Here is a 55,138-nt window from a genome sequence, read left to right as displayed (position 1 = left end):
CTGCCCAGTTCCCATCCCTTGCGATCGGCATACATGCGCAGCGTCAGCGAGGTGCATGAAGCCAGCGCTGCCAGCAGCAATTCGTAGGGCGCCGGGCCGGTGTCCTGACCGCCATTGTTCTGCGGTTCATCGGACTTCAATTGGTGGCTGCGGGCCTTGATTTGCTGGGCGAAGCCGGCGGTATTGTGCAGTGTGACGTGGGCCATGCAATGCCTCCAAATGGGTTCAGTGTGAATACCGGGCGATTGTGGCACATCGACGGCGTGGATGGACGAGGGTGCCTTCGGCGCCGATGTTGTCATCGAATTGACTTAACCGCAGTGGCCGGCAGACATTGGCCGCTGCCTTCAACGGAGTAGAGATGCAAGACTATCGCAAACTGTTTGACCTGAGCGGCAAGGCTGCCGTGGTGATCGGCGCCGCTTCCGGTATCGGCCGGGCATCGGCCGAGGCCATCGCCAGCCTGGGCGCGCGGGTGATCTGCGCCGACGCCGACGAGGCCGGCGCCGCAGCCACTGCCGCCGATATCGTGGCCGCCGGCGGCCAGGCCGAAGGCTATCGGGTCAACGCCGCCGATGGCGCCGAGATCGAAGCGCTGGCGCACCATGCCGCCAGGCGTGGGCAGATCGACATCGCCGTGAGCACGCCGGCGCTCAATATCCGCAAATTGATCGTCGACTACACCGAAGAAGAATACGACCGGGTGATGAACCTGAACATGAAGGGCACGTTCAACTTCTTTCGCAGCTTTGGCCGGCCGATGATGCAGCAGGGCTCGGGCAGCATCATCGCCTGCTCGTCGATGCGCGCCGTGACCATCGAGCCGGGGCTGGGCGTGTACGCCGCCTCCAAGGCCGGCATTGCGCAACTGGTCAAGGCCTTCGCCGCCGAGATGGGCCCGTACGGCGTGCGGGTGAATGCGGTCATGCCCAGCATCATCGAGACCCGGCTGACGGCGCCGTTGAAGGAGCGCGCCGATATCTTCAAGACCTATGCCGGGCATACGGTGTTGAACCGCTGGGGGCAGCCGTCCGAAGTGGGCGCGGCAGTGGCATTTCTGGCCTCGGACGCGGCCAGTTATATTTCGGGCAGTTCGCTGGCGGTCGATGGCGGCTGGACCGCCATCGACGGGCCGCCGACCGGACTGACGGCGACCCGGCCTTCGTAAGGATGATCCGTGCGGACGAAAAAAAGCCACGCAATCTGCGTGGCTTTTTCTTGCCTGGGAAGGCGTGGCCGATTACGCGAAGTTCTTGGCGACGAAGTCCCAGTTGATGATGCCCCAGTAGTTCTCGACGTACTTGGCGCGTGCATTGCGGTAGTCGATGTAGTAGGCGTGTTCCCACACGTCCACGGTCAGCAGTGGCTTGTCGGCGGTGGTCAGCGGAGTGCCGGCGCCGGTGGTGTTGACGATGTCGACGCTACCGTCAGCCTTCTTGACCAGCCAGGTCCAGCCCGAACCGAAGTTGCCCAGGCCTTGCTTGGTGAATTCGGCCTTGAAGGCATCGAACGTGCCCCACTTGGCATTGATGGCGTCAGCCAGTGCGCCGGTCGGAGCGCCAGCACCCTTCGGGGTCAGGCCGTTCCAGTAGAAAGTGTGGTTCCAGACCTGGGCTGCGTTGTTGAAGATGCCGCCGGAGGACTTCTTGATGATTTCTTCCAGGGACAGGTTTTCGAACTCGGTGCCGGGAATCAGGTTATTCAGGTTGGTCACATAGGTCTGATGGTGCTTGCCGTAGTGATATTCCAGTGTTTCTTTGGAGATGGTGGGCGCCAGTGCGTCCAGTTCATAAGGCAGTGCCGGAAGGGTATGTGCCATGGTGAATCCTTTCAGTCTTGTTGATGGTTCGGGTATTACCGAGGTCTATTCCGAACCTGTGATTCTAAAGCGGATGAAGATTCTTTGCACTCGGTCAATTGCCCGCCAAGCCGCGCTGGGCCTGGATTTCATTGAATCAGAATCGTTCTCATTCAATTCCTGTTTAGTTATTCACCAGTGCCGGCGCGAGCGCTCGCCGGAAATGCCGGCCGACATCGCGCCGCCAGGCCCCGAGGGAGCGCGGCGGCGGCAAATGCTAATGACGAAAATGTCTGTTTGTCGGGGAGACGGGGAAGGGATTCAGTCCAGCCTTGGCTGCACGCTGGCAATGCCGACCTCGGCGCTGCCCTGGGCCAGGCGCAGCGTGATCTGGCTGCGAGCCGACAGTTCGGCGGGCGATTGCAGCACGCGGCCGCTGGCATCGGTGACGATGGCATAGCCGCGCTCCAGCGTGCGCTGGGGATTGAGCAGTTCGAGCTGGCTGTTGAGTCCGGCCAGTGCACGACGGCGCTGCTGCTGTGATGCTGCTGCCGATCCTTGCAGGCGGCGCGCCAGCTCGGCCATGACGCGGCGATCCTGGGTGGTGTCGGGCAACTGATGCGCCAGGCGGGCGCTGATGCGTTCCAGCCGATGCCGCATCTGCGTGGCCGGCAGGCCGATGCCATGCGCCAGCCGGCTCTGCAACGCCTGCAGCTTGACCCGTTCGTGGCGGATGGTGGCGCCCGGGTTGACCAGGCGACGCGACAGCCAGTCCAGGGTCTGGGCACGGTCAGTGAGGGCGCGCCGCAGCCCGCGGGTCAGGTCGCGGGCGTGGTCGCGCAGCTCACCAAGCCGGTCTTCGCGGGCGACTACGGCCAATTCGGCAGCCGCCGTCGGGGTCGGGGCGCGCAGGTCGGCGGCGAAGTCGGCGATGGTGAAGTCGGTTTCGTGGCCTACGCCCGAAATCACCGGCACCGCGCAGGCCACGATGGCGCGCGCCACCACCTCTTCATTGAATGACCACAGGTCTTCGATGCTGCCGCCGCCGCGACAGACCAGCAGCAGATCGCACTCGGCGCGCGCGCTGGCGGTGGCGATGGCATGGGCGATGCGCTGGGCGGCTCCTTCGCCCTGTACCGGCGTGGGGTACAGGATCACCCGCACATGGGGGGCGCGGCGGCGCAGGGTGGTCAAGACGTCGCGCAGCGCAGCAGCTTGCGGGCTGGTGACGATGCCGACCGTGCGGGCGAAGCCGGGAAGGGGACGCTTGCCGGCGGGATCGAACAGGCCTTCACGTCCCAGTCTTTCCTTCAGTTGCACGAAGGCGGCGTACAGGTCGCCCACGCCCGAGCGGCGAATCGCCTCGACGTTGAGCTGGTAGTCGCCTCGTGGCGCATACAGCGTCACCAGCGTGCGCACCTCGACCTTGTCGCCCTCGCGCGGCATGAAGCCGGCGTGTTGCGCGCGGCCCTTGAACATCACGGCGCGCACCTGGGCGCCTTCGTCCTTGAGGTTGAAATACCAGTGGCCGGAGGCGGCACGGGTGAAGTTGGAAATTTCGCCCTTGACCCAGATCAGCGGAAAGCTGCGCTCCAGCATGCGCGCCACCGACTGGTTCAATGCCGATACCGTCAGCATTGGCGGGCCGCTGTCGGCCTCGGAGGTGGCGAAGGCAGGGGCGGGGCCAGGGCGTGGCGGCGGAAACTTGTCGATGGGCATGCGGCGTTGGGTGGCGATGGTTCAATGATGTGCTGGCGGCAGCGCGGGGTGGTGCGCCAGGCGCTACAATTGCCGACATTGTAAAGCCAGGCAGCCAGCGCTTGCCCGCGCCGGTGCAAACGGCTACATTCTGCACCCGGATTCGCGGTTCTCACCGGCCCGTGCCCGATCATCCCTTCATCTTGTCTACAGGAGTCTGTTTTGCTCGCCATCATCCTCGCCGCCGGCTGGCCCATCTGGCCACTGCTGATCGCATCGATCATCGGCCTGGCGCTGGTCATCGAACGACTGGTCTATCTGCGCCGTAGCCGCATCCTGCCGCCGCAATTGCTGTCGGAGGTGGTCCGGGTCTACCAGAGTGGCCGCGTCAACGACGAAGTCGTCGATACGCTCGAACAGAATTCGCCGCTGGGCCATGTGCTGGCGGCCGGCCTGCGCAATGTCGACGCCCCGCGCGAAGTCATGAAGGAAGCCATCGAAGAAGCCGGCCAGGCTGCGGCCCACCGGCTCGAGCGCTTCCTGACCACGCTGGGCACGATCGCCTCGCTGGCGCCGCTGATGGGCCTGTTCGGCACCGTGGTCGGGATGATCGAGATCTTCGCCTCGCAGAATGCGGCGGGCACCAATCCGGCGCAACTGGCGCACGGCATCTCGATTGCGCTTTACAACACCGGTTTCGGGCTGGCCGTGGCCATGCCGGCGCTGGTGTTCTATCGCCATTTCCGGGCGCTGGTGGATGGTTTCGTGGTCGACATGGAACAGCAGGCCGTCAAGTTCGTCGACATCGTGCACGACGTGCGCCATTGAGCACGCGGGAGATGCCATGAATTTCCGCAAAGGACGCAGTCGCGAAGAGCCCGAGATCAACCTGATCCCGTTCATCGACGTGTTGCTGGTGATCGTGATCTTCCTGATGGTGACCACCACCTACAGCAAGTTCACGGCGCTGCAGGTGACCTTGCCCACGGCCGACGCCCAGAAGGCGCTCGAGCAGCCGTTCGAGATCAATATCGCCGTCGACGCCCAGGGCCGCTATGCGGTCAACAACAGCCGCATCGCCGCGCGCGATGCGCAGGGCCTGGCCGAGCAGATGCAGGCCAGCCTGAAGGCCAGCGGCAAGAGCGACCCGGTGGTGATCATCAATGCCGACGCCCTGGCGACCCACCAGACCGTGATCAACGTGCTGGAAGCGGCGCGCATCGCGGGTTTCCCCAAGGTCACCTTTGCCGCGCAATCCAGCGCCGGCAAGTAAGACCGTCTTGGCACAGTCGACTCCTCGGGCAGAAGCGGTGCTGACCCGCGCCTGGCAACGGCGTGGCCTGCTGGCTTGCCTGCTGTGGCCGCTGTCGCTGCTGTTCGGCCTGGTGGCCGCACTCAGGCGTTCGCTCTTCGCGCTGGGCATCAAGCGGGCGCAGCGCCTGCGGGTGCCGGTCATCGTGGTCGGCAACGTATTCGTCGGCGGCACCGGCAAGACCCCGTTCACGATCTGGCTGATCGAAGCCTTGCGTGCGGCCGGCATGACGCCGGGCGTGGTGTCGCGCGGCCATGGCGCTGCGCTGGACGACGTGCGCGTGGTGCAGGCCGACAGCGCCGCCAGGGACGTGGGTGACGAGCCGTTGCTGATGGTGCAGCGTACCGGCGTGCCGCTGGTGGTCGGGCGCAACCGGGCTGCAGCCGGCCGGGCCCTGCTGGCGGCTTACGCCCGGGTCGATGTGATCATCTCGGACGATGGCCTGCAGCACTACGCGCTCGGGCGCGACATCGAGATCGTGCTGTCGGATGCGCGCGGGGTGGGCAATGGCTGGCTGTTGCCGGCTGGCCCCTTGCGCGAACCGGCGTCGCGCCGCCGCGATTTTTCGGTCTGTAACCTGCCGGCAGGCGTGGCTGCTCCGGCGGCCCATTTCGCCATGCGCCTGGACGGCAGCGTGGCGCTGCCATTGGCGCCATCCGGATCGCCGCAGCCACTGGCAGCCTGGATCGCCAGCGGGCTGCATCTGGCCGCCGCCGCCGGCATCGGTCACCCCGAGCGCTTCTTTGCCATGTTGCGTGCCGCCGGTCTGACGATTGACGCCCACGCGCTGCCGGACCATCATGACTTTGCCGACAACCCCTTTGCCGCGCTCGATGCCGATGTCATCCTGATCACTGAAAAGGATGCAGTAAAATGCAGGGCTATCGAGGCCATCAAAAACGACCCGCGCATCTGGGTCGTGCCCGTATCGGCGCGCATCGAAGGCGCGCTGGCTGAACATATAGTGGAGAAACTCCGTGAACGCCCGACTGCTTGATATCCTGGTTTGCCCGATCTGCAAAGGTCCTCTGGACTACGACAAGAAAGCGCAGGAACTGATCTGCAAAGGCGACAAGCTGGCTTACCCGATCCGCGACGGCATTCCCATCATGTGGGCCGACGAGGCGCGTGACATCAACGCCGCCGCCGGGCTGGCGCCGGTGGCTTGAAGCCGGCCTGATCGTCCATGACATTTACCGTCATCATCCCGGCGCGCCTGGCCTCCACGCGCCTGCCCAACAAGCCCCTGGCCGACCTGGGCGGGCGCCCGATGATCGTGCGCGTGGCCGAGCGCGCGGCGCTGTCGGGTGCGGCGCGCATCATCGTCGCCACCGATCATCACGACATCTTCACGGCCTGCCAGCAGCATCAGGTCGAGGTGGCGATGACCCGCGCCGATCATCCGTCGGGCACCGACCGCATTGCCGAGGTGGCCGCCTCGCTTGGCCTGGCTGACGACGCCGTGGTGGTCAACGTGCAGGGCGACGAGCCGCTCATCGATCCCGGCCTGATCGCCGCCACCGCCGGTCACATCAAGGCTGGCGTGCCGATGGCCACCGCCGCCCATGCGATCGAGAGTGCGCAGGACGCGTTCAATCCCAACGTGGTCAAGGTGGTGTTGAACAAGGCTGGTTGCGCCATGTATTTTTCGCGCGCCACCATCCCCTGGCACCGCGATGCCTTCGCCCGTTCGCGCGACGTGTTGCCCGAAGCGCACGGCCCGGAGCACGCCAACGACTACGCGCCGTTGCGGCATATCGGCCTGTACGCCTACAGCAATCACTTCCTGCAGTTGTACCCGACGCTGACGCCGTCGCCGGTGGAGCGCATCGAAGCGCTGGAGCAGTTGCGGGTGCTGTGGCACGGTCATTCGATTGCGGTCCACGTCACCTCGATGCTGCCGGAAGCCGGTGTCGATACGCCGGACGACCTGTTGCGGGTGCGCAAGCATTTCGAGGCGCCGCCGGACAGTGCGCTGGTGCAGAGCATCGCTTCGCTTTAAGGTCCCGCCTGTAAGTTTGCCGTCATGCTGGCGCGCCACAATCGTGGTCATGCAGCCGGTGGCGGCCTGCTTAAAAATCAGGCGTTTGGCGTGCTTGGGCGACATTTTGTGGTAAGTTTCGTCCAGAGCAGATGCAATGGGCGCCACGAAAAAAGACGTAACCGCTCCGAACGAACGGGTAACTACCGCCATCGCATCGCAACAGTATTCAAGCATTCAAATTTCAGAAACCTCAATTAGGAAATAATATGCGCCTCATCCTTCTAGGAGCGCCTGGTGCCGGTAAAGGTACGCAAGCCACTTTTATCAAGGAAAAATTCAACATCCCGCAGATTTCCACCGGCGACATGCTGCGCGCCGCCGTGGCTGCTGGCACTGAACTGGGCGTAGCCGCCAAGAAGGTGATGGATGCGGGTGGGCTGGTGTCGGATGACATCATCATCGGCCTGGTCAAGGATCGCCTGCAACAAGCCGACTGCGCCAACGGTTACCTGTTCGATGGTTTCCCGCGCACCACGCGTCAGGCCGACGCGATGAAGGAAGCCGGCGTCGCCATCGACTTCGTGCTCGAGATCGACGTGCCCGACAGCGCCATCGTCGAACGCATGAGCGGTCGTCGCGTTCACCCGGGTTCGGGCCGCACCTACCACGTCAAGTTCAACCCGCCCAAGGCCGAGGGCAAGGATGACGTGACCGGCGAAGCCCTGGTCCAGCGCGATGACGACAAGGAAGAAACCGTCAAGAAGCGCCTGAGCGTCTACCACGACCAGACCGAAGTGCTGCTGAGCTACTACGGCGACTGGGCCAAGTCCGGCCAGCCGGGCGCGCCCAAGTATCGCAAGATCGCCGGCGTCGGCCCGGTCGAAGAAATCAGGGATCGCGCCTTCGCCGCCCTGGCGGAATAAGCAGGAATAAGCAGGATTCAGAAAGCGGACTTCGGTCCGCTTTTTTTACGCCTCGATCTTGGCATGAGGCGTTAAATCCCTCGCGCTGGACAGGGCCCTGGCGGTGTCAGATTCGGTCCACCAACTTCAATTTTTTTCGACATCATGGCGTGCTGCTGCTAAGCTCACCGCATGGAGTCAACAGAACAAAAAACCGGCCTGATCCTGACCGGCGGCGGTGCCCGGGCAGCCTATCAGGTGGGGGTGCTCAATGCACTGTCGATGATCTTGCTGGAGGCTGGCTGGCCGGTCCACCGCAATCCCTTTCCCATTGTCTGCGGCACCTCCGCCGGTGCGCTCAATGCCACCGCGCTGGCATGCCGCGCCGACGACTTTGGCGAGGCGGTGCGCGAATTGATGGCGGTGTGGGGCAACTTCGAGGTGGAGCAGGTCTATCGTGCCGATTCGCTGGGAGTATTGCGCTCGGGTGCGCGCTGGCTGTCGCTGTTCTCGTTCGGCTGGCTGCTGCGCAAGTGGCGCGCCAATCCGCCGACTTCGCTGCTCGACAATACGCCCCTGGTGAGCATGCTGCACCGGCTGCTCGACCTGCCCAGGCTGGATGCGGCGCTGGCCAGTGGCGACCTGCATGCGCTGGCCGTGACGGCGTCGTCCTATACCAGCGGCCATCACATCACGTTCTATCAGTGCCTGGACGAGATCGAGCCGTGGCGCCGCACCCAGCGCCTGGCGCTGCGCGACCAGATCGGCATCGATCATCTGCTGGCGTCGTCGGCGATTCCGTTCATCTTCCCGGCCATACCGGTCTATATCGACGGCCGCTGCGAGTATTGCGGCGACGGCTCGATGCGACAGATTGCACCGATCTCGCCGGCCATTCACCTGGGCGCGTCCAAGGTGCTGGTGATCGGCGCCGGGCGCATGGGCGAGAAGGGCGAGACCACGCCGGCCCACACGCCCCAGTATCCGAGCCTGGCGCAGGTGGCCGGGCATGCGATGTCGAGCATTTTTCTGGATGGGCTGGCCGCTGACATCGAGCGCACCAATCGGGTCAACCAGACGCTGTCGGTATTGACCCCGGAGCAGCGCCGCCAGACGCCGCTGAAACCGGTGCGGACTCTGGTGATTTCACCGTCCCAGCGCATCGACAGCATTGCCAGTCGCCACGTGGGCAGCCTGCCGCGTCCGATCCGCAGCATGCTGGGGGGCATCGGCGCGACCGAGGCGCGGGGGTCGGCGCTGGCGTCCTATCTGCTGTTCGAGAAGAGTTTCACCCGGGAACTGATCGCCCTTGGCGAGCACGATACCTATGCCAAGCGTGACGAGGTGCTGTCGTTTTTTGAACCGGAAACCCGCCAGGCGCTCCAAGACTGAGCTCGCCACGAGGGCGTCATGGTTGATGCAGCGCAGGTCGGGGTACGCGCGATGGTTGCCTAGCCGAAAGCAACAGGCTAATCTACTGTGTCGAATTGCCCACAATTAACAAAATTGCAATAGAAAAAATGCGAGCACGACTCATCTCAAATTTATTCCACCGTTTCTGGCTGGTTCTGCTGACCGCGTTCGTCCTGGCCGGACCTGCCCATGCGCGCGGACCGCTGGAGGGGCTCGATGCTGTCCAGATCGATCAGTTGCCGCGCGAGGCACAGCAGACGATGGCGCTGATCCGGCAGGGTGGGCCATTTCCCTACGCCAAGGATGGCGCGGTTTTCGGCAACTATGAAGGGGTTTTACCCAAGCAGAAGCGCGGGTATTATCACGAATTCACGGTCAAGACGCCGCGCGCGCGCAATCGCGGGGCCCGTCGGATCGTCAGCGGTGGCGATCCCCGCAGCTCCGGCGAATACTATTACACGAGCGACCATTACAAGACCTTTCGCCGCATCCATGACTGAGCCGTCATTGATCTGCCTGGTCCCGGGGCGCAGTAAAGCGGCCCGCAACGCCGTGAGCCAGGGATTTGCAACACCCCCGTCAATCGTTACTGGAAGGGAGAATAAGTTTGTTTAAAACGGTGCCGCCAAATATAGTGCAGTCGATTCGCGCCTTTCGCGTGACCGAACTGCAGGAAGAGGCTGCGCGTCTGGAGCAGCATTTTCTCTATGCTTATTGCGCCGAGGCAATCACCAAGCAGCAGGTGTTGAGCACGATTGCCCATGCCTTCCACTTTCCCAAGCATTTTGGCAAGAATTTCGATGCCCTGGCCGATTGCCTGACCGACCTGACCCACAAGGCCGGCAAGCAGACCGGCTTCGTGGTGGTGATCGAGCAACTGCCCAATACCCAGAAATTCGACAAGGAAGCGCGCGAGACCTTGCTCGATGTTTTCCGGGACGCTGCCGACTTCTGGGCCGAAAAGAAGATCCCGTTCAGGGTCTTCTACTCTTTCCAATAAATCATTTAGACTGCGCTTCCCCCGATTTTACGGCCCCGGTGGCGCTAAAATCGCGGGCGTGGTGCTCGTCAGCAGGTACAATGCGCACACCATGAGAAGCATTGTCATCCTGATTTCCGGGCGCGGAAGCAATATGGAAGCCATCGTCCGCGCTGCTGCTGCCGAGCAGTGGCCTGCCCGGATCTGTGCCGTCATCAGCAATCGCGCCGACGCCAGCGGCCTGGCGTTTGCCCAGGCCCACGGCATCGCCACCGAAGTCGTCGCCAATCGCGATTACGCCAGCCGCGACCAGTTCGATGCGGCGCTGCGTGAGCGCATCGACGCCTATCGGCCCGACCTGGTGGTGCTGGCCGGTTTCATGCGCATCCTGACCACGCCGTTCGTCGACCATTATCGCGGGCGCATGCTCAATATCCATCCGTCGCTGCTGCCCAGTTTTCCGGGCATGGCGACGCATCGGCAGGCGCTGGCGGTGGGTGTCAAGCTGCATGGCGCCACCGTGCATTTCGTCACGCCCGACCTGGACCACGGCCCGATCGTCGCCCAGGCTTGCGTGCCGGTGCTGGAAGACGATAGCGAAGAAGCCCTGGCCGCGCGCGTGCTGGAGCAGGAACACCTGATTTATCCGCGCGCCGTGCGCTGGTTCGTCCAGGGCCGGCTGGCGCTGCAGGGCGCCAGCGTGCGCCTGGCGGCCGCCGACACGGTCGTGACCGATACGCCCTCCGTGATTGCAATCTGAGTCATTGCAGTCACCTTACTTTTTGAATCCGAAGGACCCAGCATGAGATTGCCACCCGCGATCATTCCCCATACCGAAGAACTGTTGCGCGAGATCCTGCGCTTCACCGGCCCGGCCGATGTCACCCTGTCGCGCTATTTCCGCGACCACCCCAGGCTGGGCAGCCGCGAGCGCGGCGTGATTGCCGAGGCGATCTACGGCATGCTGCGCAACAAGACGGTCTTCACCAATTTTGCCGAATCGGGCGCCGGCCCGATGATGCGCCGCCTGACCCTGCTGGGCCTGGTCGACGCCGTCAGCATCGAGTCGATTGCCGGGTTGCAACCCGAAGAGACCGAATGGCTGCAACGCGTGGCGCAGATCGATCGCGGCCAGTTGCCGGCGCAGATGCGCAGCAACCTGCCACCCTGGCTGTACGAGCGCCTGGTCGAACGTATGGGCGAAGCCGGTGCCATGGAACTGGCCGACGCCATGAACCAGCAAGCTCCGCTGGACCTGCGCGTCAATGCGGTCAAGACCGACCGCGAAGCCGTGCTGGCCGAACTGGCCAAGGTACCCGTGGTGTGTGAAGTCACGCCGTATGCGCCGCTGGGCTTGCGCGCCGTGAAGAAGCCGGTGTTGCAGAACATGACACTGTTCAAGGAAGGCGCCATCGAGGTGCAGGACGAGGGCAGCCAGTTGCTGGCCCTGGTGGTGGGCGCCAAGCGCGGCGAGATGGTGGTCGATTTCTGCGCCGGCGCCGGCGGCAAGACGCTGGCGCTGGGCGCATCGATGCGCAATACCGGTCGCCTGTATGCGTTCGACATTTCCGAAAAGCGCCTGGCCAAGCTCAAGCCGCGTCTGGCGCGCAGTGGCCTGTCCAACGTGCATCCGGTGATGATCGCCCACGAAAACGATGCCAAGGTCAAGCGCCTGGCCGGCAAGATCGACCGCGTGCTGGTCGACGCGCCCTGTAGTGGCCTGGGCACGCTGCGCCGCAATCCCGACATGAAGTGGCGCCAGACCCCCGAGACCATCATCGAGATGCATGCCAAGCAGATGGCCATCCTGACCAGCGCGGCGCGCCTGGTGCGCCCGGGCGGTCGCCTGGTGTATGGCACCTGCAGCATCCTGGACGAAGAAAACGAACAGGTGGTGACCGAGTTCCTGGCCGCCAACCCCGATTTCTCGCTGCGTCCGATGCATGAAGTATTGGCCGAGCAAAAGGTCGAGCTGGAGATGCAGGATTATCTCAAGCTGCTGCCGCACCAGCATCACACCGACGGTTTCTTCGCCGCTGTGCTGGAGCGCCGCGCCTGATGCGCGCGACGAGCCGCCGTTCATGGCCACTGGTGGCGCTGATGCTGCTGGCACTGGCCGGCGGCGTCAACGCCCGCAGCAAGGCCCCGGCGCCTGCAACGCCGCCGACGGTGCAGATACACGGCACCGTGCAGGCGGCCTTTGCGCCGTGGGACGACATCGAAGGCATCATCGTCGAGCGCCTGGCGGGCGCGCGTCACCAGGTGCTGATGCAAGCCTATCTGCTGACCAACCGCAAGATCGTCGATGCCCTGGTGGCGGCGCATGCGCGTGGCGTCGATGTGAAGGTCATGATGGATCGCGGACAACTCGACAACAACTCGACCGATCGCCTGCACCAGTTGCGCGCGGCCGGTATCCCGGTCTGGTTCGAGACCATTTATCGCAGCGCCCATAACAAGGTGATCGTGATCGACGCCGGCCAGACCTCGGCCGCAGTGATCACCGGCAGCTTCAACTTCACCTGGTCGGCCCAGCATCGCAACGCCGAAAATATTCTGGTGCTGGCGGGTGACGGGGCGCTGGTCGGCCGTTATGCCGCCAACTGGGAGCGTCATCGCGAAGACGCCGAGGCCGCACCCTGACGCCATGACCGAGCATTTCCTGTCGTTATTCACTTACCCGCCACTGGTTGACGTACTGCGCCAGTTTGTCGTGATCGCCCTGTGCATATTGGGCGGCATCGGGCTGTCGCGCTGGGTGCGCACGCTGTTTCGCCTCAATGGCGATGACCAGCAGTCGCTGGTGCAGATCGGCGTCAAGAGCTTTGTGCGGGTGTTGTCGCCGCTGCTCACGCTGGGTTTGCTGGCGGCCTGTTACTTCGGCCTGAAGCAGATTGCCCACCCGGTGGGCCTGTGGCAGATCATGTTTCCGCTGGCCATTGCCCAGGTCGCGATGCGCTTCGTGTTCTATGTGCTGCGCGGGATTTTCGTCAAGGACGCCACCGTTGGCGCGCTGCTGCACCTGTCCGAAAAAGTCATCGCCATCATCGTCTGGCTGTGCGTGCTGCTCTACATCACGGGCCTGTGGCCCGAATTCGTCGACTACCTGGATACCACCGAGCTGCCGCTGGGCCGCCACAAGGCTTCGCTGCTGACCAGCCTGCAGGCGGTGGCATCGGTGCTGGTGACGTTGATCATTGCGTTGTGGATCGGTGCGGTGCTCGAAAACCGCCTGATGAAATTCAGCAACATGCATTCGTCGCTGCGCACGGTGGTGGCGCGTATGGCGCGGGCGGTGCTGATTTTGGTGGCATTCCTGGTCAGCCTGTCGCTGGTGGGCATCGACCTGACCGTGCTGTCGGTGTTCGGCGGCGCCCTCGGCGTGGGGATCGGCCTCGGCTTGCAGAAGATTGCCAGCAGCTATGTGTCGGGCTTCGTGATCCTGTTCGAGCGCAGCATGATCATTGGCGACATGGTTGCTGTGGATAAATATTTTGGCCGCGTCACCCAGATCAATACCCGCTATACCATCCTCGAAGGTCTCGACGGCATCGAGTCGGTGTTGCCCAACGAAATGTTCATGGCCAATCCGGTCCAGAACTATTCGTTGACCCACCGCATTGTGCGATTGTCGACACAACTTACAATTCTGTACCAGGACGACGTCGAAACGGTCTTGTCTATCATGGAGCAAGCCGCACTTGGGGTGAAACGGATCTCGCAACAGACCGCGCCGCAGGGCCTGCTGACAAAAATAGGTGCTGATGGGCTCGAACTCGAACTGGGATTCTGGATCACAGACCCCGAGAATGGCCGGTTGAACGTGATTTCCGATGTCAACCGGGCAATATGGCAAGCGTTCAAGCGGGAGGGGATCCAGCTGGCGCACGCCAAGCGTGACATCCGAATCATGGATGAACGCAGTTTCCGGCAAAGTACAGCGCCTGCGGCTCAGGAAAAACCTGAACCCCAAGGCGAACAGATTTCGCGTACAATGCCCGAAAATTAGAAGAACATAAAAACATTTTCCCCGAACAAGTTCAAACGGTCGATTTACATTTGTGTAGATCGGCCGCTGTGTGATGGTGGTTTTGTCCGATAGTAGTTTTCTATTTGGAGTAGTGATAATGCTAGATGCGATCCTCGACTTTGTTGCCCACGGCTTGCTGCACGCAAGCGGTTGGCAGATTGTCATTTACACCTTGGTGATGACACACATCACGATCGTGGGCGTGACACTCTACCTGCATCGTTGCCAGGCGCATCGCGCGCTCGAAATGCACGCGATCCCCAGCCACTTCTTCCGCCTGTGGTTGTGGATGACCACCGGTATGGTCACCAAGGAATGGGCTGCGATTCACCGCAAGCATCACGCCAAGTGCGAAACCGAAGAAGATCCGCACAGCCCGCAGACCCGTGGCATCTCGAAAGTGATGTGGCAGGGCGCCGAGCTGTATCGCCAAGAGTCGAAGAACGCCGAGACCATGGAAAAATTCGGTCACGGCACGCCTGACGACTGGATCGAGCACAACATCTACAGCAAGTACGGCTGGCAGGGTGTGGGTATCATGATGATCATCGACATCGCGCTGTTCGGCGCCATCGGCCTGGCGATCTGGGCGGTGCAGATGGCATGGATCCCGTTCTGGGCCGCTGGCGTGGTCAACGGTATCGGTCACTTCTGGGGCTATCGCAACTACGACTGCAACGATGCGGCGACCAACCTGTTCCCGATCGGTATCATCATCGGCGGCGAAGAGATGCACAACAACCACCATACCTTTGGTACCTCGGCCAAGTTTTCGTCGAAGTGGTATGAGTTCGATATCGGCTGGATGTATATCCGTATTCTCGAGACCGTTGGCCTGGCCAAGGTCAAGAAGGTAGCGCCGGTGCCCAAGTTCGACAGCAAGAAGCTGGCGGTCGACTTCGATACGCTGCAGTCGGTGATCTCCAACCGTTATGACGTCACTGCCAAGTACGCCAGTTCGGTCAAGCGTGCCTGGAAGGACGAGCTGGATCACCTGATCGAAAAAGCCAAGCTGGAATCGCGCTTCCTGAAGTCGTCCAAGAAGCTGCTGCAGACCGAGCCGACCAAGTTGGAAGACGGTCAGAAGCAACAGCTCTCGGAGTTGTTCACGCACAGCAATGCGCTCAAGACGATGCACGAGATGCGTATCGAACTGGGTGCCATCTGGGAGCGTTCGCACTCGACCCGCGAGCAGCTGCTGCAGCAATTGCAAGACTGGTGCGCTCGGGCTGAAGCCTCGGGTATCCAGGCCTTGCGTGACTTTGCGGTACGTCTGCGCAGCTACGCCTGATCGACATCAGTCAGTTAGTCGGTCCTGAATTGAAATGCCCGCTGCGCAGACGCAGCGGGCATTTTTCATTTCCGGCGACTAACTTCCGTCTTCCGTCGCCCTGACGAAAGTCAGGGCCCAGTGACGTCCGTCACATTTCCAGGAAAGCTTTCCGGGCCATCAGGCCTTGCAGTGGGACATTTGTTAAGCGCACCGTCCCACCAGCACACTCCGAGGCCCACATCTCAAATCCCCCCTGAGAGCAATGGCTGAACTCCAGTCCCTTGCGCCGTAAAAAAATTGCCGCCACAGATTTCTCCACGGCGGCAATCTCCATTTGGCGAAACATCAGCCTGTCCCACCGCACGACCACGGCAACTTTCGATACGCGCCGTGCAAGGGATCAGGGTGCCGCTTGCTGCACCAGCGTATCAGTGCCTCAGTGTTTCAACGCCGGTTGCGAACCGCGACCCAACACCAGGTTCACGATCACGGCCACCACGATGTTGAGCGCCAGTGCAATCAGGCCGGTGTACATGGTGTAGGCATCGCCATTGATCACGAAGGTGTGTACCGGCTTGATGCCATCGGCAAACGCCATCCAGCTGCCACCGACGATGCCCACGGCCCAGCCGCACAGCAACGCACGGGCGCCGAACCAACTGACGAACAGGCCAAACACCAGTGCCGGGAAGGTCTGCAATATCCACACGCCCCCCAGCAATTGCAGGTCGAGTGCGAACTTGGTAGGCAGGAACAGGATGAACACCAGCGCGCCGAACTTGACCACCAGCGACACCACCTTGGCCACCTTCGCTTCACCCTCGTTGCTGATGTTCGGGTTGACGTAGGGTTTCCAGAAGTTGCGGGTGAACAGGTTCGAGGCGCCGATCGACATCACCGCCGCCGGCACCAGCGCACCGATGGCAATGGCGGCAAATGCGAAGCCCGCGAACCAGCCCGGAAACAGGCCATTGAACAGCGCCGGCACGACGTCGTTGTTGGATTGCACCGTGATGCCTGCGGCATACGCCATGAAACCCAGCAACGCGATCAGCCCCAGCAATACCGTATAGGCCGGCAGGAACACTGCATTCTTGCGAATGGTGTCGGCGTCCTTGGCGGCGAAGATGCCGGTCAGCGTGTGCGGATACATGAAGGCGGCCAGCGCCGACCCCAGTGCCAGCGTGGCGAACGGCAGGATCTGGGTGGGTTTCAGCGTCAGGCCGGTGGCGCCGCCCTTGGCCGCGAAGGCATCGCGCGCTGCACCGAACACCGCACCGTAGCCGCCCAGCTTGGCCGGCACGATGATCACCGCCGCCAGCACCACGATGTAGATCATCAGGTCCTTGACGAAGGCGATCAGGGCCGGCGCGCGCAGACCGGCGGAATAGGTGTACAAGGCCAGGATCACGAACGCCGCCAGCAACGGCAACTCGCCGGTCAGCCCGAGCGCCTTGATCACCACCTCCATGCCGATCAGTTGCAGGGCGATATAGGGCATGGTGGCGACCACCCCGGTGAGGGCGATGGCGAACTCGAGCGGTCTCGACTGGTAGCGGCCCCACACCACATCGGCGGCCGTGACGTGCCCGGCCTTGTGCGCCGCATGCCATAGCTTGGGCATGATCACGAACACGATCGGATAGACCAGGATGGTATAGGGCAGCGCAAAGAAGCCGTAGGCGCCGACAGCGTAGACCAGCGCCGGCACCGCGATCACGGTGTAGGCGGTATAGAAGTCGCCGCCCACCAGGAACCAGGTGATCCAGGTGCCGAAGTTGCGCCCGCCCAGGCCCCATTCATCGAGATGGGCGCCCTTGTTCTTGGGCCCCGCCTGCCAGCGCGAAGCCCAGAAGCCCATCACCGTGACCAGCACGAAAAAGAAAATGAAAACCCACAGCGCAGACCAGTGGATGTTGTTGGTGTCCATTATTCGACTCCCTTCCTGAGGCCGTCGCGATACACCAGCCAGATGATCAGCGAGGTCAGCGGCACCCAGGCAAACTGGTACCAGTAGAAGAAGGGGAAACCGAACAGGGTGGGCAGTTCTTCGTTATAGAACGGAACCCAGAGCAAACCAATGAACGGCAGGATGAGTAGTAGCCGCATAATTCTCCTCTAACTTTTGGCGAAGGAATCTTGTTGTAAAAGTTGCCAGGAAATTATATTAAGAATGTCTAAATGCCGCTGGCAATGCGCCGTTTTCGAGTTTTTGGCTATCGCACCACTTTGTCGGCACCACCTCGTGGGAATGTTGTAATTGCCTGAGATAATTTCTTGATCTAGCGCAATCGCTGCCGTCATGTACTAAGGAAATGCCCCGTTGTTTAGTTGATAATTTGATAAATTTCATGCTTCCCACGGGGCTGCACGCGAGGCAGTGCCGGTTAAAATACTCGACAATCAAGCCCTCAAAGATTCGACGCGTCCACGTGGCGTAGCCAAGGATCGGGCATCACGTACAGGTTGTTCACGGTGTTTTTCGAGACGGAAATGCGGCGACCGGGGGGAAGCGCACATGGCGCAGGAAGTTGATTTGACCGAATTTTCATCCGAACATACTTATAAATTGCTGGTCGAGGGCATTACCGACTACGCCATCTACATGCTGCGGCCCGACGGCACGGTCGCCAACTGGAATGCCGGCGCCCAGCGCGCCAAGGGCTATCTCGAACACGAGATCGTGGGCCGCAATTTCTCCCTGTTCTACAGCGATGACGACCGCGCCGCCGGCTTGCCGGGCAAGAACCTCGCCATCGCCCTGCATGAAGGCAAGTTCGAAGACGAAGGCTGGCGCTACCGCAAGGATGGCAGCCGCTTCTGGGCGCACGTGGTGATCGATCGCATCTTCAAGGAAAACGGCGAGCTGCTTGGCTTTGCCAAGATCACGCGCGACCGCACCGAACAGATGGAAAGCCGCGAGCAGATCAATTATCTGGCGCGGCACGACGCCATGACCGGGCTGCCCAATCGCGCGCAATTCCTGGAGCGGCTGGATGCGGCCATCAGTGGCTTGCAGCATGGCGAGCAGGAAATCGCCATCATCAGTATCGACCTCGATGGCTTCAAGGAAATCAACGATGCCTTCGGTCATGCGGTGGGCGACCAGGTGCTGTGCGAACTGGCCGAGCGCATGAAGACGATGGCCGGCGAGAACGAAGTCGTGGCCCGTTTCGGCGGTGATGAATTCGTCGCGCTGAAGGTGTTTCGCCAGGAGCGCTCGCTGGCCGATTTCATCACTCGCCTGTATCGCGCGCTGACGTCGGTGCTGCGCCTGAGCGATACCGACATGGCGCCCGGCGCCAGCCTGGGCGTGGCGATGTTTCCGGGCGACGCCGAAGACCGCGCGCAATTGCTCAACAACGCCGACCTTGCCATGTACCGTGCCAAGAAGAGCATGGGCGAGAAGATCTGCTTCTACGAAGCCAACATGGACGAGGCCTCGCGTGCTCGTCGCGCCATGGCACGCGACATCTGGCTGGCGCTGGAGCAGGGGCAGTTCTTCCTGAACTACCAGATCCAGCGCGCCGTCGATTGCGAAGAGATTACCGGTTATGAAGTGCTGCTGCGCTGGCGGCATCCGCAGCAAGGCCTGATCTCGCCGGCGGTGTTCATCCCGATTGCCGAAGAGTGCGGCGCCATCGGCGCCATCGGCGACTGGGTGCTCGAACATGCCTGTCGGGCAGCGGCCCAGTGGGACCTGCAACCACGCATCGCCGTCAACCTTTCGGCGATGCAGTTATGCAACCTGGCGCTGGTCGACAAGGTCCGGGCAGTGCTGGCATCGACCGGCCTGCCGGCCACCCGGCTCGAACTCGAAGTGACCGAGACCGCCATCATCGTCGACCGCGATCGCGCGCTGCACATCCTGCAGCAGCTCAAGGCGATGGGCGTGACCATTGCCATGGACGATTTCGGCAGCGGCTATTCGTCCCTGGAGACCTTGCGCTCGTTCCCGTTCGACAAGATCAAGCTGGATCGCAGCTTCATCAGCGAGCTCGAAAGCAGCAAGCAGGCCAAGGCCTTCGTGCGCGCGATCCTGGCGCTGGGCCATAGCCTCAACGTGGCGGTGCTGGCCGAAGGTGTCGAGACCGAACAGCAGCGCCTCATTCTCGAGCAGGAAGGTTGTCACGAAGGGCAGGGCTATCTGTTCGGTCGTCCGGCCACGCTCGAAAGCCTGGCCGAGCAGGAAGTGATCCGCTTTCCCGATGTGGCCGAGGCGCGCCTGAAATCCGTGGTTGCGCTACGATAGGCGATCCGCCACGCCATCGCCATCTCAGTCACATCAGCGCAGCCATCATGTTCCCAGTCGAAACAGGTTCTGCCGCCACCGCCGCTGCGTTGCTGCAATTGCTGCGTTCGCATCGTCGCGTGCTGGTGCTGACCGGCGCCGGCATCAGCACCGCCTCCGGCATTCCCGATTACCGCGACGATGATGGCGTGCGACGCGGCCGCCTGCCGATCCAGGGCGCCGATTTTCGCGCGCATGAGGCGGCCCGTCGACGTTATTGGGCGCGCAGCATGGTGGGCTGGCCAAGGCTGGCGCGCGCACGTCCCAATGCCGCTCACGAAGCGCTGGCGCGGTTGCAGCAGGCCGGGCGGCTGGGCGCCATCCTCACCCAGAATGTCGACGGCCTGCACCAGCAAGCCGGTAGCGACCGCGTGATCGAACTGCACGGCAGCATCCATGCGGTGCGATGCCTGGCGTGTGGCACCGAAACCTCGCGCGCCGCGGTCCAGCAGCAACTGGAACAAGACAATCCTGACTTCATCGGCCTCGATGCCGCCAGCCTGCCGGATGGCGACGTGCAACTCGAACCCGATGCCGACGCCGCCTTCCAGGTGCCCGCCTGTGATCGCTGCGGTGGCATGTTGCAACCCGACGTCGTATTCTTCGGCGACGGCGTGCCGGCCGCGCGCAGCGCCATCGCTGAGAATGCAGTGCGCGATGCCGACGCCATGCTGGTGGTGGGGTCGTCCCTGATGGTGTTGTCCGGTTTCCGCTTTGCGCGCATGGCCGCCGAAGCCGGCAAACCGGTGGCGGCGATCAATCGTGGCGTCACGCGTGCCGACGCCTTGCTCAGCGTCAAATCGGCCGAGGGCGCCGAGCTGCTGTTGCCACGGCTTGCCGCGCAATTGCTGGACGGCGGCCAGGCCTGAGCGGGGCTGCATAACGATATCCATTTTCCTTCCTTAGCATTCGCATCCGGCTGCCAGATAATCGATGGCATTGCCGGTCCGGCCGGCGCATCTGCTAGGAACATCATGAGCATTACCGTCAATGCCGCCGCCGAGGCGCAACATCAACGTTTCGCCGATCTGTTCAACCGCATCGCCGCCGGCGCCGTCGAGCGCGAGAGCAATCGCCGCCTGCCGCACGAGGAGGTCAAGCAACTCAAGGAAAGCGGCTTCACCGCATTGCGCGTGCCGCAGGCCCAGGGCGGCGCCGGCGTCAGCCTCGAGACTTACTTTTACCTGTTGACCCGCCTGGGCGAAGCAGAACCCAACCTGCCGCAGATCCTGCGCGTCAACGCCGGCTTTACCGAGTTGCTGCTGGAACGCCGGGACGATGCCGACACCCGCCGCTGGCTGGAAGTCATCGGCAGCGGCAAGACCTTTGGCGCGGCCGTGGCCGAGCGCCAGGGCAGCACCGGCAATACCACCGTCGTGGCGCCCGACAGCACCGGACAATTGCGCCTGGACGGCGAAAAATATTATTCGACCGGTACCCTGTACGCCGACTGGATCCAGGCTCGCGCGCACGACGATCAATCCGACCTGACCGTGCTGGTGCCGTCCGACGCGCCCGGCGTCGAGCGCATCGACGACTGGGACGGTTTTGGCCAGCGCCTGACCGGTAGCGGCACCACCCGCTTCACCAATGTGGCGCTGCAGCCGGACCAGATACTGGACCGCTACCAGGTCTCGCAGCCGCGCCGCAACACCATCATCACGTCGTTCTACCAGACCTTCCACCTGGCGACACTGGCCGGCATCGCCCGCGCCGCACTGCGTGACGCCATCGAATTCACCCAGCCGCGCACGCGTACCTTTGGCGTGCCGGGCAACTCCAGCCCACGCGAAAATCCGCTGGTGCATCGGGTGGTGGGTCGCCTGGGCAGCCTGGCCTGGTCCGCCGAGCAGCTGACGCTCGCCGTGGCGCGCCAGCAGGATGCGCTCAACGCCGCGCGGCAAGCCGGCAGCGCCACCACCGAAGACTACAACGCGCTCGATATCCATACGTTCGAGGCGCAGCAGATCATCATCGGCCAGGTGCTGGAAGCGACCACGCTGTTATTCGAAGTGGGCGGCGCCTCGGCCACCAGCCAGGAGCGGCGGCTGGATCGTCACTGGCGCAATGCGCGTACGCTGGCCTCGCACAATCCGGCGATCCAGCGCGAGGCAGTGATCGGCAATTTCCATCTCAACGGCGAGCCGCATAACGAACGCTTCGGCCACGGCTATGCCTGAACGCCGGCCGGATATCGACATGCGAAAAGCTTCGTTCAACTGAACCGGCATGGTCAATACACTGCGTTCACTCTCCACTGATTGCGAACCCAACGCCATTGACCATGCCATCCTTCACACGCATCCTGACCTCGTTGTTGTTATCCCTCGCCGTTGTCGCTAATGCCCAGGCCGCCCCCGAGACCCGGGAGCTCAAGGTCGGCTTCGTACCGGGTCCCTATATCGATGAATTCAAGGTAGGCGTGCAGCCCGAGCTGGAAAAGAAGGGCTATCGCATCAAGCTCTACGAATTCAGCACCGGGCTCGAAGCCAACAGCGCCGTCTTCAAGGGCGACATCGACGCCAACGTGATGCAGCACACGGTGTTTCTCAATTCGTATAACGAACGTAACAAGACCGATCTGGTGGGCATCGTGCAGGTGCCGACGCCACCGATGGGTTTGTATTCGCGCAAGCATCGGGACCTGAACAACCTCAAGAAGGGATTCACGGTTGCCGTGCCGAACGATCCGGTCAACCTGCAGCGGGCCTTGTGGATATTGCAGCGCCTGGGCTGGATCCGCATCCGCGAAAACAAGCCGGTCGATGTCACCGAGCTGGACGTGATCGAGAACAAGGTCGGGCTCAAGTTATTGTTATTGGAAAACGCGCAAGGCCCGCGTGCGCTGGATGACGCAGACTATGTCGCGATCCAGGGCAACTTCGCCATCTTCGCCAAGCTCAAGCTGTCGGAAGCCTTCATCCTCGAAGACATGAAGTCGCCCTATATCAACGTGCTGGCCGTCAAGAAGACCCGCCAGGGCGAAACCTATGCGCGTGACCTGGTAGAGGCCTATCGTTCGGAAAGCTTCCAGAAGGCGATTCGCGCAGATCGCTTCTATGATGGCTTCACGCTGCCGGATTATTTTTCGCCGCGCAAGGATTGAGGGCGCGCGAATAAAGGCGCTGGGTCCCGGCCTTCGCCGGGACGACAATCAACTTATAAATCAAGCTCCTTCGTCCTGACGAAAGTCAGGACCCAGCGACTTTTCCTAACCCGGAAAAAATTCTTCACACACGACCCTGCCCGCTCGCCGGTCGCGCCAACCCGAAATGCTCGCGCAGCGTGCGCCCTTCATAGGCCCGCCTGAACAAACCGCGCTGCTGCAGGATGGGCACCACGCCATCCACGAAATCCTGCAGTCCGCCCGGCAAGGTATCGGGCATCAGGTTGAATCCATCTGCCGCACCTTGTCGGAACCAGGCCTCGATCTCGTCGGCGATCTGCTCCGGCGTGCCCACCAACACCCGGTGACCACCGCCGCCGCAGAGCGCGCGGATGACATCGCGCACCGTATGCGGCCGGTTCTTCACCAGCGACAGCGTGGCGTGGAAAAACGTATGGTTGCCGTTGCCGCCGCCGGGCAGCGCCAGGTCATCCGGCAGTGGCCGATCAAGGTGCAGGCGCTCGACGGCAATGCCGAGCGTGCCGGCCAGCCGTTTGAGGCTATAACTCCAGGGGATCATGTCGACCAACTGGTCGCGGCGCCGCAGCGCTTCGGCTTCGGTGGCGCCGATGATGGTCGCCAGCCCCGGCAATATCCTGACCGCATGCGCGCCACGCCCCAGTGCCTCTGCACGCTGGTTGACGGCCTGCGAGTAGGTGCGCGATTCTTCTATCGTATGCGCCGCCGAGAACACCGCTTCGGCATGGCGTGCCGCCAGTTCGCGGCCATCGTCGGAGCCGCCCGCCTGCACCAGCAACGGTTGCCCTTGCGGCGTGCGCGGCAGGTTCAGCGGCCCATGCACATTGAAGTAAGTTCCCTGATGGGCAATCGGGCTGACCTGCGATTCATCGATGAAACGTCCGCCCTGTTTATCACCGATGATGGCCGCGTCGCCCCAGCTGTTCCACAATGCCTTGACTACCGTCGTGAATTCGTCGGCCCGGGCATAGCGGGTGGCGTGGTCCGGCGTGGCGGGCAAGCCGAAATTGCGGGCCGAACCCGGATCGGCCGTGGTGACGATATTCCAGCCGGCCCGACCGCCGCTGACATGGTCCAGCGTTGCAAAGCGACGCGCGATATTGAACGGTTCGTTATAGCTGGTCGACGCGGTGCCGATCACGCCGATGTGGGTGGTGGCCGCAGCAATGGCCGCCAGCAGCACGGTCGGCTCCAGCGCCGTGATCGGCCGGAAGTCGATCTGCTCGATGATCGACGCGGTATCGGCCAGGAACACCGCATCGAAGCAGGCCGCCTCGGCGATCTGCGCGACCTTGACGTAGTGGCCGACATCGATGAAGGCCAGCGGGTCTGCCTCTTGCAAGCGCCATGCCGAGGGGATGAAGCCCGAATGCAGGACGTTGACGTTGAGGTGCAACTGACGGGGGCGTTGCGGCTGGGCCATCAGTGAACCCGGGCAAAGCCGTGGCGCTGCGCCAGCAAGCCATCGATCGGCGCGCAATCGGGACAGATGAAGCGTTGACCCGGATGGGCCGGGTCGGTGAATCCGTATTCGAGCAACAGCAGCAGGTCGCGACTCATGAAGATCCTTTCGGTGAAGATGCAACGATTCTGGGCCGGCCCGGGTGCGTCCAGCCACGAATAATTCCGCATATTCATATGCGCACCACCAGCTACAATGCAGTCATTACCTTCTTTGGCCGATCGCTCCTCCATGGCAGCTCTAACATCGCTTCAGTCTCTTCCCTGGCTACGCTGGCCCTTGTTGCTGCTCGCGCTGTTGTTGTTATTGGCGCTGGGCCTCTGGGGCGGACTGGCGCTGTGGTATCAGCTGCCGTGGCCGTCGTGGCTAAGGGTTGCCCTCATCGGCGCCTGGTCGATGCTGGGGCTGGCCGCATTAGGGGCGCTGGGTGGATGGTTGCCGGTGGGCGCGGGCGAATGGACGCCAGCGGCCTTCGTGCTGTGCCTGGTCACGTTACTGGCCTGGTGGACGTCGATCACGCCGTCGCACCAGCGCATCTGGGCCGATGACGTGGCGCAGATGCTGGAGTCGCGCGTCGATGGCGACCAGGTCACGCTGACCCATGTGCGCAACTTCACCTGGCGCACCGAAAAAGACTACGACATCAACTGGGAGACCCGCCAATACGATCTCGGCCAACTGCGCTCGGCCGATCTTCTGTTGTCGTACTGGATGGGGCCGGCGATTGCGCACACGCTGGTGTCGTTCGGGTTCGCCGATGGCCGTCGCCTGGTATTTTCGTTAGAGATCCGTAAGGAAAAGGGGGAAGCCTTCTCCGCTATCGGTGGTTTCTTCCGTCAATTCGAAACGGTCATCGTCGCCGCCGACGAAAGCGACATCATCCGCACCCGCACCAATGCACGTGGCGAAGACGTCTACCTGTATCGCCTCAACCTGACGCCGCAGCAATTGCGCGCGGTCTTCCTGGGTTACCTGGGACGGGCCGCCGAAGTGCAGGCGCATCCCAAGTTCTATAACACCCTGACCAGCAATTGCACCACCATCGTGTTTGAACTGGCGCGCAGCCTGTCGCCGACGTTGCCGCTCGACTACCGCCTGCTGGCCTCGGGCTACTTCGCCGACTACGCCTTCGACCATGGCGGGTTGGTGCCGGGCCACAGCTTTGCCGCACTCAAACAGGCCGGCCATATCACCTCGCGCGCGCTGGCCACCAAACCGGGTGACGACTTCTCCCGTGCCATCCGGGTCGGCGTGCCGGGTATTTCAGACTAAGTTCATTGAGCGCGGCAGGTGTCGGCCCAGGGCGTCGAGCATCATGACGTCGGGCTGATGGCCGATGCCCTCTGCAATATCCAGGGTCACGGCGGCACCCAGTTGCAGCAGACGTGCGTGGGCGGCTTGCGCCAGCGCTACCGGCATGACGCCATCGGCGCTGCCATGCAGCAGGTGGATGGCAGCAGCGGGGCGGGTGTCCGGCAGGTTGGCGTAGCGTCCGGCGATGGCGACGATGGTGGCCGCAGGTGCATGCGCCAGTCGGGTCGATTCCAGCGCCATGATCGCGCCTTGCGAGAAGCCTGCCAGGATGGTGTCGGTCGCGTCCACGCCAGCCTGTGCTTGCCAATGTGCGATCGCCTCCAGGAAGCGTGGCATCGCGTCATCGATGCGCGCCTGGCGGTTTTCTTCGGTGACGCCGCGTACCGAAAACCATTGCAATCCATTGCCAAGTTCAGAAGGACAGGGCGATGCTACGCTGACGATCATCGCCTGCGGATAACGCGCAGCGAACCAGGCGGCGGTTCCCAGCATCGATTGCGGCACTGAACCGACCCCGTGGGTCAGCAGCACCAGTTGGCGGGGTTCGGCAGGTTGTTGGACGATGATCGATTGCATGGTCGGTTAAGGTTCTGTGACGGGAAGCTGCAATTCTATGGCGCGTTGATGGCGGGATAAAGCGTCGCCGTGCGGATAGTTTGTCAATCCAGCTGCAACGATCATCATCCAGAAACACCAGAAACGACAACGGCCGGGACATGCCCGGCCGTCATAGAAGTCCGTATCACTTATTTCAGATAGGCCGGGCGGACATAACCCTCGAAGCGTTCATCCAGTGCCTTCTTGTATTCGGGCGACTGGAACGCACGGCGCAGGTCCTGCACATAAGGCTTGTCGAGATCGGCGGTGCGAACGGCCAGCACCATCAGGAAAGAATCCGGCACCGTCGCCAGATACAGCGCCTGCGTCAGTTTCAGTCCGGAGGCGATGGCAAATGCACCATTGACGAATGCAAAGTCCACATCGTCCAGCGCACGCGGCATTTGCGCTGCTTCCAGCGGCACCAGTTTGATCTGCTTCAGATTGGCCGTGATATCGCGCTCGGACACGCGCGTCGGATTGGCATTGGGATTGATCTGCACCCAACCGATCTGTTGCAGCACACCCAGCGCTCGGGCCATGTTGGTGGCGTCGTTCGGGATCGCCACGGTCGATCCCGCGCGCACCTCGTCGAGTTTCTTGTGACGCTTGCTGTAGATGCCGATGGGGGCGGTGGGGGCCTTGATGACCTCCGAGAGCTTCAACTTATGGTCTTCGGCGAAGCGCTTCAGGTAGATCTCGTGCTGGAACAGGTTGGCGTCGATATCGCCGTCGCTCAGCGCCAGGTTGGGGCGCACGTAGTCCGAGAACTCTACGATCTTGACCTTGTAGCCCAGCTTCTCCAGCACCGGCGCGATGCCATAGTGGATCTGGTCGGTATAGGGGCCGGAGGTGGCACCGATACGGATGGTGGTGTGGGCCGGATCGGCGGCATTGGCAGAGCCGATCATGCCCAACGAGACAACAGCTAGCAACAAGGCGCGCAACTTCATGGCATTAACCCGAATAACAAAAAGGGGGCCTAGTCTAACGAACCGCCCGCGCGCCGATGCGACATTTTTGGTATTTGCTTATACGGGGGAATTTAGCGAATGCGAAACCCGCGATGGATGCCGGGTTTCGCAGTGCTGTCTACCGATCGGATGGATTCAAGCGCGTCAGTGTCGTGATGATCCTTGCCACAGGTTGACTTGCCCTTCCTGTGCCTGGGCATCGATGGCCGCCAATTCATCGGCGGTGAAGACCAGCTTGTCGAGTGCGGCGACGTTTTCACGAATCTGCTGGCTGGTGCTGGCGCCGATCAGGGTCGAGGTCACGCGTTCGTCGCGCAGCACCCAGGCCAGCGCCATCTGCGCCAGCGTCTGGCCGCGCGACTTGGCGATCTCGTTGAGGGCGCGCACGCGGGCCAGGTTGTCCGGATTGAGGTGGTCGCTCTTGAACGAGCCGCCGCCGGCGCGATTGATCCGGGCATCTTGCGGCACGCCATCGAGATACTTGTCGCTCAGCAGGCCCTGCGCCAGCGCCGTGAAGGTGATGCAGCCCATGCCTTGCTGTTGCAGCGTATCGAGCAGGCCTTGCTCGATCCAGCGGTTGAGCATGTTATAGGACGGTTGGTGGATCAGGCAGGGCACCCGCCATTGCTTGAGCAATTCTGCGGCCTCTGCCGTCTTCTGGGGCGAATACGAAGACACCCCCACGTACAGGGCCTTGCCTTGCTGGACGGCGGTGGCCAGCGCGCTCATGGTTTCTTCCAGCGGAGTGTCGGGATCGAAGCGATGCGAATAGAAGATATCCACATAGTCCAGGCCCATGCGTTGCAGGCTCTGGTCGAGACTGGCCAGCACATATTTGCGCGAGCCGCCGCCCTGGCCGTAGGGGCCGGGCCACATGTCGTAGCCGGCCTTGGTCGAGATGATCAGTTCATCGCGGTAGGGGCGAAAATCCTGCTTGAAGTGATGGCCGAAGTTAGTCTCGGCGCTGCCATACGGTGGCCCGTAATTGTTGGCCAGGTCGAAATGGGTGATGCCGAGATCGAAGGCGGTGCGTAGCATGTCGCGTTGCGACGCCAGGGTATTGGTATCGCCGAAGTTGTGCCACAGGCCGAGCGAAAGCAGCGGCAGCTTCAGGCCACTGCGGCCGCAGTGGCGGTATTGCATGGATTCATAGCGTGTCGCGGACGCATGATAGGTCATTGTCTTGTCTCCGGAATGGGGGATTTATTTATCGTTGGATCTGCTTCCGTCGGCATTTATACACTGAACTGCGATTGGTCGCTGGCGTGGCCCGGGCCTTATCGGTGCCAGGCAAGTCGCTGGGGTCCGGCTTTCGCCGGCACGACGGGGTATCTATCATCTGACTTCGCTTTTCTGTCGCCCTGACGGAGGTCAGGGTCCAGCGGCGTTCAACGTCGGTCAAGCCATAAGCTAGCGCCCAAAAAGCAATGCCACTCGGTATTGCGCCGAGCGGCATTGTTATCAGCATCGCACTGGTCACGGCAAGCGTGACCAGTTGCATCATCTCACCGGAGACAACAAGGCAGGCGCACCGAAATCAACCAGCGTCGCGTTGCTCTTCTCGAAATACTTGCTCCAGAACTGGCGCAGGTTCTGCATCGTCTTCGGATCGCGATAGACGCCGCTGTCCTTGCTTTTACCCGCACTGCCGTCCTGAATCAGCCCGGCGCCCAGGATGAACACGCGTGCGCCGCCGAAGTCACCGATCTGTTGCGCCGCCTCAGCCTTCTTCAGTTCGACGACCGGATCGATATTGCGCACATTGCGGTTGGCGTAGAACGAACTGATGCTGGAGTTTTCCAACGTATCCGAGACCAGGAAGACGATCTTGTTGGTGGCCGTCGACTGTCGCACCCGACTCGACAGTTCCTTCATTGCGGCCAGGATATCGGACTTGGCAAAATCGGGGCTGGCGCCCGTCATCGCCTGGCCCAGCGACCCAGCCGCTGCCTTGCGGCCATAGTCCAGTTGCCCCTTCATGCAGGCATCAAAGTTAGTCAATGCCTTGACGCTGATGTCGTCACGCATCTTGTCCGGCACGGGCGCCTCCAGCGTACCTGCGCTCAACACCTGGAGGTAGTGTCCCTGGCCAAACGATGAAAAGCTCGCCATGACATACGCGGCGCCCGGCGTGATCAGGCGGCCGACGTTTTCTCGTACCGACTGTTGCAGCGTCGCATCCAGCGGCGTGGTCTGGTCGATGGCGACAAACAATTCGGTCTGTGGCGCCGGAATGGGAACGCCGATCTTGCTGGCGGTATAGCAACTGGGAATGTCATTGACCAGGCCGGCATGGCTGGCCATGCAATAGGCCCCCATCAGCGCAGCCACAACGTGTTTGGTGTAGTTCATGGTCTTCGTTCAGAACAGGCCATTGTCATCGGCGGCCATCTCGCGCGCGGCCTTGCGGTCCTTCAACCATTGGCGCAGTTCGCTGTTGCCACGCAGCGTGACCGATAGTGTCTTGAAGTATTCCTGCTCCTTGGCAGGATCGTCCAGGCGAATGAACTCGGCCTGGGCCAGCGCCACGCTGACGCCGGCGTCTGCCGCTTCTGCCTGGGGCGCAGCAGCAGCAGGGGCCGGCGCTGGCGTCTCGATCGTTGGCGTCGGTGCTGGTGCTGGTGCTGGTGCTGGTGCTGGCGCTGGTGCTGGTGCTGGCGCGGACGTCGCTGCCGGCTTGTTGAAGTGGCTGGTCTCGTCTGGCTCGACCCGCAGCTTTTCTTCACGCAGGTAGTCGTCGAAGGTCTTGGTCAGGGTCAGCTTGGTATTGGCCTTTTGCTCGATGCGCTGCTGCAGGTCTTTCAGTCGGCCGTTGACCAGGTCGCGCCAGGGCTGGAAGTAGGCGAGATAGTCTTCGTAGGTCGACTTGCCGCCGACGCCCTTGAAGGCTTCCTTCGATTCCTTGCCTACGAAGCCATACTTGTAACCGGTGCCGATACCGATGACTTGCGTGAAGACGAAGATGAAGCCGAGCACGATGAAGGCGGTGTAGCCTTCGACCGTCTTGGCCGAACCGGCTTCGTCGGCCGCCTTGGCGTCGGCCGCGCGTTGCGGTGCAGTCACCTCGGCGGGCAGGTTGGCGCTGGCGAAAGGATTGCTGGACTCCTGGTTCATCACGGCCGACTGGCGAATGTCTTCGCCCTTCAAGTGCTGGATGCGCATCAGGGTAGAGCCGGCGCCGATGCCGACGATCAGCACGACAGCGGCGACGACCCACCAGTACATGCCCTTGTCGGCCGAGCTCTTGGCGACGCGGTTGACGACCTGCTTGAAGTCGGGTTCGGCGTCGTCGTTCGACTGCGCATCCTTGAGCTTGGTCTTCTGGTTGATGGCGTACTGCCCTTCACCCAGGTCCTTGAAGCGTTCGAAGCAAGAGCGCAGCAAAGTGGTGCGGTAATACTGATGGCCTGCCGCGTGGGTGATGTACACCATGACGCCGCAGATGGCCAGCACGATGGCGACCATCAACACGGACAGCATGTTGGCGCTGGCATCCATGGCCATCCATGAGCCCAGCAAATAAGAAAAGCCCAGGCCTTCCATGATCACCAGCACGATCAGGAAGAACCAGACGCCCAGCGGCGTCGGCGTGCGGCCCATGTCGGTGGCCTTGCCCAGGTACTCGATACGGTTATCGAAGTCCTTGCGCGACAACAGCTGGATATACGGCTTGTAGGCAGCGCACAGTTTCTGTTCCGAGCGCAGCCAGCCATTGTTGGCTTGCGTACGATCCTTGCCCAGGCGCGCCAGTTGGCCGATGAACGGCACCGTCATGGCAAAGTCGGTGACCCAGAACTGGAACTTGAGGCTGGTCTTGTAGGCAATGACCGCCAGTACCGCGATGATAGAAATAATTAACTGCGGCAGATAGTTCGCCACAAACAGATTTACTGAATCAAACATCCCACCCCCAGATTATTGGAAAAACTAACGTACGAGACTCGGTGCGAACGCAACCTGGTACAGCACGCCGCCCCGTTGATAAACCAGATTCGAATTCGGCGCCGTTTTCGGATTGTTATTCGGAATCACGATATCCATGCATTGCGCCGGCCCGTTGGCGAAGACGCGATACAGCAAGGCATTCGCGCCGCGATAGGTATTGACCTCGGGCGTGCCGCGATACACCGGCTCCACGTTCTTGCCGCCGGCATAGTTCTGATAGACCAGCAGGGTCGGCGCCCGGGCCGGCGCGCCGCCATCCTTCAACACTGCCACGTGCGTCAATGCCACCAAGTGGCCGTTGACCGAACCCGACCAGCTCGAGTCGTAGACACCCGGCAGGTAGTCGGCGGTAGAGAAGTTCTGCTCACGGCCGTTGCTGAGCGCCTTGACGCCGGTGGCCACGCGTGGCCGATCCTGTGCGCAGCTGGTCAGCGGGACTGCCGCGTCTGCGTGGGCGGACGAAATCAGGTTGAAGCTCGATGACGCCTGTTGTGGTCCGCCGATATTAGGCACCACGAAATTGCCATTGGCGGGTGCGCCCCCGAAGTCGACGCTGGCCACGCCGACAGCGGCTGCAGCCGTCTTCAGGCGCGCCGAAGGCGTTGGTGTACTGGCGCTTGTGGCTGCCTTGTCGGTATTGGCTGCGACAGCAGGCGCGGGGCTTACAGCGCCCTTGGTGGTCGCTGAATTCTTGCGCGTGGTGGCCGCTCTGGCTGGCACGGACGGCGCAGGCTTAGCGATCCTGGTTGGCGCTTCGGCAGCAGCCGTCACGGTTTCGCTGGTGGGGCGGTAGAACGCCAGGTTCGGCTTGCGGCTTTCCAGGTATTGGGTAAAGGTCGCCTGATTAGGCGTATCCACGATCTCGACCCGTCGGTTCCTGGCCCGGCCTTCATCGGTACGGTTGTCGGCCACGGGCAGGGTTTCGCCTGCGCCCTGATAGAAGATCTGGCTTTCGGGGACGCCGCGGTCCCTGAAGACCCGGCCGACCGCATTGGCGCGACGTGCGGACAGGTCGGCATTCAATGCAGAGTCGCCGGTGTCATCGGTATGGCCGACCAGGAAGATCTGCTTGGTCTTGAGCAGTTCGACGGCTGCCACGTCGTCCTTGCTGGACTGCGCATTGAGGCGCTTGCTTTGCTGGACGAACGAGTACTGGTCGGCGATGGCGCCGAAGTAGGCCTGCGCCTCGGGCGACAGCACATCGGAACCGGAGCGGAACTGGGTGCCGTTATCCTTGATGGCGACCTTCATGCCGACCACTTCCGGCTTGGCGGCGTCCGGCGACGAAGCGGTAGCGCCGACCGGTGCACTGGCCAGGATATCGTCCACCTGCATCTCGAGGTTGTTCTGCTTGGCGATCTTGTACAACTCGCACCGTCGGCTATCCATGCTGGCCCCGATCAGGCCGCCGATGGCAGCACCGGCGGCAGCGCCTGCCAGTCGTGCGGTGTTCGAGTGCTTGACCTGGTTGCCGATGATCAGGCCGGCGACGACACCGACGGCGATACCGACATTGCGTGCGTTATTGGAACAAGGATCGTCGCTGGCGAAGGTTTCCTTGAAGGAGGGCTGTCCTGTTTTAGGATCAACCGCGCAGCCGGACGAGACCAGGCAGCACAACACGGCGACGGAAACGCCGAGTTTCTTGTTTTTTTGCATTGATGACGAATGCACCCGTTAGATCGCGCGGCCAGGAAGGCCGGTATCCGGATGTCTATAAAAGTTACCCCTCCTGCCATCGTCCCCATTTCTACGAAGGCAGCCCCATGTCTAACTTGTTACGTGACGGAAAATAACATAGATTCTTGCGGGAGGGGAGATTTGGCCTGCTGAGGGTGGTGAGTAGTTGAGGTATCTCGTTATTTTTATTTATTGATTGTTTAATCGATAATTCGACATTGAGAATTTGAGGCCATGCAAAACAAAAAGGCAATACACAGTCATGTCGTATTGCCTTTTGGGGCACTGCAAAGCCGCTGCTCAGTATAGGGTTACTCATCGGACGCGCTCACCAATGCGCGCCGTAACGCCAAGAGTCACCCCTTGGCCGACAACATCCGCTCCACATACCGCGCAATCAGGTCAATCTCCAGATTGACCTTGCTGCCCGCCTTCAGATGCTTGAGCGTCGTCACTTCCACCGTATGCGGAATCAGGTTGATCGAGAAGCGGCAGGCATCGGCCAGGTCCTCGACGCGGTTGACCGTCAACGACACCCCGTTGACCACGATCGATCCCTTGTAGGCCAGGTACTTGCCCAATGCCTTGGGTGCATCGACGATCAGTTCGCGTGACTCGCCAACCGGTTCGAACGAGTGTACCTGGCCCAGGCCATCCACATGACCCGACACCAGATGCCCGCCCAGGCGTTCTGCCAGCGTCAGCGCCTTTTCGAGATTGACTTCGCCAGGCGCATCCAGCCCGACGGTCAGGTTGAGGCTTTCGCGCGAGACATCTACCGTGAACCCATGATCGGTCTTGTCGACCACCGTCATGCACGCGCCATTGAGTGCAATTGAATCGCCCAGGCCGACATCGCCCATCGGCAATGCGCCGGCATCGATGGTCAGGCGCACGCCGGCGTCAGGGCCGGCGGCGAGTGGGGTGATGGTGGTGATTTTGCCAATGGTGGCGACGATACCGGTGAACATGAGACTAATTCCTGGGGCTGATGTGAGTGTTAGTTGAATCGGGCAAGGATACGCAAATCCGTTCCGATCTGCTTGACCGCATGGAAACGCAAGCCGATGCGACCTTCCAGGTCCTGCAGCGGGGGCAAGTCGAACATATTGCGTCCCTCCCCCAAAAGGCAAGGGGCGAGATAGACCAGCAACTCGTCCACGCAGCCTTCGCGGATCAACGAGGCATTGAGCTTGGAACCCGCCTCGACGTGCAACTCGTTGATCTGGCGCTGGCCCAGTTCACGGATCAGGGCCGGCAAGTCGACCTTGCCATCGGCATTGGGCAACACGATGACTTCGGCGCCACGTTCTTCGAGCGCGGCACGTTTGTCGCGGTCTTCGCTGGCCGTGAAGACCCAGGTGCCACCGCCCTCGATCACCCGCGCCTGGGGCGATACGGCCAGCTTGCTGTCGACCACGATGCGGTGCGGCTGGCGCGGCGTCTCGATGGCGCGCACGGTGAGCTGGGCGTCGTCCTTGGCGATGGTGCCGATGCCGGCCATGATGGCGCAGGCGCGGGCGCGCCAGATGTGGCCGTCGTCACGCGCTGCCTGGTTGGTGATCCATTGGCTGGTGCCGTTGTTGAGCGCAGTCTTGCCGTCCAGGCTGGCGGCAGTCTTCATGCGGACCCAGGGCAGGCCGGTACGCATGCGTTTCAGGAATCCGATGTTGATCTCGGCCGCTTCTTCTTCCAGTACGCCGCTGGCAGTTTCAATGCCGGCCGCCTGCAACCGGGCCAATCCCTGGCCGCCCACCAATGGGTTGGGATCGGTGATCGCTGCGACCACGCGACCAACGCCGGCGCGGATCAATGCGTCGGCGCAGGGCGGGGTGCGGCCGAAGTGGCTGCAAGGTTCCAGCGTGACGTAGATGGTGGCGCCGCGCACGTCTTCGCCGCGCATCGCGGCATCGGCCAGGGCCTGGATCTCGGCGTGATCGCCCCCGGGCGGCTGGGTGAAGCCGACGCCGATCACCCGCTGCTGCTTGATGATGACGGCGCCCACGCGCGGATTGGGGTTGGTGCTGAGCATGCCGAAACCGGCCTGTATCAGCGCCAGGGCCATGCCCTGCTGGTCGGTGTCGATGCGCAGTTGGTAGATCGTGTCTTCTGTGTCGTTCATGGTGCGGGTCTGATGGCTATTGTCAGGGCGACAACCGTGCGCCGGTTGCCGTCAATATACACGCCTTTAACCGTCAACAAGAAGCTCGCCGCGCCGGGTCGCAGATGCGGATTCGTCCCAGAAAGTTAATGATCACGCGACGCTCGGTGTCGCCACTGCTGAAGAACCAGGTACTGGGGCCATCGGGCCTTCCATCGGCGTGATACGCGACTTTTTCTCCGTTATTGTTATAGGTCACCTCGATGCCGGCATCCAGTGCGGGATGCGTCATCACCAGGCGGTTGTCGACAAGGATCTGCCAGCCCTGGCGCCAGTCATTGCGGTCGGTCGGATGCATCGCTGCATGATGGCCTTGTCGCAATGCGGTGGTGCGGGTGAGATGGGCCGCGTGGAAGAAGTCATTGGCAGCGGCGACCACTCGCTGGCGGCTTACCATCGATTGCAACAGCGGTAATCCGGCGGTGAGCACGATGGCGGCGATCAGCAGTACGACCATCGTTTCGATCAGGGTGAAGCCGGGGCGCGATCGTTGAGTGTGCATCTCACCAGCACCCGTTGCCCGGGGGCTGGCGTCGACCGAGTGTGTCGGCGCTCAGCGCGCCACATTGTGGATCGGTGAATACGCCCGGGCGTGGAGTTGCGGTGACTTGCACGCACGTCAACAGGTCGGCGTCGGGGCATGCGGCGGCCGCTATCTGGTAGGCGCTGGTGGCTTCAAGGTCGCCGGAGAAGCGGCGAAATTCGGTGCCGGCGTCGGTATCGGCCGGCGTGAAGGTGCGGTAGCTGTGGTCTCGCGCGTGATGCCGCTCTTGCTGCAGCAGTACCTGGAGAACGGCCGCGCGTCCCTCGGCGCGGCGACTTCGTGTCACGTGCTGCTGGTAGCTGTTCCAGCTGAACGTGGCCAGCAGGCCGAGGATCGCGAGCACCACCATCAGTTCGATCAGTGTAAAGCCGGAATGCTGCGTCGTTTGATGTCGGCGGCGGGTCATGGCCATCGTCCACGTCGCCAGCCGACTACGTCCAGTGTGGCGTCGTCATCGCCGGACTGCTGGCGCCGCACTAACATCTGTACTGCAGCGCGCGCTCCACCCGCGCCAAAACCCCAGGCGCTGACGCGATAGAGGTCCCGGCGACGCCACTCCCGAATCTCGATCCATTCGATGGCATAACGGGGAGGGGGCAGGCGATGGGCATCGAATTGCGCCCGCATGCGGCTGAATCGACCAAGCTCGGTCGCCTCGGATCTGCGTAACGGTTTTTCTCCTCCCCAGCGGTTGTCGCGCAAATCGACCAGCGCATCGTCGAGCGCGGCCTGGGCCGCCAGCCGTGCTTGCAGCAGCCCCTGGTGATTGCGGGCGGCGTGTTCTTCCAGCGAACGCAGGCGTACCGATGACGCGCCCAGCAGCAGGATGACGACCAGGATGGTCAGCGTGATGATGAGCGTTGCACCCTGTTGTGATGCCGGTAGCTTCATCGTGGCTCCCCGGGCCCCGGCATCGGCACCGCATTGCGCAACATCACGGTGGTCTCGAAAACGGCACGCAGGCGTGGCGGGTGCTTGTCGGTGGCGATGCTCACCGTCTGCGGGCCGGGCCCGAGCAAGTCGAACGAGTGCGCGGCACCGCCACGGTCGTTGAAATGCCTGCCGCGCACCAGCAGCGCAATGCGCACCAGGCGCACCCGCCGCCACAGCGCTGGCGTCATCTGGCTGGCGCTGTACCAGCGATCGGCGCCGTTCACCGTATCGCTGTCTACGCCATAAAGGACTTGCATCGATTCGATGCCGGATGCCACTGCGTCCTTGCCGATGCCGCCCTTGGCATTGTGATAGCGGCAGTGCAATTCGGGTTCGTTGTTGCCCGTCTGCCTGATGAAATAGATGACCCAGCTGCGCCGGCCGTCACTGCCGGCGTTGCCGTCCCCTCTTTTGCTGGTGATGGCGCCGCTGCCGCAGCTGGCGACATGACCGACGTCGGGTGAACCGAAGAAGCCGATCATCAGGATGTCGCTCTGATTGATGCCCCGCTCGGTGCCAGCATCGAAGTTATTCTTTTGGGGATCGAGTGCGGCGGCGTTGCGACGGTCGTCGAGGCCGCGTAATCCACCGGTGCGCAGTACCGGGCTGGTCGACTGCAACGCGCGCTCCCACGGTAAATGATTGGCTTGTGACAGGACGGTACGCAGGTGCGACAGGCTCAGCCGCCCGGTTTCCTGTACCAGGGCGGCGTCGTCAAGATCGAGATAGACAGCATGCGCCTGGTGCAGCAGTGCGCCGGCCGACAGCACCACCAGCAAGCCCGTGGCCAGCGAGACCATCATCTCGATCAGGGTGAAGCCGCGCGCCATGTGATGTCGCGTGGTCATTCAGTATCCGATGAACATGGTCAGCTGCGGCCGCTCGATGGCGGTGCCATTGTCGCCGCCGAAACGCCTGGCATCGCGCCAGCCGAGTTTGATGTAGACCGGCGCCGTACTGTCTTGCGGGCAGCTCCAGTCGCTGGCGATGGTGGAGGGCAGGCGACCGTCACGGCAGACTGCTGCACGGGCGCCAGGGAAATTGCTCGACCAGCGGGCGGTCCAGCCGGCCACCGCCGCAGCAGCGAATTCTAGGGGGGAGCAGGCTGCGGCACTACAACTGTTTCCAATAGGAGCGAGGGCGCCGCCGTTGAAGGAAAGCAGATAAGGATCGATGCCGTCACGCACGCCGCCAGCGTGATATTCGGCCCGTAGCTCGGCCAGCTCGACGGCCATCATCATGGCGCGGGTCTGCAACGCGCTGTCGCGGCCGCTGCGCAGCGCCTGCAGTTGCAGCATGATCATCGCCATCGCGCCGCTGCCCAGCACCAGCATGGCGACCAGCACTTCGATCATGGTAAAGCCTGAGTGGCGACGCATCATCCTGCCCCCCGCGTTGAAGTCAACCAGGCGGGCAGTGTAGAAGGGGCAGGGATGATTGGCGCGTGCTAGCGCTTATTTTGATGTGGTGTAGAACATGTTCGTCGATGCACTTGAACTGCATCGACGAGCCGGTCAGAACGACGAGCCAGGTTGCTTGAGAAAGTCGGTCTCTTCAATCGTGGAGGCGCGCCCGAGGATGGCGTTGCGATGCGGGAAGCGGCCGAACTGCGCGATCACGTCACGATGGCGACGCGCATAGTCGGCAAAGCCGGCAAACGCCTGGCGCTGCGCATCGTTGGCCTGGTGCTCGCGCGCCAGTGCGCCGATCAGCTCGACCGCATAGTGCTGGTCGTCGATGTCTTCCGAATGTTCCAGCGGGAGATAGGCGAACAGGCGCGCGATGGCCGGCAACGTGCGATCAAAGCCGGTCGCCAGCAGCAACTGGCAGCATTGGCGGGCCAATTCGTCAAACGCAAAGGCGCGTGGCGTGCCGCGGTAGATATTGCGCGGGAACTGGTCCAGCAGGATCACCAGCGCCAACAGCGTCGGCGCAGATTCGGTCCAGTCGTCGAGGCGGTTGCTGGCCGCGTCCTGCAGCAGGGCCTCGAAGCGTGCGGCAATGTCGGCGTCGCCCCCGGCGTGCTTGCCGAACCACACGGCTGACTGGCGGGCCGCCACCTCTTCAGGGGCGACCGTGGCGTAGTCGGGGCCGAACCAGAAGTCGAGGAGGGCCTGGGCGCGCGGGTCGCTCATTGCGCCGTGACCGTGATCTGCACGTCGCCCAGCGTGACACGCTGTCCGGGGACGATCTTGCAGGTCTTGCGCAGCTCGGTCTTGCCGTTGACCTTCACCTGGCCGTCGGCCACGATCTGTTTGCCGGCCCCCCCGCTATCGCACAGCCCGACCAGCTTGAGCAGCTGGTTGAGTTCGACATGGGGATGGCCTTGCAGCGGGAAGGAGATTTTTTGCATCAGGGTCTTTCAGGGTAAAGATGAATCAACTGTAGAGCGCGGTAATGACGAACAGGGCGATGTTGCACAACAGGCCCAGCGTCCATACCGCCGAGCGTGCGCTGGCCTGGTTGCCCAGGTACAGCGCGGTGTAGGCCAGCCGACAGGCGATGAAGGCCAGTGCGGCAGCATCGACTGCGCCCTGGGGCGCATCGAATTGCTGCGCCACCAGCACGCCGGCGGCGAACAGGGGCAGCGCTTCGAAATGGTTGCGGTGGGCATAGTCGGCGCGCCGGCGCAGGCCGGTGAGCTCATTCATCCAGGCGCGTGGCTCGGCATTGTCGAAGTCGCGGCGGCCCCATTTGGCCACCGCCACGGTGAAGATCGGCAGCAGGCCGGCGAAGAGGATGCACCAGGTTGCAATCGGCATAATATCCTTAGAGTTGTTTGGCGGCGAAGGTGTTGCAGGCGCTTACCTTGCCCTCGGTAATGCCGCGCTTGAACCATGACACCCGCTGGGCGGACGTGCCATGGGTGAACGAATCGGGCACCACTTCGCCGCGGGCCTGGCGCTGCAGGGCATCGTCGCCGATGGCCGAGGCGGCGTTGAGGGCGGCGTCGATGTCGCCGGCTTCGATGATGTGGCGGGCTTCGTTGGCGTGGTAGGCCCATACGCCGGCGAAGCAGTCGGCTTGCAGTTCGAGGCGCACCGACATGGCGTTGGCTTGTTTCTCGGTGCTGTTGCGGCGCGCGGCCTCGACCTTTTCCGAGATGCCCAGCAGGTGCTGCACGTGATGGCCCACTTCATGTGCGATCACATAGGCCTGGGCAAAGTTGCCGGACACCTTGAAGCGTTGTTTCATCAGGTCGTAGAAGGCGAGGTCGATGTAGACCTTCTGGTCGGCCGGGCAATAGAAGGGCCCCATGGCGCTCTGGCCGGTGCCGCACGCGGTCTGGGTGCGTCCGGAAAAGAGCACCAGTCGCGGGCGCACGTACTGGCTGCCGTTGGCGGCAAACAGTTGGCCCCAGGTGTCTTCGGTGTCGGCCAGCACGGTGGAGACGAAGCGCGCCATCTGGTCGTCCGGCGAAGGCTTGTGCGCCGGCGCCTGTTGCTGCACCGGCACCGGACCGCCGCCACCGCTGAGCATGCTCAGTACGGTCAGGGGATTGATGCCCAGGAAATAAGAGGCCACCAGCGCCACCGCCACCGTGCCCAGGCCGATCGATCGGCCGCCGAACGAAAAACCGCCGCCGCCACCGCCGCCACTATCGCCACGCCGGTCTTCGACGTTGTCGCTTTCGCGATTGCCTTCCCATTTCATGATGCTTCCCTTTTTCTATGCCCGCGATTGTAATGGACCGGCGCAACGGCGGGCGGTTCGCCGCCGGCCGTTCGATCATATTTTGTGGGTTTTGTCCGACGGCGCTTCGCCGGAAATGTCCGATTGTCGCGCTTTTGCCTGCCGGGTATGTTGCAGTGTATAAATAGCAGCGGCAGGCTTTCGTCCTGCTACTGGCCGGTCCGAATAACAAATGCAGCAAAGCAAGGAGACGCACATGACCTTATGGCTCGTCATACTGGTAGCGGGCGCGCTGGCGCTGATGATGGCGCGTGCAAACGCATGGATGTGGTTGCTGGCCGAGGCGGTATGGATCTGGCTCGGCGGCCCGCTGGCGGGCATCGAGCTGCCGATCATGGTGCTGCTGGCGATCCTGCTGTTTGCCCCGACCTTGCTGGTGGCCATCGATGCGATGCGGACCTCGCTCATCACGCGTCCGGCGCTGGATACCTTCCGCCGTATCATGCCGCGCATGTCGGCCACCGAGCGCGATGCCATCGAGGCCGGTACCGTGTGGTGGGATGGCGAGCTGTTTTCGGGGCGCCCCAACTGGCAGCGCCTGTTCGAGGTGGCGCCGCCACGCCTGAGTGCCGAAGAGCAAGCTTTCCTGGATAACGATGTCGAGCAGTTGTGCGCCATGGTCAGCGACTGGGACACCAGCGTGAAACACCAGGACCTGCCGCCGGCGGCCTGGCAGTTCATCAAGGAACGCGGCTTCCTGGGGATGATCATCCCGCGCCAGTACGGCGGCAAGCAGTTCTCGGCCTACATGCATTCGCAGGTGATCATGAAGCTGTCGTCGCGTTGCCCGGCGGCGGCCATTTCGGTGATGGTGCCCAATTCGCTGGGGCCGGCCGAACTGCTGTTGCACTACGGCACCCAGGCCCAGAAAGATCATTACCTGCCGCGCCTGGCGCAGGGGCTGGAGATTCCCTGCTTTGCGCTGACCAGTCCTTATGCCGGTTCCGACGCCGCTGCCATTCCCGACGTGGGCGTGGTGTGTCGCGGCATCCACGAAGGGCAGGAGACCATCGGCTTCAAGGTGACCTGGAGCAAGCGCTACATCACCCTGGCGCCGGTGGCGACCGTGCTGGGCCTGGCCTTCAGGGTGCGCGATCCGGACGGTCTGCTGGGCGATGATCCCGAGCCTGGCATTACCTGCGCGTTGATTCCCACCAGCCATCCGGGAGTGGTCACCGGGCGGCGCCACTGGCCGCTCAATGCGGTCTTCCAGAACGGACCGACGTCGGGCCATGAGGTCTTTATCCCCATGGATTGGGTCATCGGCGGCCTGGCCCAGGTGGGGCGCGGCTGGCGCATGCTGATGGAGTGCCTGGCCGCCGGGCGCGCCATTTCGCTGCCATCGTCGAATGTGGGGTTCTCGAAACTGGCGGTGCGCGGCACCAGCGCCTACACCGCCATGCGGCGTCAGTTCAAGGTCGAGATCGGCAAGTTCGAAGGGGTGCAGGAGGCGCTGGCACGCATGGGCGGCAATCTCTACATGATCGATGCTACCCGTCGCCTGTCGGCGCTGGCCGTGGATGCGGGCGAGAAGCCGTCGGTGATCTCGGCCATCTCGAAGTATCACGTGACCGAGCGCGGCCGCACCATCGTCAACGATGGCATGGACGTGATCGGCGGCAAGGGCATCTGCATGGGGCCGGGCAATTTCCTGGCGCGCGCCTATCAGCAGGTGCCGATCGCCATCACCGTCGAGGGCGCCAATATCCTGACCCGATGCCTGATCATCTTTGGCCAGGGGGCGATCCGTTGCCATCCCTATGTATTGCGCGAACTGGCCGCAGCGGCCGACGAGAACCACGAGCGCGCCACCCAGGAATTCGACAAGTTATTGTTTGCTCACCTCTCGTTCGCGGCAGCCAACTTTGCGCGCGCGTTCGTCGGTGGCATCAGCTATGGCTGGTTGCTACCTTCAACCGGCCAGGCAGCACGCCAGACGCGTCGTTACTTTCGGGCGGTCACGCACCTGTCGTCGGCATTGGCGCTGCTGGCCGATGTCAGCATGGCGGTATTCGGCGGCACCTTGAAATTACGCGAGCGGATATCGGGGCGGCTGGGCGATGTGCTGTCGCAGTTGTACCTGGTGTCGGCCGCACTCAAGCGCTTCGAGGACGATGGCCGGCCAGCGGAGGATCTGCCCTTGCTCGAATGGTCAGTGCGCGATGCGCTGCATCGGGCGCAGGAGGCGATTGTGGATGTGCTGCATAACTTTCCCAATCCGTGGATCGCGCTGGCCTTGCGGGTAGCGATCTTTCCGCTGGGGCTGATCTATCGCAAGCCCTCGGATCTGCTGGGCACCGCCGTGGCGCGGGCCATGCAAACGCCTGGGCCCGCGCGCGAGCGCCTGCTGTCGGATACCTACGTGCCGCAGGGTGACGACCCGCTGGCCGCCGGCGAACGGGCCTTTGCGCTGACGCCGACGGTGCAGTTGCTGGAGCAGCGTCTGAAGCCGGTGATCAAGGAGGGGCAATTGCCGCCGATGCCGCAGAGCCTGATCGAGATGAAGGCCTGGAACGCGCTGGCGTTCGAACGCGGCTTCATCAGCCAGCAGGAACTCGGCGCGCTCGATGCGTTTGCCCACGATGGCGACCTGACGATCCAGGTGGATGATTTTGCGCCGGACTTCGATCGCAAGGAAATCGTCGACGCCGAGGAGGCCCGCCGCTTGATCGTGTAGCGGTGTTGGCCGGCACGACGGTGAATTTATAACTCATCCGCCGTCGTCCTGACGAAAGTCAGGACCCAGCGACTTTCGCTGCAGTCAATATAGAATCGAGGGTTTCAGTTAGCCACCGTGTTCTCAATGAATCTGCCCCGCATCTACCTCGCCGGCCCCGACGTCTTCAAGCGTGATTACGCCCAGCATAAACAGAACGCCAGGCGCTGGTGCGCCGAACTGGGCCTGGTGGCCCTGTGCCCGGGCGATGATGAAGTCGTGGGCGATAGCCGCGAAGAAGTATCGCGCGGGATCTTCGACATCAACCTGGCGCTGCTGGATTCGGCCGACTACGTGGTAGCCAACTTGGCCAATTTTCGCGGGCACGAGCCGGACTCCGGCACCGTGTTCGAAATCGGTTATGCCATCGGGCGCGGCAAGAAGGTGTGGGGTTACAACACACCGCAGAAGGATCTGCTGGCGCAGATACCGCAGGGTGAGCCGGGTCATTGCCGGGACGGCATGCAGATCGAGGATTTCGGCTTGCCGCGCAACCTGATGCTGGCGCATTCCTGCGAGCTGGTCGAGGGTGACTTGAGCGCCTGCCTGCTGAAGGTGGCGCGCTGGCACGCGAACCGGACCTGATCCTGCAATGATCCGGACTGCGGCCAATCACTACATATTGGACGGAGCGATCATCTCGGCGTAGTCGTACAGCGCGCCGAGCACTTCCTGCGCCTGTTCGTCGTCGGTGGTTTCCTGCAACTGGTCGATCTGCTCGAACAACTGGGCGATGGTGCGCGCACCGCCTGCGCCATCGAACAGGCGAGCCGCGCGATGGGCTTCCCAGTCTGCGCTTTCCTGGGCGCTGAGGGTGTCGGGGAAGTTGCGGGCGCGATAGCGGAACAGGATCTGCGTCAGTCGTGCGTCGTCGAACGATACGCTGGCCGTGGCCAGCGCCTGCGGCGTCATGGCGCGCAATTGCGTCAATTGACGCCGGTCGTTGTTGCCCACGAAACCACCATACAGATCTTCGTCGACATCCGGCGCAGCCTCTTGCTCGCGCTGGTAGACCTGTTGCCAAAGGGGGCTCAGGTCGGGCAGGGCAGCGGCGATTTCGGCGTGTCGCAGGGCGTTGTCGATGTCGATGCCCAGTTCTGCGGCGCGCGCTGGGGCTAGGGTCTTGAGGTTACCCACCACCATGGGCGACTTGTTCAAGTGGATGCTCTTGAGCGCCAGGCGCGTCATGCCCTCCGGCATCGCGTCACTGCGGGTGAAGAGCCGTTGGCGCGCGGTGGCCGCGTCCAGTCCGGCCAATTCGCTGGGGTCCACGCTGAGGTCCCAGGCCAGCAGTTCGTTCTTGTTGGTCGGGTGGATGCCCAGCGGCCACATCAATGCCAGGCAGCCGCGCACTGCCGGGAACATGCCCGAGACGTGCAGGAACGGGCGCGGGGCCGGCAAGCCGATCTCGGTTGCGACCCGGTCTTTCTTGTGCAGGGCCAGGGCGAAGTCGAACAGGCGCGGGTTGTGCTGGCGCAGCAGCCGGGCCAGCGCGATGGTGGCGCGTACGTCGGACAGCGCGTCGTGCGCGGCTTCGTGCACCAGGCCATTGGCGCGGGTGAGGTGTTCGAGCTTGAAACTGACGCTGCCGTCGTCCTTGGTGGGCCAGGTGATGCCTTCCGGGCGCAGTGCGTAGCACAGGCGCACGACATCGAGCAGGTCCCAGCGGCCGCAGCCGTTCTGCCATTCGCGCGCGTAGGGATCGATCAGGTTGCGCCAGAACATGAAGCGGGTGACTTCGTCATCGAAGCGGATCGTGTTGTAACCCACGCCGATAGTGCCGGGTTCAGCCATGGCCTGTTCGATGCGCTCGGCAAACTGGTGTTCGGGCAGGCCTTGCTCCAGGCACTGCTGGGGCGTGATGTGGGTGATCAGGCAGGACTGCGGATCGGGCAGGTAATCGGGTGCCGGCTGGCAGTAGATCATGATCGGCTCGCCGATCTCGTTGAGCTCGGCGTCGGTACGGATCGCGGCGAACTGCGCCGGACGGTCGCGGCGCGGCACGATGCCGAAGGTTTCGTAGTCGTGCCAGAGGAAGGTTTGGTTGGACATCGCAGCGGGACCGGCAGGCGGTCTGTCAAAAAAGGATCAGGAGGACCGCGCGATTATAGAGCCTGATGGCCGCTTTACTGCAATGGCAGGGTATCGCGCTTGAGCAACTTGGTCAGCACCGCCTGCAGGTTGCCGCTGCGCATGGGCGCCGCGCCCTTGGCGTACTCGATGTTGTCGATCACCCAGCCGCGCGCGTCGCGGGTCAGCAATACCTGGTCGGTCCACTTGGCGGGCGCCTTGAGCTTGGCGTCGCTGTAGATCAATTCGACGGCGCACTTGCCGTCACGTTCGCCGATCTCGCACTGCACGATGCGAAAGGTCGACGCGCCGGCCGGGTTGCCGGTGAAGATGTCGCCCTCCACCAGCGGCGGCAGCGGGTCTTCGGCAGCCTGGGTGGCCTGGGCGGTGCGTGCCTCTTCGGCCACCGAAGTGTCCTTGAGCAGGTCGAACAGCGTCACCGACATGAAATGGCGGAAGGTGATCAACTCATTGAGCGTGAGCGCGCCGATCGGCCGCACCTGCTGATGCATCTTGTAGAAACTGGTGACCACGTCGCGGGCCTTGTTTTCATCGCCGCCGGCACAACCGGCCAGCAACATCGCGACACAGATCATGAACGACCCGGCGATGCGCTTGACGACCTGCTTTTCCATTCGCTGCACAATCGGCTCCATTACTTCATTGATATTCGAGGCCCCAGTTTGCCACGTGTTGCCGTGCGGCAATCATAGGTGACGAATAGACAACCGTTCTTTTCGGCAATGATACGTCCTCGATGTCGTCGTAAAGCCGTGGAACACATCGTTAAAAGCCGGCTAATTCCGTCGGTCACGCCCTGTACGGGCGCGCGACCGGTCTAATCGACCTGCCCGATGGCGTCGCTGAGGGTGTCGCTCAGGTATTCGCGGTGGGACGACTGGTCGAGGCCGATGAACTCGATATCGTCGATACGCCATTGTCGCTCTTCCTGCACCAGCAGGACCTTGTCGCTCCAGGCTTCGTCGCTGCCTTCCTTGCGGTAGCGAAACTGCACCTGGCACGATGCCCGTTGCTGGTCGGTTTCGCATGACTCCACCGAAAAGCCGGTTGCGCCCTCGTAGAGCGAGGTCATCAGGTCGCCCTCGACCAGCGGCGGCGCCTGGTTGCCGGCCAGCCCGTGATAGCGGCTCTCGGCCGCTTCGGCCCGGGTCAGCAGCGTATGCAGGGCGCGACTGACCAGCGGCTGGAGTTGCTGCAATTCTTCGGGCGAGGGCAGGCCGGGCGCATTGGCCTTGAGATGAATGCGATAGAAGTTGTCGACGACGTCAGCCTGGCGCTGCTCGTCACCCGAGAAATTATGGCAGCCGCCCAGCAGCAGTGCGGCGACCATGGCACAGAGCGCGCCGGCGCGACGTTGCGGCGTGGTTGACGGCCAGCGGCACGGGCTGGTGGAGGCGGGGGGAAACGGATTGTTCACGGAAGTTCCTGGCGTGCGGCATGCCGCGTTTCTTGATCTTTTCTGGCGCCGCCCAGAGGCGATTGCGCCGCCTGTTAGTCAGGCCGGTGGCGCAATCGTTCCAGCCAGGCTCAGGCCGATTCGCTCAGCAGCGAGAAATGCTCGACCTGGGGCGGGCTGGCGAAAAAGGGGCCAACGATGCCGCGCCATTCGGCGAAGGCCGGCGACTCGCGAAAATCGACGGTGTGGTTTTCGAGCGTGGCCCATTGCACCATCAGGAGGTAGCGTTCGGGCGATTCGATGCCCTTCTGCACCTTGTGGCCCAGATAGCCGCGCGACTTGGCGATGGTCTGCGCCACGCCGCGTTGGATGGCTTCGTCGAATTCGGCCTGCTTGCCGGGTTGGATGCGGATGTCCGCCAGTTCCAGAATCATAGTGTCTCCATGGTCGAGTGCGCCAAAGATGCCTGTCGCGCGACAGTGGCGACCGGCAGTGGCGTGCCGGCGATTATTACATTTTCGTCGTCGCCGGAAGCGCAACAATATTGCGCCGGCCGGTGAAATCGCTTCACGCAGAAGTGTTGTCGGCCGGGCCGGTGCGGGTGCTGCCGGCGGCCCGTGCGGCGCGCAGTTTCTGCTCCATGTCTTCCAGGCCGATCTCGATGGCGCCGGTGCTGATGGTGATTTCCCAGAGCGACACCAGCAACGACAGCACCAGCAGGAACAGGCTGATGCCAAAGCAGATCTCGGCGGCGCGGCCCTGTTCGACGAAGATCAGGAACATCGAGATGGCGCAGATGATGAAGCTCGATACCCCCAGCGCCTGCATGTGGCGGGTCAGCACGATGCGCTTGCGCAGGTTCAGTATCTGGCGCAGCACCAGGTCGCGACCGTCGTCCTTGTGCTGGGTCTGCAGGTTGCGGATCAGTTGCGCCAGCACCAGGAAGCGATTGGTATAGGCCAGCAATAACAGGGAAGTGGCGGGAAACAATAAGGCGGGGGTGGTGAGGTTCATCATCGGATTATGCTTTGGCGAAGGTCTGGGCCGGGATTTTATTATTTCCTGTGGCGCAAGAAACATGCCCATGGCGTGTCGGGATCGCGTTCTCGCGCACATTCGAGTCGACTCGCCTTTTTGGGGCATGGCCTGCACCAGCGCGTGATTCTTGCACCGTTGGCTGGCGCCGGCACGGTGCTGGCGATTATTTTATGAGGCGGCAGCCCCTGGCCAATTGTTATTTGATCCCGCCATCAATACACTACCCGACGATCCAATAAACCATAACGAAAGGATATCCATGTCGGGTTCTTATTTCCCTAAATGGCGACTGCGTTCGAGCGCCGATGATGGCCAGGGCGCGGTGATTGCCGCCGATGAACGCCTGCCCGCGCCACAGACGCTGGCCATGGGCGTGCAGCACGTGGTGGCCATGTTCGGCTCGACCGTGCTGGCGCCGTTGCTGATGGGTTTCGACCCGAACGTGGCGATCCTGATGTCGGGCGTGGGAACCCTGCTGTTCTTCCTGCTGGTGGGCGGCCGCGTGCCGAGCTACCTGGGGTCGAGCTTTTCCTTCATCGGCCTGGTGATTGCCGTGACCGGCTATGCCGGCCAGGGGGCCAATGCCAACCTGGGCGTGGCGTTGGGCGGCATCATCGCCTGCGGCGCCGTGTATCTGTTGATCGGCCTGCTGGTGGGCGTGGTCGGTACCCGCTGGATCGAGAACCTGATGCCGCCGGTGGTCACCGGCGCGGTGGTGGCGGTGATCGGCCTGAACCTGGCACCGATCGCCGTCAAGGGTGTTTCGGCCAACACGTTCGATGCCTGGATGGCGCTGGTGACGGTGCTCTGCGTCGGGCTGGTGGCGGTGTTTACACGTGGCATGCTGCAGCGGCTGCTGATCCTGGTCGGCCTGCTGCTGGCCTATGTGATCTATGCGGTCCTGACCAATGGCGCCGGCTGGGGCAAGCCGATCGATTTCTCGGCCGTGGCCGCGGCTGCCTGGTTCGGCGTGCCGCATTTCTCCACGCCCGTGTTCCAGGGCAGCGCGATGGCCTTGCTGGCGCCGGTGGCGATCATCCTGGTGGCGGAAAACCTCGGTCATATCAAGGCCGTGTCGGCCATGACCGGCCAGAACCTGGACCGCTATATCGGTCGTGCGTTTGTCGGCGATGGCCTGGCGACCATGGTCTCTGGCAGCGTCGGCGGCACCGGCGTCACCACCTATGCCGAGAATATCGGCGTCATGGCGGTGACCAAGATCTACTCGACGCTGGTGTTCGTGGTGGCGGCGGTGATTGCGATCCTGCTGGGCTTCTCGCCCAAGTTCGGCGCGCTCATCCTGACCATTCCGGGCGCGGTGCTGGGCGGTGTATCAATCGTGGTGTTCGGCTTGATCACGGTGTCGGGGGCGCGTATCTGGGTCGAGAACAAGGTCGACTTTTCCAATAACACCAACCTGATCGTGGCCGCCGTGACCCTGGTACTGGGTGCCGGCGATTTCACCTTGAAGCTGGGCGGCTTCGCGCTGGGCGGCATCGGCACCGCCACCTTCGGTGCGATCATCCTGCACGCGCTGCTCAAGCGCCGCAGCTGATTCCGGGCGTGGGGTACTGCCGTGCCCCACGCAGCAGGAGCACAGTTTGACAACAATAAATTTCCGTTGAGCAATTCTGTGTTGCTGACTATACTTTGCGGCGTTGCAGCGACCGGCTAACCAGCCCTGGCGCGGCGGTCGTCCAGGGAGGGCGTCGCTGATGCGGTCCTGCGTTCTTAATCAAGGGGAACCCGCAGCATGAATACCACCACCCGCCTGTTGGCACTGATGTGCGTTGCCGCCCCGTTGCTGGCGGCATGCGACATCAATGCCGGCAAGAAGGATTACGCTTACTTCCGCCAGAACCTGGACCAGGCCAAGTCGGTGTCGGACCAGTGCTCGCTCAACGGCACTTCCGGCATGAACAAGTCGCAGATTTCAGAATGCGACGCCGCGCGCGAAGCGTATTCCAACCGCAAGCTGGGGTATTGACCGTTTTATTTAGGGCCGTCGTTCCAGCGTAGCGACAGCTTGCTCGGCTGGCTGCCCAGCGTCACCTGCCGGCTCTGGGTCTGGCCGTTATAGAGTGCGCTCACCTGATATTTGCCGGGCGGCAACTTGACATTGGTCATGGGGCCGGCGGCGGGTAACGAAAACACGCTGGCACCAGCACCGTTGCTGATCTCCAGCTTGACGTCGCTGATGTACTCGCCGCTGGCGCCTTGCGAAAATAACAATTGAAGATTGTAGTCGCTGGCGGTGGCCTTGATCGAGGCCTGCTCGCCGGCACCGATGCCGCCATTCATGTAAGGCGGCGCCGATTGGGCCAGGACGCCGCTGGCGGCCGTCGCCAGGCACAGCGACAGCAGGGTTTGGCGTAGGCGCAGATTGCTTTTCATGGTGGGTCTCCATCGCTGTTGATCTGATGAATGGGCCACGGCCGGGCTGAAAAGTTCGCATTGCCGCCAGGCATGTGGCGCGTCATGGCTCTGTCACAAATTTGTCAAAGTCGGCCGGTAGAATGCGTCCGACCTTCCAAGCACCTCTTCCCCCTCATGCACAACCCGCCGGAAACACCGCAAGCCCTGCACCTGCTCTACGAGCCGGCCGGATTCATCTGCGCATTCCGTTTTGAAGTGGGCCGCGCGCGGCAGATGAAGTGGAACGAGGTGATCGACTATCGGCCCCAGCCCGAAGCCTTTACCTGGCTGCATGTGAAGACCGCCGACGTCAAGATCCAGCAATGGATGGTGCATCACAGCGGCGTGCCGGAGCACATCAACGAATTCTTGCTGAGCAGCGACACCCATCCCGGTCTGCACATGAGCGCCGAGAGCGTCTACGGCACGCTGACCGATATCAAGATGGAGATCGGCGACACCGGCACCGAGAAAGGCGCGCTGCACTTCTACCTGGACAGCCAGCGGCTGCTGACCTTTCGCACGCAACCGTTGTGCTCCACCAACCTGCTGCGCCAGAAGGTGCTCGACGGCGCCAGTTTCCAGAACAGCATGGACCTGTTCGCCGAGTTGTTGCGGTGTTTGGCCGATGGCTTCAACGAGCGGCTGGACAGCCTTAACGACAAGGTCGATGACATCGAGTTTTCGGTTTTGTCGGATCGTCGTCCGGAAGACCGCAGCGAGCTATCGAGCATTCGCCGTCAACTGGCCGAACTGCGTCGTTTCATCGCGCCCGAGCGTCGCATCCTGAACCAGTTCAATCGCCTGCGCCCGGCCTGGGTGCCGTCGACCGCGATGGATGACCTGACCCATGCGCTGGACGAACTCAACGAATTGCATACCACCGTCGAAGCGCTGTACGAACGCGCCAAGCTGCTGCAGGAAGAGATCGCCTCGCAGATGTCGGAGCAGATGAACCGCAACCTGATGGCCTTGTCGATCCTGACTGCACTGTTGATGCCGGCCACGCTGGTGTCGGGGATCTTCGGGATGAACGTGGCAGGCCTGCCGGGCCTGCACGATGAAGTCTCGTTCTGGGTGGTGATGGGGGTGATGGGCGCACTCGGGCTGGCGACGGTGGCCTTCCTCAAGTGGCTGAAGATCTGGTAACCGGGCGAACCCGACGACGGTCAGTCGCGCTCGGCCAGCGCGGCTTCGCTTTCGCGGATGAGACGATCGATATCGATGTTGTCGACCGCTTCGATGCGCAGCGTCACCGGGCGCCATAGCGAATACAGCCACAATCCGATGGTGCACAGGGTGCCCAGGAACAGCGTGATGAAACCCGACAGGAACAGGCCGATGAAGGGCGATGCGATCAGCCCGTCATAGCCGATCAGGTGCTTGCCGTCCCAGGTGATGGTGTGCGCGCCAAACAGCGACAACACGCCCATCAAGGTCGAAAACGGCACCAGCGAGAACGTGGTGCCGATAGCCAGCAGCTTGTAGATGGTGCCCATCGACATGCGCTGTATCTTGAGCTGTTCGAACATGATTCCCCTTAGCCTGCTACCGCGCGGTCGTCGCCGGCGCAGGTCTCGCATGAAGCGGGCAGCGCATCCCCTGAACTGCGCGCCGCCCGTGGTGTCGCCGGATGCTTACTTGCCCCAGCTGTCCTTGAGTGTCACCGCACGGTTGAAGACCGGCTGGCCATCGGTGGAATCGACGCGATCGGCGACGAAGTAGCCATGCCGTTCGAACTGATAGATATCGCCTGGCTGGGCGCTCTTGAGCGTCGGTTCCAGATAGGCGGTGATGACTTCCTTCGAATTCGGATTGAGCGCGGTGAGGAAATCCTTGCCGCCGGCATCCGGATGCGGATCGGTGAAGAGGCGATCGTACAGCCGCACTTCGGTAGCCAGTGCGTGCTCGGCGCTGACCCAGTGCAGGTTGCCCTTGACCTTGTAGGTGGAGCTGCCTTCGGTGCCGCTCTTGCTGTCTTCGAAGTAAGTGCAATGCACCGCGATGACGTTGCCGTCCTGGTCCTTGTCGCAGCCGGTGCATTCGACCACGTAGCCATAACGCAGGCGTACCTTGTTGCCGGGGAACAGGCGGAAATAACCCTTGGGCGGGACTTCCATGAAGTCTTCGCGCTCGATCCACAACTCGCGGGTGATCGGGAAATGACGATGTTCCTGGTCATGCAGCGGATGCGACGGCGGATACACCGGCGCGCTGCAGTCGATGCTCTGGCCGGCCGGGAAGTTGTCGATGATCAATTTCAGCGGACGCAATACGGCCACCGCACGGCGCGCCTTGGGATCGAGGTCCTCGCGCAGTGCACCTTCGAGCACACCATAGTCGATCCAGCTGTTGTGCTTGGAAGCGCCGGTGCGGTCGCACATCAGGCGAATCGCTTCCGGCGTGTAGCCGCGACGGCGCAGGCCGACGATGGTTGGCATGCGCGGGTCGTCCCAGCCTTCGACGATCTTCTCGTCCACCAGCTGCTTGAGCTTGCGCTTGCTGGTGATGATGTAGGTCAGGTTCAGGCGCGCGAATTCGTACTGGCGCGGCAGCGGCTTGGCGAACATGCCCTCGGCGGACAGGCGTTCCAGCACCCAGTCGTAGAGCGGGCGCTGGTCTTCGAATTCGAGGGTGCAGATCGAGTGCGAGATATTCTCGAGCGCATCTTCGACCGGGTGGGCGTAGGCGTACATCGGATAGACGCACCACTTGCTGCCGGTGTTGTGGTGCACGGCATGGCGGATACGGTAGATGGCCGGGTCGCGCAGGTTCATGTTCGGGCTGGCCATGTCGATGCGGGCGCGCAGGATCAGCGAGCCGTCCGGGTGCTTGCCGTCGCGCATCTCTTCGAACAGGCGCAGCGACTCATCGGCGGGACGATCGCGCCATGGCGAATTGCGGCCGGGTTCGGTCAGGGTGCCGCGGCTTTCGCGCATCTGTTCGGCATTCTGCTCGTCGACATAGGCATGGCCCGAGCGGATCAGCGCCTGGGCGCCGGCGTACATGAAGTCGAAGTAATTGCTGGCGTAGTACAGGTGCTGTCCGCCTTCGTGTTCCCACGAAAAGCCCAGCCACTGGACCGCGTCGAGGATGGTGTCGACGTATTCCTGCTCTTCCTTTTCGGGATTGGTGTCGTCGAAACGCATGTGGCAGCGGCCCGCGTAGTCGCGTGCCAGGCCAAAGTTGAGACAGATCGACTTGGCGTGACCGATGTGCAGGTAACCGTTGGGTTCGGGCGGGAAGCGCGTGATTACCTGGGGCAGCGGGGCGCCATCGTGGGTGCTGCGGTCGGCATAGGTGCCGGAGACCAGATCGGCCTCGATGATGCCGCGCAGGAAATTGGTGGGCGGCACCGGCGCGTGGCCGTTCTTCAGTTCATTGCTCATGGTTGAATCGGGAGGATGCTGGTTTATTCAGATGGCAGGCATTCTACCGCAGCGAGCCCGCTTGCACCGGGCCAGGCGGCGTCGGGGCAGAGATTTTTTCGGTGCGCCAGCCACATCGGTTCGATGCTCTTGTTACAGATGATACGGCCCTGTATTACCTGTAGTGCCACGCCACGGGCAATCTGCCCTTGTCCGGACCGGGTTCGGCCCGGACACTAACAGAGAGGGCATCATGAAAAGACTAATCAAACTGGTGGTTGCCGCAGCCGTGGCCGCGGCCACATTGTCGGCTTGCGTGGTGGTTCCGGTCGGGCCGCCGCATCCGCATTACGCCCGTCCGTACTACGGACCGGGCTATTACTACGGCCGTTGATGCCACGTTGATGCCAATCGACCCATCAGTTGGCCGGCGTGCGGCGACCGGCCGGGTTGCGATGCACCGATTTCAGTGACTTGAGCGGAATCGCAATCTGCGCCATGGTGCCGGCCGGGACGTTGTGGGTAATGATCAGCTCGGCCAGCGGCCCGTACAGGGTCGATACCCGTTCGCGAATATGTTCCAGCCCGAAATGCTGGCCGATCTTGGGCTCCTTGCGGCCTACCACGCCCAGCCCAGCGCGCGGCGCAGGCTGGTTGAGGGCGGCGCCGCTGGCCAGGCCGACGCCGGTGTCGAATACGCTCAATACGAGAAGGTCCTGGTGCAGGGCGGCGCGCACGGTGCAGTTGCCGCCGTCGGCCTTGGGCTCAAGTCCGTGCTTGATGGCATTTTCGACCAGTGGCTGCAGCAGCATGGGCGCCAGCCGCAGGCGGCCCAGGTGTTCCGGCAACTGCAGCGTGTAGGACAGGCGCAGGCCCATGCGCAGCGACATCAGGCCGAGATAGGCGCCGATCAGGTCGAATTCCTTTTTGAGGGTGGTGCTGTCATTGCGCGATGTCGCCAGCGTGGTGCGCATGAACAGGTTCAACTGGTTCAACATGTGCTGCGCCCGCAGCGGTTCGGCGCCGATCAGCGTCTGCAGCGTGGACAGCGTATCGAACAGCAGGTGCGGCTCGATCTGCGCCTGCAGCATCTGCAATTGCGCCTGCACCGCATGTTTTTCGACTTCGCTGGCATTGGCCAGGGCGGAGGCAGCGTTATCCCGGTTCCAGAAGAAGATGGCCGCGCCCACGCTGACCAGCGAGATCAGCACCAGCACCCCGGTGACGCCATCGCTGCCGGCCAGCGGCCACCAGACGATGGGTTGTTCCAGGATACGGGCCGACAGCGCCCGGCCCAGCAGCAGCGACGCCGGCGCCAGCACCGCCAGCAAGGCCAGGAAACCGATCCAGGCGGGCTTGTCGTCGCCCCAGATGGCCACCCGGAAGCCGTTGATCAACACCATCGTCAGCAGGCCGATGCACATGGCCAGCATCAGGTTTTCGTAGAAACCGGGGCCGATGTGCATCAGGGTGGTGACCGCCAGCGCGCATAACAGGTTGACCGCCACCGTGGGCAGCAGCGCGAACAGCAATTCACGCAACAACAGGATCAGGCGCGGAGGGATGGAAGTGTCTAGTCGGTTCATTGAATGATGCGGGCTGCAGGTCCTGATCTGTCGGGCGTGAAATAGTACCCCGATTCCCTGCGCGCGAGGAGCTTGTCGCCCGGCGCGATCTACACTAAGGTAAGCCCCCGAGGGGGCGCGCCTTGCCCTGACGACTTCAAACGGAGAACAACATGTGGCCTTATCCACGGGCGCTGGCCCATCGCGGTGGCGGCACCCTGGCGCCCGAAAATACCCTGGCCGGCTTTCGCGCCGGCTTGCAGTACGGCTATCGCGCCGCCGAATTCGATGTGATGCTGACCCGCGACGAAGTGCCGATCCTGATGCACGATCCCCAGCGCGGACGTACCCTGCCCGGCAGCGGCGCCATCGCCGAGACCGACTGGGCGCAACTGCGCGAGCTCGATGCCGGCGCCTGGCA

Annotated in this window: 59 protein-coding genes and 1 pseudogene (2 of these 60 cut by a window edge); 27 read left to right on the top strand and 33 right to left on the bottom strand. The window is 62.6% G+C overall.

Features of this window, described 5'->3' with window-relative positions; translation table 11 throughout:
- Window positions 1-206 carry the 5' portion of an OsmC family protein gene (locus tag LBW87_RS12290; RefSeq protein WP_225201760.1) on the bottom strand. 181 nt of this gene lie to the left of the window's left edge, so the window shows 206 of its 387 coding nt (coding positions 1-206); the start codon lies at window positions 204-206; the stop codon falls past the left edge of the window.
- A 155-nt stretch (window positions 207-361) separates the two neighbouring features.
- Between LBW87_RS12290 and LBW87_RS12285 the strand changes: the two genes are divergently transcribed.
- Complete coding sequence (locus LBW87_RS12285; protein ID WP_225201759.1) at window positions 362-1,168, top strand: SDR family NAD(P)-dependent oxidoreductase; 807 nt, start codon at window positions 362-364, stop codon at window positions 1,166-1,168.
- Between the two features lie 72 nt (window positions 1,169-1,240).
- On the opposite strand, the gene sodB is transcribed toward LBW87_RS12285, so the two are convergent.
- Together sodB and xseA are read right to left on the bottom strand one after the other, a co-directional pair.
- A complete protein-coding gene (sodB, locus tag LBW87_RS12280; RefSeq protein WP_225201758.1) occupies window positions 1,241-1,819 on the bottom strand; it encodes a superoxide dismutase in 579 nt (192 codons plus the stop codon).
- 300 nt (window positions 1,820-2,119) lie between these two features.
- Window positions 2,120-3,517 carry an exodeoxyribonuclease VII large subunit gene (xseA, locus tag LBW87_RS12275; protein ID WP_225201757.1) on the bottom strand — a complete coding sequence of 466 codons (1,398 nt, stop codon included), beginning with the start codon at window positions 3,515-3,517 and terminating at the stop codon, window positions 2,120-2,122.
- Window positions 3,518-3,718: 201 nt separating this feature from the next.
- Here xseA and LBW87_RS12270 point away from each other — a divergent pair, with 201 nt between their 5' ends.
- The 14 genes from LBW87_RS12270 (at window position 3,719) to LBW87_RS12205 (ending at window position 15,407) form a co-directional block, all read left to right on the top strand.
- A complete protein-coding gene (locus tag LBW87_RS12270; protein WP_225201756.1) occupies window positions 3,719-4,324 on the top strand; it encodes a MotA/TolQ/ExbB proton channel family protein in 606 nt (201 codons plus the stop codon).
- Window positions 4,325-4,340: 16 nt separating this feature from the next.
- The gene (locus tag LBW87_RS12265; protein WP_225201755.1) at window positions 4,341-4,769 is read left to right on the top strand and encodes an ExbD/TolR family protein; all 429 of its coding nucleotides are present in this window, start codon (window positions 4,341-4,343) and stop codon (window positions 4,767-4,769) included.
- 7 nt (window positions 4,770-4,776) lie between these two features.
- Window positions 4,777-5,805, top strand: coding sequence for a tetraacyldisaccharide 4'-kinase (gene lpxK / locus LBW87_RS12260; RefSeq protein WP_225201753.1), 1,029 nt, complete (start codon window positions 4,777-4,779; stop codon window positions 5,803-5,805).
- Window positions 5,786-5,977, top strand: coding sequence for a Trm112 family protein (locus LBW87_RS12255; RefSeq protein WP_225201752.1), 192 nt, complete (start codon window positions 5,786-5,788; stop codon window positions 5,975-5,977). The genes lpxK and LBW87_RS12255 overlap by 20 nt, the downstream gene beginning before the upstream one ends.
- A gap of 17 nt (window positions 5,978-5,994) precedes the next feature.
- The gene (gene kdsB / locus LBW87_RS12250) at window positions 5,995-6,810 is read left to right on the top strand and encodes a 3-deoxy-manno-octulosonate cytidylyltransferase (RefSeq protein ID WP_225201751.1); all 816 of its coding nucleotides are present in this window, start codon (window positions 5,995-5,997) and stop codon (window positions 6,808-6,810) included.
- Between the two features lie 248 nt (window positions 6,811-7,058).
- Complete coding sequence (gene adk / locus LBW87_RS12245) at window positions 7,059-7,715, top strand: adenylate kinase (protein WP_225201750.1); 657 nt, start codon at window positions 7,059-7,061, stop codon at window positions 7,713-7,715.
- Window positions 7,716-7,886: 171 nt separating this feature from the next.
- Window positions 7,887-9,086, top strand: a complete 1,200-nt coding sequence (locus LBW87_RS12240) for a patatin-like phospholipase family protein (RefSeq protein ID WP_225201749.1) — start codon at window positions 7,887-7,889, stop codon at window positions 9,084-9,086.
- 128 nt (window positions 9,087-9,214) lie between these two features.
- On the top strand, window positions 9,215-9,607 hold the full coding sequence (locus LBW87_RS12235) for a ribonuclease domain-containing protein (protein ID WP_225201748.1): 393 nt from the start codon (window positions 9,215-9,217) through the stop codon (window positions 9,605-9,607).
- Between the two features lie 101 nt (window positions 9,608-9,708).
- Window positions 9,709-10,107, top strand: coding sequence for a barstar family protein (locus tag LBW87_RS12230; protein WP_320442729.1), 399 nt, complete (start codon window positions 9,709-9,711; stop codon window positions 10,105-10,107).
- A gap of 91 nt (window positions 10,108-10,198) precedes the next feature.
- Window positions 10,199-10,846 carry a phosphoribosylglycinamide formyltransferase gene (purN, locus tag LBW87_RS12225; protein WP_225201746.1) on the top strand — a complete coding sequence of 216 codons (648 nt, stop codon included), beginning with the start codon at window positions 10,199-10,201 and terminating at the stop codon, window positions 10,844-10,846.
- Between the two features lie 42 nt (window positions 10,847-10,888).
- Window positions 10,889-12,145 carry an RsmB/NOP family class I SAM-dependent RNA methyltransferase gene (locus LBW87_RS12220; protein WP_225201745.1) on the top strand — a complete coding sequence of 419 codons (1,257 nt, stop codon included), beginning with the start codon at window positions 10,889-10,891 and terminating at the stop codon, window positions 12,143-12,145.
- The gene (locus tag LBW87_RS12215) at window positions 12,145-12,729 is read left to right on the top strand and encodes a phospholipase D family protein (protein ID WP_225201743.1); all 585 of its coding nucleotides are present in this window, start codon (window positions 12,145-12,147) and stop codon (window positions 12,727-12,729) included. Before LBW87_RS12220 ends, LBW87_RS12215 begins: the two co-directional genes overlap by 1 nt.
- A gap of 4 nt (window positions 12,730-12,733) precedes the next feature.
- Window positions 12,734-14,095 (top strand): mechanosensitive ion channel family protein, encoded by a 1,362-nt coding sequence (locus LBW87_RS12210; protein WP_225201742.1) that lies wholly within the window; start codon window positions 12,734-12,736, stop codon window positions 14,093-14,095.
- Window positions 14,096-14,210: 115 nt separating this feature from the next.
- On the top strand, window positions 14,211-15,407 hold the full coding sequence (locus LBW87_RS12205; protein ID WP_320442728.1) for a fatty acid desaturase: 1,197 nt from the start codon (window positions 14,211-14,213) through the stop codon (window positions 15,405-15,407).
- A 418-nt stretch (window positions 15,408-15,825) separates the two neighbouring features.
- On the opposite strand, the gene mctP is transcribed toward LBW87_RS12205, so the two are convergent.
- Both mctP and LBW87_RS12195 read right to left on the bottom strand, forming a co-directional pair.
- Window positions 15,826-17,319 (bottom strand): monocarboxylate uptake permease MctP, encoded by a 1,494-nt coding sequence (gene mctP / locus LBW87_RS12200; RefSeq protein WP_225201740.1) that lies wholly within the window; start codon window positions 17,317-17,319, stop codon window positions 15,826-15,828.
- Entirely contained in the window at window positions 17,319-17,498 is a 180-nt protein-coding gene (locus tag LBW87_RS12195) for a DUF3311 domain-containing protein (protein ID WP_008111275.1), read from the bottom strand. The genes mctP and LBW87_RS12195 overlap by 1 nt, the downstream gene beginning before the upstream one ends.
- Before the next feature lie 427 nt (window positions 17,499-17,925).
- On the opposite strand from LBW87_RS12195, the gene LBW87_RS12190 reads away from it, so the two are divergent.
- The 4 genes from LBW87_RS12190 (at window position 17,926) to LBW87_RS12175 (ending at window position 22,786) form a co-directional block, all read left to right on the top strand.
- Window positions 17,926-19,641, top strand: coding sequence for a putative bifunctional diguanylate cyclase/phosphodiesterase (locus LBW87_RS12190; RefSeq protein WP_225201739.1), 1,716 nt, complete (start codon window positions 17,926-17,928; stop codon window positions 19,639-19,641).
- Between the two features lie 47 nt (window positions 19,642-19,688).
- Complete coding sequence (locus LBW87_RS12185) at window positions 19,689-20,549, top strand: NAD-dependent protein deacetylase (RefSeq protein ID WP_225201738.1); 861 nt, start codon at window positions 19,689-19,691, stop codon at window positions 20,547-20,549.
- Between the two features lie 105 nt (window positions 20,550-20,654).
- Window positions 20,655-21,860 carry an acyl-CoA dehydrogenase family protein gene (locus LBW87_RS12180; RefSeq protein WP_225201736.1) on the top strand — a complete coding sequence of 402 codons (1,206 nt, stop codon included), beginning with the start codon at window positions 20,655-20,657 and terminating at the stop codon, window positions 21,858-21,860.
- Window positions 21,861-21,964: 104 nt separating this feature from the next.
- Window positions 21,965-22,786: a MetQ/NlpA family ABC transporter substrate-binding protein gene (locus LBW87_RS12175; protein ID WP_225201735.1), complete on the top strand. Its 822-nt coding sequence runs from the start codon at window positions 21,965-21,967 to the stop codon at window positions 22,784-22,786.
- Between the two features lie 124 nt (window positions 22,787-22,910).
- On the opposite strand, the gene LBW87_RS12170 is transcribed toward LBW87_RS12175, so the two are convergent.
- Both LBW87_RS12170 and LBW87_RS12165 read right to left on the bottom strand, forming a co-directional pair.
- Window positions 22,911-24,248 carry an LLM class flavin-dependent oxidoreductase gene (locus LBW87_RS12170; RefSeq protein WP_225201734.1) on the bottom strand — a complete coding sequence of 446 codons (1,338 nt, stop codon included), beginning with the start codon at window positions 24,246-24,248 and terminating at the stop codon, window positions 22,911-22,913.
- A 29-nt stretch (window positions 24,249-24,277) separates the two neighbouring features.
- Window positions 24,278-24,385 (bottom strand): annotated as a pseudogene (locus tag LBW87_RS12165) (DUF3088 family protein); the annotation flags it as partial.
- 181 nt (window positions 24,386-24,566) lie between these two features.
- Between LBW87_RS12165 and LBW87_RS12160 the strand changes: the two are divergent.
- Window positions 24,567-25,559 (top strand): DUF4105 domain-containing protein, encoded by a 993-nt coding sequence (locus tag LBW87_RS12160; RefSeq protein ID WP_413927640.1) that lies wholly within the window; start codon window positions 24,567-24,569, stop codon window positions 25,557-25,559.
- Here the strand turns inward: LBW87_RS12160 and ypfH are convergent.
- From ypfH to LBW87_RS12075, 17 genes are all read right to left on the bottom strand, one after another.
- A complete protein-coding gene (gene ypfH, locus LBW87_RS12155; protein WP_225201732.1) occupies window positions 25,551-26,177 on the bottom strand; it encodes an esterase in 627 nt (208 codons plus the stop codon). The two genes, LBW87_RS12160 and ypfH, sit on opposite strands and share 9 nt — an antisense overlap.
- 170 nt (window positions 26,178-26,347) lie before the next feature.
- Window positions 26,348-27,151, bottom strand: coding sequence for a MetQ/NlpA family ABC transporter substrate-binding protein (locus LBW87_RS12150; protein ID WP_225201731.1), 804 nt, complete (start codon window positions 27,149-27,151; stop codon window positions 26,348-26,350).
- A 165-nt stretch (window positions 27,152-27,316) separates the two neighbouring features.
- A complete protein-coding gene (mgrA, locus tag LBW87_RS12145) occupies window positions 27,317-28,351 on the bottom strand; it encodes an L-glyceraldehyde 3-phosphate reductase (RefSeq protein WP_225201730.1) in 1,035 nt (344 codons plus the stop codon).
- Window positions 28,352-28,672: 321 nt separating this feature from the next.
- A complete protein-coding gene (locus LBW87_RS12140) occupies window positions 28,673-29,524 on the bottom strand; it encodes a hypothetical protein (protein WP_225201729.1) in 852 nt (283 codons plus the stop codon).
- A 9-nt stretch (window positions 29,525-29,533) separates the two neighbouring features.
- Window positions 29,534-31,075: a hypothetical protein gene (locus LBW87_RS12135; protein ID WP_225201728.1), complete on the bottom strand. Its 1,542-nt coding sequence runs from the start codon at window positions 31,073-31,075 to the stop codon at window positions 29,534-29,536.
- 24 nt (window positions 31,076-31,099) lie between these two features.
- Window positions 31,100-32,776, bottom strand: coding sequence for an OmpA family protein (locus tag LBW87_RS12130; protein ID WP_225201726.1), 1,677 nt, complete (start codon window positions 32,774-32,776; stop codon window positions 31,100-31,102).
- A gap of 377 nt (window positions 32,777-33,153) precedes the next feature.
- Window positions 33,154-33,768, bottom strand: coding sequence for a riboflavin synthase (locus tag LBW87_RS12125; RefSeq protein ID WP_225201725.1), 615 nt, complete (start codon window positions 33,766-33,768; stop codon window positions 33,154-33,156).
- 29 nt (window positions 33,769-33,797) lie between these two features.
- Entirely contained in the window at window positions 33,798-34,919 is a 1,122-nt protein-coding gene (gene ribD / locus LBW87_RS12120) for a bifunctional diaminohydroxyphosphoribosylaminopyrimidine deaminase/5-amino-6-(5-phosphoribosylamino)uracil reductase RibD (RefSeq protein WP_225201724.1), read from the bottom strand.
- A gap of 73 nt (window positions 34,920-34,992) precedes the next feature.
- Window positions 34,993-35,460 carry a GspH/FimT family pseudopilin gene (locus LBW87_RS12115; protein ID WP_225201722.1) on the bottom strand — a complete coding sequence of 156 codons (468 nt, stop codon included), beginning with the start codon at window positions 35,458-35,460 and terminating at the stop codon, window positions 34,993-34,995.
- 1 nt (window position 35,461) lies between these two features.
- Window positions 35,462-35,908: a type IV pilin protein gene (locus tag LBW87_RS12110; RefSeq protein ID WP_225201721.1), complete on the bottom strand. Its 447-nt coding sequence runs from the start codon at window positions 35,906-35,908 to the stop codon at window positions 35,462-35,464.
- A complete protein-coding gene (locus LBW87_RS12105) occupies window positions 35,905-36,393 on the bottom strand; it encodes a PilX N-terminal domain-containing pilus assembly protein (RefSeq protein ID WP_225201720.1) in 489 nt (162 codons plus the stop codon). Before LBW87_RS12105 ends, LBW87_RS12110 begins: the two co-directional genes overlap by 4 nt.
- Window positions 36,390-37,283 (bottom strand): PilW family protein, encoded by an 894-nt coding sequence (locus tag LBW87_RS12100; protein ID WP_225201718.1) that lies wholly within the window; start codon window positions 37,281-37,283, stop codon window positions 36,390-36,392. Before LBW87_RS12100 ends, LBW87_RS12105 begins: the two co-directional genes overlap by 4 nt.
- The gene (pilV, locus tag LBW87_RS12095) at window positions 37,284-37,817 is read right to left on the bottom strand and encodes a type IV pilus modification protein PilV (protein WP_225201717.1); all 534 of its coding nucleotides are present in this window, start codon (window positions 37,815-37,817) and stop codon (window positions 37,284-37,286) included.
- Window positions 37,818-37,949: 132 nt separating this feature from the next.
- On the bottom strand, window positions 37,950-38,570 hold the full coding sequence (locus LBW87_RS12090) for a DUF924 family protein (protein ID WP_225201716.1): 621 nt from the start codon (window positions 38,568-38,570) through the stop codon (window positions 37,950-37,952).
- Complete coding sequence (locus LBW87_RS12085; RefSeq protein ID WP_225201715.1) at window positions 38,567-38,788, bottom strand: RNA-binding S4 domain-containing protein; 222 nt, start codon at window positions 38,786-38,788, stop codon at window positions 38,567-38,569. The genes LBW87_RS12090 and LBW87_RS12085 overlap by 4 nt, the downstream gene beginning before the upstream one ends.
- Window positions 38,789-38,813: 25 nt before the next feature.
- A complete protein-coding gene (locus tag LBW87_RS12080; RefSeq protein WP_225201714.1) occupies window positions 38,814-39,197 on the bottom strand; it encodes an MAPEG family protein in 384 nt (127 codons plus the stop codon).
- Between the two features lie 7 nt (window positions 39,198-39,204).
- On the bottom strand, window positions 39,205-40,089 hold the full coding sequence (locus LBW87_RS12075) for a neutral zinc metallopeptidase (protein WP_225201713.1): 885 nt from the start codon (window positions 40,087-40,089) through the stop codon (window positions 39,205-39,207).
- Between the two features lie 235 nt (window positions 40,090-40,324).
- On the opposite strand from LBW87_RS12075, the gene LBW87_RS12070 reads away from it, so the two are divergent.
- The gene (locus tag LBW87_RS12070; RefSeq protein ID WP_225201712.1) at window positions 40,325-42,805 is read left to right on the top strand and encodes an acyl-CoA dehydrogenase; all 2,481 of its coding nucleotides are present in this window, start codon (window positions 40,325-40,327) and stop codon (window positions 42,803-42,805) included.
- A 126-nt stretch (window positions 42,806-42,931) separates the two neighbouring features.
- Window positions 42,932-43,429, top strand: a complete 498-nt coding sequence (locus tag LBW87_RS12065) for a nucleoside 2-deoxyribosyltransferase (RefSeq protein WP_225201711.1) — start codon at window positions 42,932-42,934, stop codon at window positions 43,427-43,429.
- A 30-nt stretch (window positions 43,430-43,459) separates the two neighbouring features.
- On the opposite strand, the gene sbcB is transcribed toward LBW87_RS12065, so the two are convergent.
- From sbcB to LBW87_RS12040, 5 genes are all read right to left on the bottom strand, one after another.
- On the bottom strand, window positions 43,460-44,896 hold the full coding sequence (gene sbcB, locus LBW87_RS12060; RefSeq protein WP_225201710.1) for an exodeoxyribonuclease I: 1,437 nt from the start codon (window positions 44,894-44,896) through the stop codon (window positions 43,460-43,462).
- 74 nt (window positions 44,897-44,970) lie between these two features.
- Window positions 44,971-45,549, bottom strand: a complete 579-nt coding sequence (locus LBW87_RS12055; RefSeq protein ID WP_225201709.1) for a hypothetical protein — start codon at window positions 45,547-45,549, stop codon at window positions 44,971-44,973.
- Between the two features lie 203 nt (window positions 45,550-45,752).
- A complete protein-coding gene (locus tag LBW87_RS12050; protein WP_225201708.1) occupies window positions 45,753-46,352 on the bottom strand; it encodes a DUF3828 domain-containing protein in 600 nt (199 codons plus the stop codon).
- Window positions 46,353-46,462: 110 nt separating this feature from the next.
- Window positions 46,463-46,765, bottom strand: a complete 303-nt coding sequence (locus tag LBW87_RS12045) for an antibiotic biosynthesis monooxygenase family protein (RefSeq protein ID WP_225201707.1) — start codon at window positions 46,763-46,765, stop codon at window positions 46,463-46,465.
- A gap of 133 nt (window positions 46,766-46,898) precedes the next feature.
- Window positions 46,899-47,348: a DUF2721 domain-containing protein gene (locus LBW87_RS12040; RefSeq protein ID WP_225201706.1), complete on the bottom strand. Its 450-nt coding sequence runs from the start codon at window positions 47,346-47,348 to the stop codon at window positions 46,899-46,901.
- 280 nt (window positions 47,349-47,628) lie between these two features.
- Between LBW87_RS12040 and LBW87_RS12035 the strand changes: the two genes are divergently transcribed.
- Together LBW87_RS12035 and LBW87_RS12030 are read left to right on the top strand one after the other, a co-directional pair.
- A complete protein-coding gene (locus LBW87_RS12035; protein WP_225201705.1) occupies window positions 47,629-48,924 on the top strand; it encodes a solute carrier family 23 protein in 1,296 nt (431 codons plus the stop codon).
- Between the two features lie 198 nt (window positions 48,925-49,122).
- A complete protein-coding gene (locus tag LBW87_RS12030) occupies window positions 49,123-49,356 on the top strand; it encodes a hypothetical protein (RefSeq protein WP_225201704.1) in 234 nt (77 codons plus the stop codon).
- 5 nt (window positions 49,357-49,361) lie between these two features.
- Here the strand turns inward: LBW87_RS12030 and LBW87_RS12025 are convergent, their stop codons facing one another.
- Complete coding sequence (locus LBW87_RS12025) at window positions 49,362-49,763, bottom strand: hypothetical protein (RefSeq protein WP_225201703.1); 402 nt, start codon at window positions 49,761-49,763, stop codon at window positions 49,362-49,364.
- 156 nt (window positions 49,764-49,919) lie between these two features.
- Here LBW87_RS12025 and LBW87_RS12020 point away from each other — a divergent pair, with 156 nt between their 5' ends.
- Window positions 49,920-50,933, top strand: coding sequence for a transporter (locus LBW87_RS12020; protein ID WP_225201702.1), 1,014 nt, complete (start codon window positions 49,920-49,922; stop codon window positions 50,931-50,933).
- A gap of 20 nt (window positions 50,934-50,953) precedes the next feature.
- Here LBW87_RS12020 and LBW87_RS12015 read toward each other — a convergent pair whose 3' ends face one another.
- Both LBW87_RS12015 and LBW87_RS12010 read right to left on the bottom strand, forming a co-directional pair.
- The gene (locus LBW87_RS12015) at window positions 50,954-51,316 is read right to left on the bottom strand and encodes a hypothetical protein (protein ID WP_008111327.1); all 363 of its coding nucleotides are present in this window, start codon (window positions 51,314-51,316) and stop codon (window positions 50,954-50,956) included.
- Window positions 51,317-51,421: 105 nt separating this feature from the next.
- Window positions 51,422-53,173 carry a glutamine--tRNA ligase/YqeY domain fusion protein gene (locus LBW87_RS12010; protein WP_225201701.1) on the bottom strand — a complete coding sequence of 584 codons (1,752 nt, stop codon included), beginning with the start codon at window positions 53,171-53,173 and terminating at the stop codon, window positions 51,422-51,424.
- Between the two features lie 232 nt (window positions 53,174-53,405).
- Between LBW87_RS12010 and LBW87_RS12005 the strand changes: the two genes are divergently transcribed.
- Entirely contained in the window at window positions 53,406-53,546 is a 141-nt protein-coding gene (locus tag LBW87_RS12005; protein ID WP_225201700.1) for a hypothetical protein, read from the top strand.
- A gap of 25 nt (window positions 53,547-53,571) precedes the next feature.
- Here the strand turns inward: LBW87_RS12005 and LBW87_RS12000 are convergent, their stop codons facing one another.
- Complete coding sequence (locus LBW87_RS12000) at window positions 53,572-54,738, bottom strand: sensor histidine kinase (RefSeq protein ID WP_225201699.1); 1,167 nt, start codon at window positions 54,736-54,738, stop codon at window positions 53,572-53,574.
- A 152-nt stretch (window positions 54,739-54,890) separates the two neighbouring features.
- Between LBW87_RS12000 and ugpQ the strand changes: the two genes are divergently transcribed.
- Window positions 54,891-55,138, top strand: the start of a protein-coding gene (gene ugpQ / locus LBW87_RS11995) for a glycerophosphodiester phosphodiesterase (protein ID WP_225201698.1). 520 nt of this gene lie beyond the right edge of the window; 248 of the gene's 768 nt are visible here — the first part of the coding sequence; its start codon is at window positions 54,891-54,893; its stop codon lies beyond the right edge, outside the window.

Origin of the sequence: Herbaspirillum sp. alder98 (assembly GCF_020179755.1) — a bacterium.
GTDB lineage: Bacteria > Pseudomonadota > Gammaproteobacteria > Burkholderiales > Burkholderiaceae_D > Herbaspirillum.
Note: the sequence above shows the minus strand (reverse complement) of the source record. Positions and strands in the feature narration are given on the sequence as shown.

Coding starts and splice junctions, on each gene's coding strand:
- mctP (WP_225201740.1), bottom strand. CDS start 17,319: ATGGACACCAACAACATCCACTGGTCTGCGCTGTGGGTTTTCATTTTC.
- LBW87_RS12055 (WP_225201709.1), bottom strand. CDS start 45,549: ATGGAAAAGCAGGTCGTCAAGCGCATCGCCGGGTCGTTCATGATCTGT.
- LBW87_RS12115 (WP_225201722.1), bottom strand. CDS start 35,460: ATGCACACTCAACGATCGCGCCCCGGCTTCACCCTGATCGAAACGATG.
- LBW87_RS12080 (WP_225201714.1), bottom strand. CDS start 39,197: ATGCCGATTGCAACCTGGTGCATCCTCTTCGCCGGCCTGCTGCCGATC.
- purN (WP_225201746.1), top strand. CDS start 10,199: ATGAGAAGCATTGTCATCCTGATTTCCGGGCGCGGAAGCAATATGGAA.
- pilV (WP_225201717.1), bottom strand. CDS start 37,817: ATGATGCGTCGCCACTCAGGCTTTACCATGATCGAAGTGCTGGTCGCC.
- LBW87_RS12220 (WP_225201745.1), top strand. CDS start 10,889: ATGAGATTGCCACCCGCGATCATTCCCCATACCGAAGAACTGTTGCGC.
- LBW87_RS12195 (WP_008111275.1), bottom strand. CDS start 17,498: ATGCGGCTACTACTCATCCTGCCGTTCATTGGTTTGCTCTGGGTTCCG.
- LBW87_RS12125 (WP_225201725.1), bottom strand. CDS start 33,768: ATGTTCACCGGTATCGTCGCCACCATTGGCAAAATCACCACCATCACC.
- LBW87_RS12185 (WP_225201738.1), top strand. CDS start 19,689: ATGTTCCCAGTCGAAACAGGTTCTGCCGCCACCGCCGCTGCGTTGCTG.
- LBW87_RS12045 (WP_225201707.1), bottom strand. CDS start 46,765: ATGATTCTGGAACTGGCGGACATCCGCATCCAACCCGGCAAGCAGGCC.
- adk (WP_225201750.1), top strand. CDS start 7,059: ATGCGCCTCATCCTTCTAGGAGCGCCTGGTGCCGGTAAAGGTACGCAA.
- LBW87_RS12010 (WP_225201701.1), bottom strand. CDS start 53,173: ATGAGCAATGAACTGAAGAACGGCCACGCGCCGGTGCCGCCCACCAAT.
- LBW87_RS12030 (WP_225201704.1), top strand. CDS start 49,123: ATGAATACCACCACCCGCCTGTTGGCACTGATGTGCGTTGCCGCCCCG.
- LBW87_RS12000 (WP_225201699.1), bottom strand. CDS start 54,738: ATGAACCGACTAGACACTTCCATCCCTCCGCGCCTGATCCTGTTGTTG.
- LBW87_RS12065 (WP_225201711.1), top strand. CDS start 42,932: ATGAATCTGCCCCGCATCTACCTCGCCGGCCCCGACGTCTTCAAGCGT.
- LBW87_RS12015 (WP_008111327.1), bottom strand. CDS start 51,316: ATGTTCGAACAGCTCAAGATACAGCGCATGTCGATGGGCACCATCTAC.
- kdsB (WP_225201751.1), top strand. CDS start 5,995: ATGACATTTACCGTCATCATCCCGGCGCGCCTGGCCTCCACGCGCCTG.
- LBW87_RS12150 (WP_225201731.1), bottom strand. CDS start 27,151: ATGAAGTTGCGCGCCTTGTTGCTAGCTGTTGTCTCGTTGGGCATGATC.
- LBW87_RS12180 (WP_225201736.1), top strand. CDS start 20,655: ATGAGCATTACCGTCAATGCCGCCGCCGAGGCGCAACATCAACGTTTC.
- LBW87_RS12090 (WP_225201716.1), bottom strand. CDS start 38,570: ATGAGCGACCCGCGCGCCCAGGCCCTCCTCGACTTCTGGTTCGGCCCC.
- LBW87_RS12035 (WP_225201705.1), top strand. CDS start 47,629: ATGTCGGGTTCTTATTTCCCTAAATGGCGACTGCGTTCGAGCGCCGAT.
- LBW87_RS12100 (WP_225201718.1), bottom strand. CDS start 37,283: ATGACCACGCGACATCACATGGCGCGCGGCTTCACCCTGATCGAGATG.
- LBW87_RS12070 (WP_225201712.1), top strand. CDS start 40,325: ATGACCTTATGGCTCGTCATACTGGTAGCGGGCGCGCTGGCGCTGATG.
- LBW87_RS12130 (WP_225201726.1), bottom strand. CDS start 32,776: ATGCAAAAAAACAAGAAACTCGGCGTTTCCGTCGCCGTGTTGTGCTGC.
- LBW87_RS12265 (WP_225201755.1), top strand. CDS start 4,341: ATGAATTTCCGCAAAGGACGCAGTCGCGAAGAGCCCGAGATCAACCTG.
- LBW87_RS12005 (WP_225201700.1), top strand. CDS start 53,406: ATGAAAAGACTAATCAAACTGGTGGTTGCCGCAGCCGTGGCCGCGGCC.
- LBW87_RS12135 (WP_225201728.1), bottom strand. CDS start 31,075: ATGTTTGATTCAGTAAATCTGTTTGTGGCGAACTATCTGCCGCAGTTA.
- sodB (WP_225201758.1), bottom strand. CDS start 1,819: ATGGCACATACCCTTCCGGCACTGCCTTATGAACTGGACGCACTGGCG.
- LBW87_RS12020 (WP_225201702.1), top strand. CDS start 49,920: ATGCACAACCCGCCGGAAACACCGCAAGCCCTGCACCTGCTCTACGAG.
- LBW87_RS12025 (WP_225201703.1), bottom strand. CDS start 49,763: ATGAAAAGCAATCTGCGCCTACGCCAAACCCTGCTGTCGCTGTGCCTG.
- LBW87_RS12210 (WP_225201742.1), top strand. CDS start 12,734: ATGACCGAGCATTTCCTGTCGTTATTCACTTACCCGCCACTGGTTGAC.
- ribD (WP_225201724.1), bottom strand. CDS start 34,919: ATGAACGACACAGAAGACACGATCTACCAACTGCGCATCGACACCGAC.
- LBW87_RS12240 (WP_225201749.1), top strand. CDS start 7,887: ATGGAGTCAACAGAACAAAAAACCGGCCTGATCCTGACCGGCGGCGGT.
- LBW87_RS12285 (WP_225201759.1), top strand. CDS start 362: ATGCAAGACTATCGCAAACTGTTTGACCTGAGCGGCAAGGCTGCCGTG.
- LBW87_RS12085 (WP_225201715.1), bottom strand. CDS start 38,788: ATGCAAAAAATCTCCTTCCCGCTGCAAGGCCATCCCCATGTCGAACTC.
- LBW87_RS12175 (WP_225201735.1), top strand. CDS start 21,965: ATGCCATCCTTCACACGCATCCTGACCTCGTTGTTGTTATCCCTCGCC.
- LBW87_RS12040 (WP_225201706.1), bottom strand. CDS start 47,348: ATGATGAACCTCACCACCCCCGCCTTATTGTTTCCCGCCACTTCCCTG.
- LBW87_RS12235 (WP_225201748.1), top strand. CDS start 9,215: ATGCGAGCACGACTCATCTCAAATTTATTCCACCGTTTCTGGCTGGTT.
- mgrA (WP_225201730.1), bottom strand. CDS start 28,351: ATGACCTATCATGCGTCCGCGACACGCTATGAATCCATGCAATACCGC.
- sbcB (WP_225201710.1), bottom strand. CDS start 44,896: ATGTCCAACCAAACCTTCCTCTGGCACGACTACGAAACCTTCGGCATC.
- LBW87_RS12215 (WP_225201743.1), top strand. CDS start 12,145: ATGCGCGCGACGAGCCGCCGTTCATGGCCACTGGTGGCGCTGATGCTG.
- LBW87_RS12110 (WP_225201721.1), bottom strand. CDS start 35,908: ATGACCCGCCGCCGACATCAAACGACGCAGCATTCCGGCTTTACACTG.
- LBW87_RS12170 (WP_225201734.1), bottom strand. CDS start 24,248: ATGGCCCAGCCGCAACGCCCCCGTCAGTTGCACCTCAACGTCAACGTC.
- LBW87_RS12140 (WP_225201729.1), bottom strand. CDS start 29,524: ATGAACTACACCAAACACGTTGTGGCTGCGCTGATGGGGGCCTATTGC.
- ypfH (WP_225201732.1), bottom strand. CDS start 26,177: ATGCAATCGATCATCGTCCAACAACCTGCCGAACCCCGCCAACTGGTG.
- LBW87_RS12075 (WP_225201713.1), bottom strand. CDS start 40,089: ATGAAATGGGAAGGCAATCGCGAAAGCGACAACGTCGAAGACCGGCGT.
- xseA (WP_225201757.1), bottom strand. CDS start 3,517: ATGCCCATCGACAAGTTTCCGCCGCCACGCCCTGGCCCCGCCCCTGCC.
- LBW87_RS12105 (WP_225201720.1), bottom strand. CDS start 36,393: ATGAAGCTACCGGCATCACAACAGGGTGCAACGCTCATCATCACGCTG.